Consider the following 54,373-nt stretch of genomic DNA (forward strand, 5'->3'; position numbering starts at 1 on the left):
TCAGGATCAGGTAGTCCGGCATTTTGGTGTCTTTGCCTACCAGCAGCGGGCGCAGAATGTTGTCCACCAGGCCGATTACGACCACGAAGAACACCACCAGGAAGATGCCTTTCCACAGCATGCCGGTGGCGAAGAAGTAGATCACCGCCGGCACCCAGATGATGGCGGAGCCCACGGCGGGGATGATCGACAGGAACGCCATCAGCGCGCCCCACAGCAAGCTGCCGTCGATGCCGGTAAAGTAAAACGCCAGCCCGCCGAGCGCGCCTTGCACCACGGCGACCACCACCGTGCCCTTGACGGTGGCGCGGGAGACGGCGGCGAACTTCACGAACAGGTGGTGCTTCACGTGCTGTGAGAGCGGCAGCGCTTCGAGCGCCAGGTTCACCAGGTACGGGCCGTCTTTCAGCAGGAAGAACAGCAGGTAGAGCATCACGCCGAAGCCGACGACGAAGTTGAAGGTGCCTTTGCCGATCAGGAACACGCTGCCCGCCAGGTATTGCCCGCCCTTGAGCGCCACCTCGGAAAGTTGTTTTTGGATCTCGGCGGCGCTGTTGAGGTTATGTTCCGCCAGGAAGCGCTGCGCCCAGCCGGGCAGATGACGCATGAAGTCCGCCAGCATGGTCGGCAATTGGCTGTTGTTGGTCTGCAGCTTGGTGTAAATCATGTTGAATTCCATCGCCAGCGATGAGGCGATGATCGCTAACGGCGTGAACACGATCAGGCAGATCAGCGCCACCGTCAGCAGCGACACCACGCCGTTGCGTTCGCCGACGTACAGTTTCAACTTCTTTTTCACCGGATGGAAAATCACCGCCAGAATAACCGCCCACAGCACCGAGGAGTAATAAGGCCCCAGCACGTCGAGAAAGGCGGCGGTAACGATGAACAGGATCAGAATAAAGAATCCCTTGGAAATGCCTTTAGACATCATAGTCGTCCCTCAAAAGATGAATTTTCAGCATAGATGAACTGAATGAAAACAACACTATCATTACCTTTGCTTATCCGGTAGGGGATTTTTAACGGCGTATTCCATAGGGTTACTAAGGGGAAAGGAGGGCGCCGCGCGAGGCTCAGGCAGCGACGCAAGGAAAGAAAGAACGCTAAATAGTTAACAAAATTTATTGATTGTGTTTCATTTTGTGTGTTGCGCTTGCCGCCTGCGCCAGGCTTTCCTAGTGTTGATGAGGGCGGCCGTTCGCCCGATACCACGCAGGAGTATGCAAATGACAGAACACAAACGACTTGCCGTTATCGAAAAGGCATTGCTGATCGCTTTCGCCGGTCTGCTGATTTATCTTGTTGCGACCGGCGCCTTGTCATTGTCGGGCCTGGATCATCACTGGCCTTATCCTTCACGATAAGCACGCGCCCGCACCAGGGAATATTCAGCACCGCTAATAATAAATAGAACCTCCTTTCTCATTATTGCGCCATTACGCCGCATTGCGCGGCTCGCGGCGAAAAATCAGCGCCAATCCCGCCCCTGACACCGCCGCCGCCAGCACCAGCCACGCCGGCGCCGCCCAACCGGCCGCGGCCACGATGGCGCTCAGCGCGACCGGGCCGATCACCTGGCCGAGGTAGTTCCCCTGCATCACCAACCCCAGACTCAGCGGCAGCAGCGTGGGCTCCGGCGTCGCCGCCGGCGTGGCGGCCAGAATGGTGGTGGGCAGCATGCCGGCGATGGCGCAGAACAGGAAGCACAGTGGGATCAGCAGGCCATTGGGCGTCATCGGCAGGAAAATGCCGATGCCGAAGATGCCGATGACCAGGCTGGTGGCCGCGAGCAGGCTACCGGCCCGCAGACCGCGCGACAGCAAGAACCCGGCGGCGAGGTTGCCGATGATGTTCGCCGCCACCGCCGCTGCGCTGATGCCGCCGGCGACCGCCAGCGTCAGACTGATGCGCTGCATCAGAAAGATCGGTAAAAAGGTCATCACCGAGAAAAACTGCAGGTTATAAGCGGTGAACATCAGCGCCAGCAACAGCGGCTGGCGCGCCCGCAGCATCGCGCCCAGCGCTTGCCGCAGCGGCAACGGCGGAGCGTGCGCGTCGGCGGCGCGGCGCGGCGTGGTCAGCGGCAGCAGCAGCGCGGCCAGCAGCGTCAGCGCCGCACCGGCCTGCCAGTTCTGTTGCCAGCCCGCCAGGTGAGGGCCGAAAAACAGCGAAATGGCGATGCCCGCCGGCATGAAGGTGCTCCAGATGCCGAACACCAGGCTGCGCTGCGCCGGGGCGACGATGCGGTTTAGCACCGCCGGCGAGGCGACCACCACGATGACGAAGCCGAGGCCTTCGACAAAGCGGCTGACGATCAAGCCGCTGAAGTCGTGCAGCGTGGCGCCGGTAAAGCTGGCGGCGCTGACGATCAGCAATCCCAGCGCCAGCAGGCGCCGATCGCCCCAGCGGCGCACCAGCAGCCCGGCGGCGATGCCGCCGAACACCCCGACGAAAGGAAACGCCGAGATGACCCAGCTTAGCGTCTCCAGTGAACGGCCAAACTCGGCCTGCAGCGCCGGCAAGGCAATGGTGGCCTTGCCCACGTGCAGCGCCGCAGCGATGCCGGCGAACAGCACATTGATGACGGCTAGCCAGGGCGTGGCGGCGGGGGAAACGCGGTCAATGGCGTTCGGTTTAATCGCAGTCATAACACTCTCCAGTGGCGGTAATGCCCTCACTATGCGTCTGCGCTACGACAGAAGTCGTTCAAATGCTGCGCTGTCACGCGGGGAAATTATTCATTTCGAGCTTTATTTTGCGCGCCTCGTTGTTTGGTTCGCCAGCGTGCCGCCCTGCGTGGACGCGGGTGCCCGTTCAGCGGTTTACTGTTCCGGCACGCAGCGAGCGTGCCCGATCAATTTTATTTATAAGGAGCAGTGTATGTCAGAGATGATGAATGAAAACGGAGCGCCGGTGATGGAGTGGAGCTACGGTGGCCGGGGTGACGATATCAGCAGCAGCCTGACCTTCGACACGGTAGAGGAACAGCCGCATGGCTTCCTGATGACGGTCGATCGGCCGGTTCAGATCTTCAAAGAGGCGCTGTCGCCGCTGATGGCCTTTGTCACGCTGCTGCGTCCGCTGTATGCGAAGACGGGCGAGGGATTCCAGTTCGTGCCGGTTTCCAACCCCTGGACCGATGTGCAGCGCCTGCCGCCAAGCGCCGGTTATCTGGGCGTGCAGGTCAACGCCGGCCTGTTCTTCCACGGGGCCAAACCGACGCACTATAAAGATCGCGACGGCCAGATGAAACCGATCGACGGCGGTACTGTCCTGCAGAACATCACCGTGCTGCATCAGGTGGCGCAGCCGCAGGGCCCGGGCGAAGGCGGGATCTGAGGCTGAAACGTTATCACGGGGCTGGACGCGGCCCTTATCTCGCCTTGAAAACCGCCCTTGGCTTGGGTAAAAAGGGTTGTCTATTCAAGGAGAAGAGTATGTACAGCGACAACGAGAAAAAATTCTACATCATCCTCAACCGCAACCACGAACCGGCCACGCTGTTTAACGCCTCCTGCCATCTGACGGCGGGCATCACCGATCTTATCGAGCAGCGCGAGTTTCACCACTACCCGAGCAGCCTCGACGGCGTCAGCGCCAATATGAGCCACTACCCGATCGTCATCCTGCAGGCCAAGAACAGCAGCCAGCTCAGCAACCTGATCCTCAAATGCAAGGAGGAGGGCGTGCTGTCCAACTTCTTCACCACCACCATGCTGTCGCATTCCGCCGAGCAGCAGATCGCCGACACCGCCAATACCCCCTACGAGCAGTTGGACTTCGTAGCGGTAGCGCTCTACGGCGACACTGAACAGCTTAAGCCGCTCACCAAGAAGTTCTCCGTCTACCGTTAATCGCGAACGGCGTCACATCAGGGGCGGCAACGGCTATGATATTTTTCCATCAAATCGTTGATGGAGATGAACATGAGCGGCAAGAAAACCACCATGGCGGCCATCGCCAGAGAGGCGCGGGTCGGCATCGCCACCGTCGATCGGGTGATCAACCAACGCGCGTCGGTGCGGCCCGCCACCCAGCGCCGGGTGATTGAGGCGGCGAAAAAGTTGGGGTTCGCGTTGGAGAAGTCCCACTGCCTGTCGGCGGTGCTGGGCAGGCCGGAGCGCCGCCTGAGAATGGGGTTCATCCTGCTGCGACGCGAACACTCTTTCTATGCGCAACTGGCTGATGAACTGATGGCGCAAGCGGCGCCGTATCATGAGCCGGGTCAGCCGCCGCAGTTCATCTTCCACTCTCTCAATGCCATCGGCGACACCGCCGCCGCCATTAGCCAATTGAGCCGCCAGGTGGAAGCGATCGGCGTGCTGACGCTGGATCACCCCCTGATCCACTATGCCGTAGAAGAAGCCGCCCAGGCGGGCATCAACGTTTTCGCGCTGCTGTCGGATTTATCGGTGCCCAGCCGCGCCGGCTACATCGGTCTGGATAATCAAAAAGCGGGTCGCACCGCCGGCTGGGCGGTGGATCGTCTGTGCCGGCGTCAGGGCGACGTCGGCGTGATCATCGGCGACAACCGTTTTACTTGCCAGGAAGCCTGCGAGATCGGTTTTCGCTCCTACCTGCGTGAGCAGATGAGCGGCCAGCGTGTGCTGGAACCGGTGCGCAGCCTTGAGGACGCGGAAACGGCGCGCCGGGTCACGCGTGAACTGCTGGCGAACCACCCGGAACTGGCGGCGCTTTACGCGCCGAGCGGCGGTGTGGAGGGCATTATTCAGGCGTTGCGAGAGAGCGGCCGGCAGCGCGACATCACGCTGGTGTGCCACGGCCCGGTGCAGGGCGGTGAAATGGCGCTGCTCGACGGCACGGTGGATCTGCTGCTGTGCCACCGCATTCCCGAATTGGCCGCCACGATCGTCGAGACGTTACTCGCCGCCGATGAACAACCGGGATTACGCCACATCATTAATCGCTTCGATGTGATCACCAAAGAAAACCTCTGACGGCCGCTGAGTGGTGGTTGCCGAGGTCAGGGCGCAGCCAGGTGCCGCCTGAATTTGATTAAAAACTATCAAATAATTTATCAAAAATAGCGCGATCTCTATCAAAAAATAAAATTTTCATTATTGATGGTTTTGGAATTTTTGTTTGATACTGCCGGCATTCCCCGCAAAAAAGGAGCCGTCGCCATGACTTTGCCTATCGCCAATGCGCCCTGCAGTTGGGGCGTGGATGATCCTAACAACCCCCATTTGCCGCCCTATGCCACGGTTCTGCAAGAAGCGTCGGCGGCCGGCTACCGCAGCATCGAGCTGGGGCCGTGGGGCTATCTGCCGACGCAGAGCGAGGCGCTGTGTGCCGCGCTGGAGCAGCATCGCCTGTCGCTGGTGGCCGGCACGATTTTTGACGATCTGGTCAGCGAGGCGAACATTGAGCGCCTGCTGGCCCTGACTCATCGGATATGCCGCAACCTCTCGCGGGCGCCCAGGGCGGAGCCGACCGAGGGCGATCGCGCAGCGCCGCCGTTCTTGGTGATTATCGATTTCGGCAATCCGCAACGCGCCAGGTTCGCCGGGCGTTCAGATTTAGCGCCGCGTTTGTCGCAGGCAGAGTGGCAGAGGATGATTGGGCACATTACGCGCATCAGCGAACTGGCCTGGCGGGAATACGGTGTGCGGCCGGTGGTGCATCCGCACGCCGGCGGCTGCATCGAGTTCGCCGACGAAATCGACCGGTTGGCGGCGGACATTCCGCATCACACCGCCGGATTGTGCCTGGATACCGGCCATCTGTATTACGCCGGGCTGGACCCGGCTGCCTGGCTGAGCAAGCACTTTGAGCGTCTTGATTATCTGCACTTCAAAGACGTCGATCCGCAGGTGTTCCGCGAGGTGCTGGCGCGCGGCGTCGATTTCTTCACCGCCTGCGCCGAGGGCGTCATGTGCCCGTTGGGCAGCGGGACGATCGATTATCCGCAGCTGCGCGCGCTGTTGGCCGAGCGCGGATACCGGGGCTGGATCACTATCGAGCAGGAGCGCGATCCGCGCAATGTGCAGGGCAGCCTGCAGGACGTCACCGCCAGCTTGCGCTACTTGCGCGGCCTCGGCTTTTAATCAGGAGAAACACGATGATCAACGGCAGCAAACCTTTGGCGAGATCGTTGCGCTGGGGCATGGTCGGCGGCGGCGGCACCAGCCAGATCGGTTACATCCATCGTTCGGCGGCCTTGCGCGACGGTGCGTTTACTCTGTTGGCCGGCGCGTTCGACATTGACGCCGAACGCGGGCGTGATTTTGGCCGGAGTCTGGGCGTGGCGGCGGAGCGCTGTTATGCGGATTATGCCGAAATGTTCCGCGCCGAAGCCGCGCGGGCGGAGGGCATCGAAGCGGTCTCGATCGCCACGCCGAACAACACCCATTACGCCATTTGCCGGGCGGCGCTGGAGGCGGGATTGCACGTGGTATGCGAGAAGCCGCTGTGTTTCAGCGTCGAAGAGGCGCAGGCGCTGGCGGCGCTGTGCGAGCGGCAGCGCAAAGTCATCGGCGTGACCTACGGCTATGCCGGGCACCAGATGATTTTGCAGGCCCGGCAGATGATTGCCGATGGCCGGCTGGGGGAAATTCGGCTGGTGAATATGCAGTTCGCCCACGGCTTTCACGCCGCGCCGGTGGAGCAGGATAATCCCAGCACTCGCTGGCGGGTCGATCCGCGCTTTGTCGGCCCCAGCTATGTGCTGGGCGATCTGGCGACCCACACGCTGTTCCTGGCGGAAACCATGGCGCCGCAGCTGAAGATCCGGCGGCTGCTCTGCAGTCGACAAAGCTTTGTGCCGTCGCGCGCGCCGTTGGAGGACAACGCCTATGTGCTGATGGAGTATCACAACGGCGCCATCGGCTCCGTGTGGGCTTCGGCGGTCAACTGCGGTTCGATGCATGGCCAAAAGGTGCGCATTGTCGGTGAAAAGGCCAGCCTGGAGTGGTGGGATGAACAACCCAATCAGCTGCGCTTCGAAGTGCAGGGCGAGCCGGTGCGGATCCTGGAGCGCGGCATGCCGTATCTCGCCGCGTCGGCGCTGGCGGACGATCGCATCGGCGGCGGCCATGCGGAGGGGCTGTTTGAAGCCTGGTCGAATCTCTACCGCCGCTTCGCGCTGGCGATGGACGCCACCGATCGGCGCGACGCAGCCTTCCTGGCCGACTTCTGGTACCCGGACGTGCAGGCCGGCGCGCTGGGCGTGAAGTGGGTGGCGCGCTGCGTGCAATCCGCCGAAACCGACGCCGGCTGGGTCGCCTTCGACTGAGCGAGCGATTCGCTCAGACGCTGGCCCCGTCGTAGCGGTGGATCTGTAACGCATCCAGCGCGACGTCAGGCACGCAGCGCAGGTTAACGGCGCACATCGCGGCGCCGTCCGGCGCGGTGCCGTAGACGAAGGGCTGGGCTCCGCAGACTCGGCAGAACTGATGGCGGATCCGGTGCTGATTGAAGGTATAGGCGCTGAGTTGATCTTCACCGCTGCGCAGCGTGAAGGCCGCGAGGGGAAAGAACGACAGCAACAGCCCCTTGCGGCGGCAGATCGAGCAGTTGCAGCTGAGGGCTTCGGTCGGCAGTTCGGCGTCTACGGAGAAGGTGACGGCGCCGCAGTGGCAGCTTCCCTGGAATGACATGGCGGTGATCCTGTGGCAGGAGGGCGGGTTTGCCCAGTATAGTGCAATTTATCGCCATTCGGCCGCGCCGGGCGCGGTTTCCTTAATAAATGCGCGGTTTTCTGGTAGGTTAAGGTTTAACGTCATCAAAAGGAGATCGCGATGTTAGAGCATTACTATCCGGCAAACATGGGCGCCGAACCGGTCACGGACGAACAGCACAAGCGGCTGGTGGCGGTGCAGGCGGCACTGGAGCTTATCAAGGCTACGCTGTCAGACACCAACGATGGCAACGGCGTGGATTTCCAGCTGAAGGCGGCGGAGAAGCACATCGGCCCGATGGCCGACGCTATTCAGGAAGCCCTGAAGTAACGGTTCGCCGTCACGTCAACCGCCCGTATCGGGCGGTTTTTTTTTTGCGCCGATTACTGCGGTCTTTTACGACGCCAGCGGCTCAAGCCATCATCAGGTGCTCGTTCATATTCCGCTCTCGCGCCTTTGCTCGACGGCGGTTGCCAACCGCGCCGGAATAGGATTAAATGCCGCACTGACTGTATAAATAAACAGGGGTGTTACAATGAGCCTGGCGCTGAAGGGTGAGAAGATCGCGCGTAACCGCTTTACCGGCGAAAAAATTGAAAACGGCAGCTTTATGCTGTGTGATTTTTCGGGCGCCGATCTGACCGGCACCGAATTTATCGGCTGTCAATTTTACGATCGCGAGAGCCGACAGGGCGGTAACTTCAGCCGCGCGATCCTGAAAGACGCGAGTTTTAGAAGCTGCGATTTATCGATGGCCGATTTCCGCCACGTTGACGCATTGGGGTTGGAGATCCGCGAATGTCGCGCGCAGGGAGCAGATTTTCGCGGCGCCAGCTTTATGAATATGATCACCAGCCGCACCTGGTTTTGCAGCGCCTATATCACCAAGAGCAACCTGAGCTACGCCAATTTTGCCAAAGTGGTGTTGGAGAAATGCGAGCTGTGGGAAAACCGTTGGCACGGCGCGCAGGTGCTCGGCGCCAGCTTCAGCGGCTCCGATCTGTCCGGCGGCGAATTCTCCGGTTTTGACTGGCGCGCCGCCGATGTCACCCAGTGCGATCTGAGCAACGCGGAACTGGGCGAGTTGGATTTGCGCACCACCGATCTGCAGGGCGTTAAAATGGACAGTCACCAGGCCGCTCAACTGCTGGAGCGGCTGGGGATCGCAATCATCGGCTGAAGGGGAGGGTTAGCGCGATGGTTGGGCAAATAAGCGATTGAACGCTTGATCCGCGTCCACGGGAATGCGGCGTTGCATTACCGGGATAGTGAAACGCGGATCGCGCACAAAGTGCCGAGCTTGCTCGTTGAGCGGCACGACGGCGATCGCCAGATTGTCGTTAGCCTGCATGACGCCTTCCTGCTCGAACAAGGCGAATACCGGCGCGTGGCGCGCGTTGCCCAATGAGCAAGCCGAAATCCAATAATCGCCGTCTTGGGCAAATTTGCACTGCGCCGCTTGCGGGCCAATCGCGCTGATTTGTTTGGCTATCAAGGCGTTCGCGTTTTCCACATAGCTTGGCGGTGCCGGCTGGCAGCCCGCCAAACTGAGCGTCAGCGCCGTCAGCATCAGTGTTCTTTTGCCCATCATAGCCATCCTTGAGGTCATTTCCTGTAAAGTAAAATAATTATCCTAACAACGATAATGCGCCAGTGTCGAGAACAGATTGATTTATTAAGCTTTTATTTCTCTTTCATGACGATTAAGCGGTTTTCTTCAGTGTTATAGCAGGGAGTAGTTTCGCGTGAAGGGAAGAGCAGAACGCGGAATCGGCGGCTGTTTGCGCGTTCATGATCGGCCCCGGCGCGGCGAGTCCAATCGTTCGTTATTTTTCACCCCGAACGCCGCGCCGAAAACCCTGAGCTGGCGGCAGATGTAGGCGGTGCTTTGCGGTAATAAATTTATGAGGCAGATGAATATAATTTAAAATATATCTTGCTTAAATAATTTAGCTGTGTGTAAATAGCGTCATCGGTTTGTAGTACAGACCTTATGAAAGCAGTTTTAGTAAAGCAGTTCTCAGTATTAGCGATATCCCTCAGATACCTCTTCTTCCGCGAATTCTCTTCTCTAGTGCCCCATAAGTTTCCAATAAAAACAGACCTCTATCGCCCTATGGCGTCGCAAAAATATAAAGGAAATATCTCTATGTCCAATAAAATGACTGGTTTGGTAAAATGGTTTGATGCAGGTAAAGGCTTTGGCTTTATCACCCCGGCAGACGGCGGCAAAGATGTGTTCGTACACTTCTCCGCTATCCAGAGCAACGATTTCAAAACGCTGGACGAAGGCCAACAGGTTGAGTTCACTATCGAAAATGGCATGAAGGGGCCTTCTGCCGGCAACGTGGTCGCGTTATAATTTTTGGCCGAGGTGCAATTTCTTACGACAGCGATGATGGTTTAAGCCGGAGCAGTTAAGCAATGAAATCCTCAGCCTGAATAAACTCCGGGTTCGCCCGGAGTCTTTCTCGATACGTCATTAGCTCAGCAGGAAGAGCGGCAGCGAAATTATTCGTTGGCGGACTGGGGTTCGATTCCTCGATGACGTTCCAATAATTAATGATTATTGGCAACAGAAAAACAGATTGCCGCAGAATTAATAACGCCGCGTTTCAGTCTATTTTTCTGTTGTGAAAAAGTCGCGCTTAGGCTGCGTAATGTTGGAGTGTGGGATGGACGCTTACGCCATAACATGACAGCCGGGAAAGTCACCGGCACACGATTAATAGCCCCGGCCTTGGCCGGGGTTTTTTATACCCGCGATCTTAACGCTGCGAGTCCAGCAGTTCGTTATTTTTCACCACGTCCTGCGCCTTGAGGTAGCTCTCGATCAGCAGCTGATAGGCCGGGAAGATTTTGGTGTAGACTTCGGCCCACTGCTGAGCGTCGGCGCGATTCCAGCTGCCCTGCAGCTCGGAGGCGACGCCGGCGGTGTCGATCGGCACCACGCCCGCCTGTACCACGCGCGCCAGGGTAATTTCCTGCGCCATTTTCGAGTAGGTGCCGGAGGCGTCGATTACCGCGAAGACCTTATAGCCTTCGGCCACCGCGCTGATGGACGGAAAGGCCATGCAGACGCTGGTGATGGTGCCGGCGATGATCAGGGTTTTGCGGCCGGTGGCTTTGACCGCCGCCACGAAGTCCGGGTTGTCCCAGGCGTTGATTTCCCCTTTACGGGCGACGTATTGCGCGTGCGGCGCATTCTGGTGAATTTCCGGGATCAGCGGGCCGTTGGGGCCCTGCGGCACCGAGGCGGTGGTGATCACCGGCAGTTTGCTGAGGGTGGCGATGCTGGCGAGGGCGGCGGCGCGAGCGCGCAGTTCGGTCATCGGCATATCGGCGACGGTCTGAAACAGACCGCTCTGGTGGTCGATCAGGAGCATGACCGCGTCATTAGCATCAATAACAGGACGCTGGCCGTTGAAGTTGGCTGGAGTGCTCATGGTGTCTTCCTTTTTTCGTCGTGAGGTCAGTGGGTATCTTCTTTGATTGATAAGGCTGAAACTCAGCACTTGCCTACAGTGTAGGGAGAGGAGAGAAATCCGGTAGAGCCTAAAGCCGGGATGCATCGTTCCATAAATGGAACGACACTGCAGCAGGCGCGGGGGCCGGCGCTGGGCTAAACTTAAGGTGCATGAGAAACATGCGGCAAGGAACGCCATCCTGTTCATGGGTTTGACGCGGAGGGCCGCCGTCATGGCTTATCAGCATATCGTTGTCGCCACGGATCTCAGCGAAGACGCCGAGTTCCTGTTGGGCAAGGGCGCCAGGTTGGCCGCCGCGCTCCAGGCCAAACTTTCACTGATTTATATCGATATTCACCGCGCCGGTTATTATGTCGATCTGGGCGTGGGAGATTACAACTACACCGATCGCACGTTTTCGGAGCGGGTGAAGAATATGCTCAATGCGATCAAAGGGCATTCTTCCTATCCGGTGGAAGAGGTGATCGTCAGCCGTGGCGCATTGACGGAAGAGCTGAATCGGGTGGCGAAGGAAAAAGGGTTCGATCTGGTGATCTTCGGCCATCACCACGATGTCTGGAGCCGGCTGGTTTCTTCGGCGCGTCAGGCGATCAATGAGTTGAACGTCGATCTGCTGGTGATCCCCATCGAGAAAAATAGTCGCGGCCGCCGGCGGGCGGCTGCTTTTTTCATTCGCATCGCTTATCTCTGAGCGGCCATAACCGTCGATCTGCAATAATCCCGCTTGCTGACAATCCGCCAGGAAAATAGTGACTGGCCGCAATTTTATTATCTCCATCAATATGTTGGCCAAAATCCGATAAAGATTAACCCAGCGCATTGAAATGACTCGCATACCTCCTTTTGGTTAATAAACCGCACGTTTTGACTGGCTCTCAGGGAGCCTGCGTCTTATCCTCGGGGCAATGAGATTTGTATGACTTATATAAATGCGTTTACATGGAGGAGGTCTCATGCGTTTTGACAATAAAGTCGTGGTTATCACCGGTGCGGGCAATGGCATGGGGGAAGCGGCGGCGCGGCGTTTCTCCGCCGAGGGTGCCATTGTGGTGCTGGCCGACTGGGCCAAGGAAGCGGTAGACAAGGTCGCCGCTTCGCTGCCGAAGGGCCGCGCGATGGCGGTGCATATCGACGTTTCCGATCACGTGGCGGTTGAAAAAATGATGAACGAGGTGGCGGAAAAACTGGGCCGCATCGACGTCCTGCTGAACAATGCCGGCGTACACGTGGCGGGCAGCGTGCTGGAAACCAGCATCGACGACTGGCGTCGCATCGCCGGGGTCGATATCGACGGCGTGGTGTTCTGTTCCAAATTCGCCTTGCCGCACTTGCTGAAAACCAAAGGCTGCATCGTCAATACCGCATCGGTGTCCGGCCTGGGCGGTGACTGGGGCGCGGCCTATTACTGCGCGGCGAAAGGCGCGGTGGTTAACCTGACGCGCGCCATGGCGCTGGATCATGGCGGTGACGGCGTGCGCATCAACTCGGTCTGCCCGAGCCTGGTCAAAACCAACATGACCAACGGCTGGCCGCAGGAGATCCGCGACAAGTTCAATGAGCGCATCGCGCTGGGGCGTGCGGCGGAGCCGGAAGAAGTGGCGGCGGTGATGGCGTTTCTGGCCAGCGACGACGCCAGCTTTATCAATGGCGCCAACATCCCGGTCGATGGCGGGGCGACCGCCTCGGACGGCCAACCGAAGATCGTCTAAGCGTTAATGCGCAGGCCCGGCCATTATGACCGGGCCTGTTGTTTTAGACGCCGATGCGATCGCGCAGCGTGTAGTAGGCCGCGCCGATGGCGGTGAACGGGATCTGCAGATTGCGTCCGCCGAAGAACGGCAGGTGCGGCAGCTTGGCGAAGGCGTCGAAGCGTTCGGCGTCGCCGCGCATCAGCTCGGCGATCAGCTTGCCCGCCAGATGGGTGCAGGTTACGCCGTGGCCGCTGTAGCCCTGCATGTAGTACACGTTATTCTCCAGCCGACCGAACTGCGGCATGCGCGACAGCGTCAGCAGGAAGTTGCCGGTCCAGCGATAGTCGATACGCACCCCTTTCAACTGCGGGAAGGTCTTCAGCAGCTTCGGCCGGATCAGGTTATCGATGTCGTCCGGATCGCGCGCGCCGTACACCACGCCGCCGCCGTAAAGCAGACGATGATCGGCGGTGATGCGGTAGTAATCCAGCAGGTAGTTGCAGTCCTCCACGCAGTAATTCTGCGGGATCAGCGCCTGCGCTATCTCCGGCGCCAGCGGTTCGGTGGTCACCACCTGGGTACCGCACGGCATGCTGCGCTTGGCCAGCCGCGGCTCCAGCTTATCGCCCAGATAGGCGTTGCCGGCGACGATGACGAAGCGCGCCTTCACCTGGCCATTGGCGGTGCTGATGAGCGCCGGTTCGCCGTGGCGAATGTTCGTCACCGCCGATTGCTCGAAGATGCGCCCGCCCTGCAGGCGAATCGCCTCGGCCTCGCCCAGCGCCAGATTGAGCGGATGGATGTGGCCGCCGCTGTGATCGAGCAGCGCGCCGACGTAACGATCGCTGGCGATCTCCTGGCGCACCCGGTCCGCGTCGAGCAGCTCAAGCTGGGTATTGCCGTAGCGCTCCCAGTTGCGTTTTTGCTCGATCAGCGCATGGAACTGCTTGTTGTTCAGGGCGGCGAAGATGCCGCCGGGGCGGTAGTCGCAGTCGATGGCGTAGCGGCTGATGCGGCTGCGAATGATCTCCGCGCCTTCGAACATCATGCTGCCGAGCAGGCGGGCGCTTTCCGCGCCGTAACGCTCTTCAATCACATCAATGTCGCGGCTGTAAGAGTTGACCAACTGGCCGCCGTTGCGGCCGCTGGCGCCGAAACCGATGCGCGCCGCTTCCAACACCACCACGTCGTAACCGGCTTCCACCAGGAACAGCGCGGAGGAGAGGCCGGTATAGCCGCCGCCGATCACGCAGACGTCGCATTCGATCGATTCATTCAGTTGCGGATAGGGCTGATGTGCGTTGGCCGTGGCCGCATAATAGCTTTTTACGTGTTCAGTCATGATGTAAGCCCTTATTCCAGCGAGATCCAGGTGGTTTTCAATTCGGTGAATTTGTCCAGCGCATGCAGCGATTTGTCGCGGCCGTTGCCGCTTTGCTTGTAACCGCCGAACGGCACGGTCATGTCGCCGTCGTTGTAGTTGTTGACGAAAACCGTACCGGCCTTCAGTTGGCGCGCCATGCGGTGCGCGCGCGCCAGATCGCGGGTCCAGACCGCGGCACCGAGGCCGTAGTCGCTGTCGTTGGCCAGCTGCAGCGCCTGTTGCTCGTCGTCGAACGCCGTCACCGCCAGCACCGGGCCGAAGATTTCATCGCGCGCCACGCTCATGGCATTGTCCACCTGGGTGAGGATGGTCGGCCCCAGATAGCCGGCGTGGTCGCCCTGCGGATGGTCGCGCCCGTCGAGGAACAGCGCGGCGCCCTGGCTCAGCCCCCGATCGATATAGCCGGCCACTTTCTCGCAGTGGCCGCTGTCGATGAGCGTGCCCATCACCGTGTCGGGATCGAGCGGATCGCTGGGCACGAAAGCCGCCGCGTGTTTGCGCAGCGCCTGCAGGAACGCTTGCTCAATGCTCGCTTCGACCAGCAGGCGAGTGCCGGCGATGCACACCTGCCCCTGATTGTAGAAGATGCCGGCGGCGGCGCTGCGGGCGGCCTGATCCAGATCCGGGCAGTCGGCGAAGACGATGTTGGCGCTTTTGCCGCCGGCCTCCAGCCAGACGCGCTTCATGTTCGATTCGCCGGCGTAAATCATCAGCTGTTTCGCCACCAGCGTAGAGCCGGTAAAGGTGAGGGCGTCGACGTCGCGGTGCAGCGCCAGCGCCTTGCCGGCGTCGTGGCCGTAGCCGGGCACCACGTTCAGCACGCCGTCCGGCAGCCCGGCCTGTTGCGCCAGTTTGCCGAGCAGGATGGCGCTCAGCGGTGACTTTTCGGAGGGTTTGAGCACCACGCTGTTGCCGGCGGCCAGCGCCGGGCCGAGCTTCCAGCAGGCCAGCAGCAACGGGAAGTTCCAGGGCACGATGGCGCCGACCACGCCGATCGGCTCGCGTTCGATCAGCGCCAGCGCCTCACGACCGGTAGGGGCGATTTCGCCGTACACCTTATCGATCGCTTCGGCGTACCAGCGGATGCAGCGGATAGCGCCCGGCACGTCGTCGCGCAGGCTGTGACGAATCGGTTTGCCGGTGTCCAGCGTTTCCAGCAGCGCCAGCTCTTCGTGATGCTGTTCCATCAGCTCGGCGAAGCGCAGCAGCGTGGCTTTGCGCTGCGCCGGCGCGGCCTGGGCCCAGTCGCCGCGTTCAAAGGCGGCGCGCGCCGCGCTGACCGCCCGATCGATGTCGGCGGCTTCGCCGCGCGCGACCTGCGCCAGCTCACGGCGACCGGCGGGATCTTCGACGGCGAAACGTTTCCCCGCGGCGGCCGGCTGGTAGCGGCCGTCGATAAACAACTGGTGCTCAATCTTCAGGGCCTGCGCCCGTTGTTGCCAATACTGCAAATGGTGAAAGTTCATGCCTGGCTCCGTTGATCAGAATGTCGTCGGCGTATGGGCGCTGATAATCCGGCAAATGCGCGCCGACGTGTTGCTGAAACTGTGGGGAATGCCGGTATTGATGGCGTAGCTCTGCCCGGCCTGCAGGTGATAGCTCTGGCCGTTGACCTGCAGCACCACTTCGCCTTCCAGCAGCGTGCCGATCTCTTCCCCTTGGTGTTTGATGCGCTCGCCGGTGGTGGTGCCCGGTTCGTAGGTCTCGATCATCATTGCCAGCGTGCGATTCGGATCGCCGTTATGGATCAGCTTCATCGATACGCCCTGGCTGCCGATCTCGATCAGGTCGTCGCTGTCTATCACGATCTGCGGCTCAGCCGGTTTTTCCGGTTCGGCGAAAAACGCCGACAGCGACAGACCGTATACCGTCAGCAGCTTTTGCAGCGTGCTGATGGCCGGGCTGACCTTGTCTTGCTCGATAGTACTGATGGCGCTGTGGGTTAACCCAGACAGTTCGGCGACCCGGCGCTGCGACAACCCCAATTGTTGACGGATCTGCGACAGACGTTTTCCCGGTGCCAAGCTGACGTCGCTCATGGGCGTTTTTCCTTTTGATAGTTCCGACAGGCGGTAATGAAACCATCAAACAACAGGCGCGACAGGGCGTACTCGTCGCTGTTCCACTCCGGGTGCCACTGCACGCCGAGCGCGAAAGGCTGATCGCGCACGCTGATCGCCTCCACCAGCCCGTCGGCGGCGTGCGCCTCGATGCGAACGCTCGCGCCCAGGGTTTTGGCGCCCTGGCCGTGCAGCGAGTTCACCCAGAATCTGTTGCAATCCGGTATCAGTTGCGAAAGCAGCCCCCCTTCCTGAACGATGACCTCGTGGGCGGGGGCGTATTGCTGTTCCAGCGGCAGGTCGTGATCTTCACGATGCTCCAGCAGCTCGGGCAGTTCGTACAGGCGGCGATGCAGGGTGCCTTGAGTGGCGACCACCATTTCCTGCATGCCGCGGCAAATGGCGAAAAGGGGAATGCGCCTGTCGAATGCCTGGCGGATCAGCGCCAGGCTCAACGCGTCTCGGCCAGGATCGGCGTCAGGCTCATCGCCGTTTTCACCATAAAGGTGCGGCTGCACATTACTGGGGCTGCCGGGCAACAGAATGCCGTCGAGGCGCGGCAACAGTTCCGCCAGCATCTCAGGCTCCGCCAGCGCGTGCGGCAGGGCGATCGGTAAACCGCCGGCGGTGATAACGGCATTCAGGTACTTTTCTTGCAAGGTCTGCGTAAGGTGCCCGTTTAACCTATACCTGCACATGACGACGCCGATGACTGGTCTGTTAAATATATTGTCCATGCTATCCCCTTGGTACGTTCGAAATTATGAACGATAAGCTTCTCCACCGCCGATTTCGTTCAATATTCTATAAATCTAGCAGTCGATTGGCCAATATTCAAACCAAAAGTAACACTTGCAAAACAAATTTGTTTCATCTACGTTTCAATTGTGGGCATTATATTGAACAAGACGGTCAATAAACATCGACGACAGCAAAACACAAACGGCGGGTGAACCATGCAGACCAACATCGTAGAAGTGGAAAACTTTGTTCAGCACAGTGAAGAGAGACGAAGTAGCGCGTTCCAGCGCGAAGTGAAGAAGTACCTGGAACGTTATCCGTTAACCCAACATGTCGACGTCCTGTTGACCGATCTGAACGGCAGCTTCCGCGGCAAACGCATCCCGGTCGGCGGTCTGAATAAGCTGGAGAAAGGCTGTTACTTCCCGGCGTCGGTATTTGCGATGGATATTCTCGGCAACGTGGTGGAAGAAGCCGGGTTGGGGCAGGAGCTGGGCGAGCCGGATCACGTGTGCGTGCCGGTACCGGGCACGCTGACGCCGTCGGCGGCGGATCCGCAATATATCGCGCAGGTGCTGCTCACCATGTTGGATGAAGATGGCACTCCCTTTGACGTTGAACCGCGCAATGTGCTGAACCGAGTGTGGCAGCGTTTGCGTCAGCGCGGGCTCTCCCCCGTGGTAGCGGTAGAGTTGGAGTTCTATCTCATCGATCGTCAACGCGATGCGGAGGGGTATCTGCAGCCGCCGTGCGCACCGGGGACTCAGGAGCGCAACACCCAAAGCCAGGTGTACTCCGTCGATAACCTGAATCATTTCGCCGACGTGCTGAGCGAGATCGACGAACTGGCGCGCTTGCAGGGCATTCCGGCGGACGGCGCGGTGGCGGAGGCGTCGCCGGGGCAGTTCGAGGTCAACCTGCACCATACCGATGATGTGCTGCAGGCCTGCGACCATGCGCTGGCGCTGAAGCGCTTGGTGCGCATGGTGGCCGAGAACCACAATATGCAGGCGACCTTTATGGCCAAGCCGTATGAAGAGCACGCCGGCAGCGGCATGCACGTGCACATCAGCATGCTGAATGCGCAAGGCGACAACGTGTTCGCCGATGACGACGGCGAAGATTCGGCGCTGCTGAAACAGGCGCTGGCGGGCATGATCGCCCTGATGCCGTCCTCGATGGCGCTGCTGGCGCCGAACGTCAACGCCTACCGCCGCTTCCAGCCCGGCATGTATGTGCCGACCCAGGCCTCCTGGGGGCATAACAACCGCACCGTGGCGCTACGCATTCCCTGCGGCGATCGCGATAACCACCGGGTGGAGTATCGCGTGGCGGGCGCCGACGCCAACCCGTATCTGGTGATGGCGACCATTCTGGCCGGCATCGTCTACGGCCTGGAAACCGCATTGCCGCTGCCTGAGCCGGTGACCGGCAACGGGCTGGAGCAGGACGGGCTGCCGTTCCCGATCCGCCAGAGCGACGCGCTGTACGAGTTCGAACATCAGCCGGTGCTCAATGCATTGTTGGGCGAACGCTTCAGCCACGTCTATCTGGCCTGCAAAACCGATGAGCTGGTGCAGTTCGAGCGCCTGATCACCGAAACCGAGATCGAGTGGATGCTGAAAAACGCCTGATCCCGCTCACCCTGCGATTACCGCGCGCGTCCGGCGCATTTCATCGGCTCTCCTGTGGCCGGCGAGGCTGCGCGCTGCGGTACAGAATTTCTTCTATCACGGCGTACAGGACGCCGACGAGGAAATAACCATGACTCAGTCATCTCCCTGCGCAGACGTTTGCCTGTGCCGCAGTGCCGACGGGCCGGTCGCCGGCCGCCCGACAGCGATCCCAACCCGTTTTTCCCGCCGCCTGAGCAGCAGTTTCCCCGCGGCCTCTCTGAATGACGTTGCACGGTTGACAGCAGAGGACCAAAAGGGGAAATGCCATGACGACTAAAGCCATCGACGGCGGCCAGGCGGGCAAACCGCAGCTGCGCAAATCCCTCAAGCTGTGGCAAGTGGTGATGATGGGCCTGGCCTATCTGACGCCGATGACGGTGTTTGACACCTTCGGCATCGTCTCCGGCCTCACCGACGGCCATGTGCCGACCTCCTACCTGCTGGCGCTGGCCGGCGTGCTGTTCACCGCCATCAGCTACGGCAAACTGGTGCGCCAGTTTCCCACCGCCGGCTCTGCCTATACCTATGCGCAGAAGGCGATCAACCCGCACGTCGGTTTCCTGGTGGGGTGGTCGTCGCTGCTGGACTATCTGTTCTTGCCGATGATCAACACGCTGCTGGCCAAGATCTACCTGACCGCGCTGTTCCCGGAGGTGCCGCCCTGGGTATGGGTGGTGGGCTTCGTGATTCTGATCACCGCCATCAACCTGAAAAGCGTCAATCTGGTGGCCAACTTCAATACCCTGTTCGTACTGGCGCAGGTGGCGATCATTTTGGTGTTCATCTATCTGGTGGTGCGCGGCCTGCACAACGGCGAGGGGATGGGCACGGTGTGGAGCCTGCGGCCGTTCCTCAGCGAGAATGCGCATCTGCTGCCGATCATTACCGGCGCGACTATCCTGTGCTTCTCGTTCCTCGGCTTTGACGCAGTCACCACGCTGTGTGAAGAGACGCCCGACGCCGCCAAGGTGATCCCGCGCGCCATCTTCCTGACCGCGCTGTACGGCGGGGTGATCTTTATCAGTGTGTCGTTCTTCATTCAGCTGTTTTTCCCGTCCATTCAACGTTTTCACCAGCCCGACGCCGCGCTGCCGGAGATTGCGCTGTACGTCGGCGGCAAACTGTTCCAGTCGATCTTCCTGTGCGTGACCTTTATCAATACGCTGGCCTCCGGCCTGGCGTCGCACGCCAGCGTGTCGCGCTTGCTGTACGTGATGGGGCGCGACAACGTGTTCCCGGAGAAATTCTTCGGCTATATCCATCCCAAATGGCGCACGCCGGCGCTGAACGTGCTGATGGTTGGGCTGGTGGCGTTGTCGGCGCTGTCGTTCGATCTGGTGACCGCCACGGCGCTGATCAACTTTGGCGCGCTGGTGGCCTTTACCTTCGTTAACCTGTCGGTGATCAGCCACTTCTTTATTCGCGAAGGGCGCAACAAAAGCTGGAAGGATCGTTTCAACTTCCTGTTCCTGCCGTTGGTGGGGGCGCTGACGGTGGGCGTGCTGTGGCTGAATCTGGAGAAGAGCTCGCTGACCATGGGATTGATCTGGGCGACGCTGGGCTTCGGCTACTTGGCCTGGCTGACCCGGCGTTTTCGCCAGCCGCCGCCGCAGCTGGAGCGGCAACCGCAGCAATAAATTCACAGGCGGGAGTTTCCCGCCTTTCTTTTTGGCGCGTGCGGCAGTAGAGTGAAAAACCTGATAAAAAATAACCTATTGGACCTGCCTTATGCCCGCTTTGCCCTCGCGTACCCGCGCCACGCTGTTCGGTTTGTTGGCCATCGTGCTGTGGAGCAGCGTCGTCGGCCTGATCAGAAGCGTCAGCGAAGGGCTGGGGCCTGTCGGCGGCGCGGCGATGATCTACAGCGTCAGCGCGGCGTTCTTGCTGGTGGCGCTCGGCGTGCCGAAATGGCGCAGCTTTCCGCGGCCTTACCTGATCGTCGGCAGCCTGCTGTTCGTCAGCTACGAGATCTGCCTGTCGCTGTCGCTCGGCTACGCCAATACCCGCCTGCAGGCGATAGAAGTGGGCATGATCAACTACCTGTGGCCCTGTTTCACCGTGCTGATGGCGCTGGCGCTCAACGGCCAAAAGGCGAAATGGTGGCTGCTGCCGGGGCTGTTGCTGTCGCTGTTCGGCATCGGCTGGATCATGAGCGGCGAGGGCGGCTGGTCACCGGCGCAGATGCTGGCCAACGTGCGCAGCAATCCGCTCAGCTATACGCTGGCGTTCAGCGGCGCGGTGATCTGGGCGCTGTATTGCAACCTGACCAAGAAGATCGCCCAGGGCAGCAACGGCGTGGTGCTGTTTATCGCGCTGACCGCGCTGGCGCTGTGGCTGAAGTACGCCTTCAGCGCGGAAAGCGGCATGCAGTTCAGCGTCGGCGTGACCGTGACGCTGCTGTGCGCCGGGGTGGCGATGGGGGCGGGATATGCCGCCTGGAACGTCGGCATTCTGCACGGCAACATGACGCTGCTGGCGACCGTCTCCTATTTTACCCCGGTGCTGTCGGCGGTGTTCGCCGCGCTGGTGCTGCACACCTCGCTGACCGTCAATTTCTGGCAGGGCGTGGCGATGGTTACCCTGGGTTCGCTGATATGTTGGCGGGCAACTCGCGGAAATTAACGGAAAATATCCGCCATCGCCGCAATGTTGAACTAGAATTTAACTAGCCATGTTGCCTGAAGGAACGACGACAATGAGAAGTGACATTCAATTTATTCAGCAGCCTGAAATCGACGGGCATCATTATGAGCGCGGCGATACCGTGCGCCTGACCACGGCGAATTTGCGGCATGAATATCAGCTCGATGTTTATATTTTGCGCCGCGATGACAAGCTGATTTACGGTTCGGTCGTCGCGGCGGCGCCCAAAACCGATATTCCGGTCGCCAGCTGGGAGGTCAAAAACGGTGAAGAGGTGGCGTTCCGCCAGGAAAACATCGCCAAAGCGGTGCCGGCGGTAAGCTGATTTCACGTTCCGCACTTTCTCCTGATGCTGATGAAGGCCGACGCTTGCGCGTCGGCTTTTTCTTTTCCACCTCGTGATGACGCCCTGATGTCATTTGGCTTAAAAAATGCGCTAAAAAACGCGACACATGACAAAAATCACAGCGAATGTGAATTTGCATGAAACATAATTTGACAAATGTGAACGCAATCGATTACCTATTCGCGAAATGCGTAACTGGATCACAGATTCTTACAGTCAGTGGTTTCTATAATGCGCGCGTCATCCGAGTTTCTGTGTGAAGACAACGCCAGGTGTCGGCAGACTCATTGTCATCTTTTCTAAACGGGCAGGAAATGGCCTTTTAAGCATGTGGTAATAAAATGAAAAAAATAGCTCTCGCAGCAGGTGTACTGCTCGCAGCGTCTTACAGTGCATCATCAATGGCTGATAGCAAAGACAGTCAATATGTCTCCGACTGGTGGCACCAGAGCGTTAACGTGGTGGGCAGCTACCACACCCGTTTCGGGCCGCAGCTGAATAACGACGTGTATCTCGAATACGAAGCCTTCGCCAAGAAAGACTGGTTCGATTTCTACGGCTACGTTGACGTGCCAAAGTTCTTCGGCGTGGGCAACACCCCGGATCGCGGCATCTGGAACAAAGGTTCTCCGCTGTTTATGGAGATTGAACCGCGCTTCTCCATCGACAAACTGACCGGCACCGATCTGAGCTTCGGCCCGTTCAAAGAGTGGTATTTCGCCAACAACTACATTTATGATCTGGGCCACAACGCCGACGGACGTCAGAACACCTGGTACATGGGTCTGGGTACCGATATCGACACCGGCCTGCCGATGAGCCTGTCGATGAACATCTATGCCAAATACCAGTGGGAAAACTACCAGGCCGCCAACGAGAACAGCTGGGACGGTTACCGCTTCAAGGTGAAATACTTCGTGCCGCTGACCCAGGTGTGGGGCGGCAATCTGAGCTACATCGGCTTTACCAACTTCGATTTCGGTTCCGATCTGGGCAAGGACAGCCACTGGGTTGACGGCACCGGCAAACAGGTGCGCACCGGCAACTCGATCGCCTCCAGCCATATTTTGGCGCTGAACTACGATCACTGGCATTATTCTTTCGTGGCGCGTTACTTCCATAACGGCGGCCAGTGGCAGGATGGCGCGGAGATCGGCACGCCGCAGGGCCCGATCAAGTCTACCGGTTGGGGTTACTACCTCGTGGTCGGCTATAACTTCTGATTTTCCGTGTTATCAGAAACAGAAAACCCCGCCTGGCGGGGTTTTTTTTCGTCATCACTGGGCTTGTTCTACCGGGAGATGCCTCACCGGCATAAACAGCCTGCCTTTGATCACGTGACATTCATTATTTATCCAACTAATGATTTGTTCACGGCTGACGCCTTCCGACTGCGCGTAACGATGAAGATCGCCGTTAAAGTGCCGAGTGATGTATTCCATGAGGGTCATTTGCACGTCTTTTGCTCCTGAACGCCCACCCGTTGCCAGCCTGGCCACCGCGGGAGGTTAAGGTTTCTCAGACAGCGAATGTAAATTATCGGCAACGAAATCTCAACATAAAGCACCAAATAGGGGCGACGCCGGTGGGAAAAAGAATCCCGCACGGAAAGGCGGGAAGTGTTCGATATTATCATTCTGGATGATAAGAATAAGATTTGAGGTGCGACGAAAAAGAGCACGCTAACTCTTTTTTGTTACCGTCCCACGCTAGCGGAAGGCTTATTTTTCTTCAAGAAAAATCGGGGGTAGATTTCGGAATTCTCGAGGCGTTTTGCGTTAAAACAAGAGAGTGGCGCGAATGCCGTAAAACCGCACTGTCATCTCGGAGTTTTCCTTATACTTTGCCCGGAAAAGGCCAACTATAGTAAACAGAGTCCCCCACGCAGGAATACACAACATGAACAAACGTCGTACGACTCTCACGGTGTTGGCACTGATTGCATCGCTGGGGTTGTCATCCGCCCCGGCCATGGCCGACAAAGGCGGCAATGGTAACGGCAACGGGCATGGCAACAGCGGCAATCACGGCAACAACGGCAATCACGGCAACAAAGATAAAGGCGACTATAGAGACTATAGAAACGACGACAATCTGGTTTCCGTCAGCCTCTCGCGCGACCGCGCCCGTTCGCTGGCGCACACCTACGGGCTGACCGGCTACCGCTCGTTGCCGCCGGGCATCGCCAAGAATCTGGCGCGCGGCAAACCGCTGCCGCCGGGCATCGCCAAAAAAATGGTGCCGTCTTCGATGCTGCGTGAACTGCCGCAGTATCCGGGTTATGAATGGCGCATCGCCGGCGACGATCTGGTGCTGGTCGCGCTCAGCACCGCGATTGTGGCTTCCGTCATCAACGGCGTGTTCGACTAACGCCGGTTGGGTCTCATCGGGCCTCGCTGCGGCGGGGCCTTTTTTATTTGCCGGCGCGGGGCTGACGTGGTGAACTTGGCGCCTGACTTTTTCACTGCATCATAAGGGAGGCGCCATGTTCAGGGCGTTATTGATAGCGTGTTGCCTGACCAGTTTTCCGGCGTTGGCGGACGGCGGCGCCGCTATCGGCGAGCTGGTGAACCAACGGCTGTCGTTGATGAAAGACGTGGCCGGTTACAAGGCGCAGCAGCATTTGCCGATCGAAGATCTGGCGCAGGAGGCGAAGGTGTTGGCCAACGCGCAGGCGGAAGCGGGGCGTTTGGGGCTGGAGCCGGCGTCGGTACGGCCTTTTATCACCGCGCAGATGAACGCCGCCAAGGCGATTCAGTACCGCTATCGCGCCGACTGGTTGGCGAGCCCGGAAAGCGATTGGCAGCCGCGCCCGCTGGCGCAGGTGCGGGTGCAGATCGGGCAATTGAGCAGCCGGATACTGCAGCGTTTGGCGGCGCGGCTGCGCGCCGGCCCGCTCGACGCGGCGGATCGGGCGGCGTTTATGGCGTCGGTGGAACAGGTGAATCTCAGCGCCGCCGACAAGCGGCGGCTGGCGGATGCGCTGCTGGCGGTCAAAGCCGACAGCGCGCGCTGATCGTCAGTCGCGGCCGACGGTGCTGCGGCGGAAGGTCAGCATCCGGCTGCGGTTGGCGATGAGATCCACGTTGTAACCGCGGAAATAGAGGCAAAAGCGTTTCAACCACGGGCCGTCCTGGCACTCCACCAGCATGCGTCCCTGGCCCAGCGGGCTGAGCGTGCCGGTCTGCGCCGCCGGGCCGACGCCGATATGCACCCGATTGCCGCGAATTTCAAAGGCGGTGCGATAGTGCGGGTGGTACCACAGCCCCTGCACATGCTTCAGGCAGTCGCCGTTGGCCGTGACCGGCAGGAAACGGCGCGCCACGTGTCCAACCTCGCCCTCTACCGCTTCGCCGGTCCACTTCAGCCTGATGGGCATATGAGCGGATAACGACACCGCGTACCCGTCCTCCCCTTGATACAGCGGTTCATCGCTGCCCAGATAGGCCAGGTTACCGTTTTTGACCTCCAGCCAGTGCGGCTCCGCCAGCGTGGCGTAGAGACCGTCGGGGATCGCCGCGCTGCGCTGCGGCAGCGGTTCGCCCAGCAGCGTCGCCATCACCTGCAAGGCCATGCCGAAACTGTCGCAATCTTCGCGGTTGGCCACCAGCGCGACGCCGGCCTGACGGTCGGGCGCCAGCAGGAAATAGGTTTTGTAACCGGCATGGGAGCCGCCGTGGCCCAGCAGGCTGCGGCGGCCCAGCGGCGTGCGCGCCAGCCCCAGGCCATAGGCGCTGAGTTGGCCCTGATTGAGGCGGCGCGGCGCGCTGAGCTGCGCCAGCACGCCCTGGCCGGGGCCTTGGTCGGCCAACAGCGTTTGCAGCCAGCGGGTGAGGGCGTTGACGCTGCCGGTCAGGCAGCCGGAGGCGGAAAGGTGCAGGCCGGCGCTGGCGTGTTGCCAGCCCTGCGGCGCCCGCCAGTAACCCGGCACCAACCCCGGCACCACGTCGAACCAGCTTTCCGGCGCTCGCATCTGCACCTGCAGCGGCTGGGCGATATGCCGTTGCACCAACTGGTCGAAATCATACCCTTTGCTGCGCAGCGCGGCCTCCAGCAGCCGATAGCCGGTATTGCTGTAGGCGATCTCGCTGCCGGCCTCATAGTTCAACCTTTCCAGCCCCTCGACAAACTGCATCACCGGCTGCGCCTCGCTGACGGCATGCAGCGAGATGCCGAGCAGGCCGAGCGTCTCGCGCACGTCAGGCAGGCCGCCGGTCATGTCCAGCGCCTGGCCGACGGTAACGTCCGCCAACGCGGGCTGCAGGGCGGGGAGCAGTTCACCCAGGCGTTGCTCCAGCCGAACGGCGCGATCGGTAGCGTTCAGCGCCAGCGCGGCGAAGATATGCTTGGTCACTGAGGCGTAGCGCACCACGCTGTCGGCGGTGAAGGGGGTGTTCTGCGCCAGATCGGCCAGGCCGGCGCAGGCGGTGGCGCGGAGTTGTTCGGCGTCAAACAGGGTGATGGCGCCGCCGGGTTCGCCACGCCGTTGCCAGCCGGCCAGCAGTTGTTCGGCGACGGCGCCGGCAGCGCGCCAGTTTAACGGTGTTACAGACATAGGGCCTCCAGAGAGATATTCGAAACGGGCCAGTTGGCCACAGGCCGCCCGGTGCTGACGATGAACACGGGCTTTTGGGCTGATTGTGGCGCAGTGCGTTTTTCGTCGGCCGCTGTTTTGTGCGCTGTTTGGACCAGTTAGCGGGGAATCACGCGAAACTTTGATATAGCGCGCAGATTGCCGCTGGCGTTGCGGTTAAAGGCAGGAGAAAAACAGGCGCCCGGCGGCGCCTGTAAAGGGGGATCAGTTCAGCCTGGCGGCGCGGTCCAACAGGCTTTCAACCATCTGCTTGAGCAGGCGCTGCAGCGAGGCGGCGCGCTGCGGTTCGAACGCGAAAGGATACTGTTCGGACATGTAGTTGACCTGCGCCAGCTCGAGCTGGATCGCATGCTGTTGCTGCTGCGGTTGACCGTAGGCGCGGGTGATGTAACCGCCCTTGAAGCGGCCGTTCAGCACGTGGGTATACTGCTGTTGCTGCTCGCAGCAGGCGACCAGCCGATCGCTCAGCGCCTGGGCGCAGCTTTCGCCGCCGTTGGTGCCGAGGTTGAGATCCGGCAGTTTGCCGTCGAACAGCCGCGGGATCACCGAGGCGATGGAGTGCGCGTCGAACAGCAACGCATAGCCGTGCCGCGCTTTGAGGCGCGCCAGCTCGTCCTGCAGCTGCTGATGATAAGGTTGCCAAATCTGCTGCAGATAGCCGGCGCGTTCTGTGTCCGTCGGCGTTTTGCCCGGCAGGAAGCTTGGGCGGCCGTCGAACAGCACGTCGGGATACAGACCGGTGGTGGCGGTGGTGTACAGCGGTTTGTCGTCCGCCGGGCGGTTCAGATCGATGACGAAGCGCGAATAGTTGCCGACCAGCACGCTGGCGCCCATCGCCCGGGCGAAGTCGTACAGCTGCGGAATGTGCCAGTCGGTATCGGGCAGCGGGCGGGCGTCGTCGGTCAACCCGGCCTCGACCGCCGGCGTCAGTTGCGTGCCGGCGTGCGGGATGCTGATCAGCAGCGGCAGGCTGCCGGTCTGGAAGCTAAAAGGATCGCGAATGGTCATTGACGTACTTCTCCTCGGAAAATCACCGTACAGGGCAGCTGGCCGCCCAACCAATAAGCCAGTTCCGCCGGCCGCGACAGCGGCCAGTGAACGAAGTCCGCCACCTTGCCGGTTTCCAGCGTGCCGTGGCTGTGTTGCAGCCCCAACGCTTTGGCGGCGTGGGTCGTAACGCCCGCCAGCGCTTCTTCCGGCGTCAGGCGGAACAGCGTGCAGGCCATGTTGATCATCAGGCGCAGCGACAGCGCCGGCGAGGTGCCGGGGTTGGCATCGCTGGCGATCGCCATCGCCACATGGTGCTTGCGGAACAGCTCCACCGGCGGGCACTGGGTTTCGCGCAGCAGGTAGTAGGCGCCGGGCAGCAGCACCGCCACGGTGCCGGCGTCGCCCATGGCGCGGGCATCTTGTTCGGTGGCGTATTCGAGATGGTCGGCGGAGAGCGCGTGATGGCGCGCCGCCAGCGTGCTGCCGCCAAGGGCGGAGAGCTGTTCGGCGTGCAGTTTGACCGGCAGACCGGCGGCTTCGGCGGCGGCGAAGACTCGCTCCACCTGCGCCGGTGAGAACGCCAGATGTTCGCAGAAGGCGTCAACCGCATCCGACAGGCCGGCGGCGGCGGCCTGCGGGATGATGGTATCGCAGACCAGATTGATGTAGTCGTCGGCGCGGTTGGCGTATTCCGGCGGCAGCGCATGGGCCGCCAGACAGGTGGTTTTCACCTCGACCGGCAGCAGCTCGCCCAGTTTGCGCGCCACCCGCAGCATTTTCAGCTCGCTTTCCGGGCTGAGACCGTAGCCGGATTTGATTTCCACGCAGGTGACGCCTTCCGCCAGCAGCGGACGCAGGCGGAACAGCGCCTGTTCCAGCAGCAGCGCTTCGTCGGCTTCGCGGGTGGCTTTCACGGTGGAGATGATGCCGCCGCCCTGCGCGGCGATGTCGGCGTAGCTTACGCCGTTCAGCCGCTGTTCGAATTCGCCGCTGCGATTGCCGCCGAACACCAGGTGCGTGTGGCAGTCAACAAAGCCGGGGGTGATGATGCCGCCGTCGAATTTCACCGTTTCGTCCGCGATCAGGCCGGGCGGCAACGCCGCATGTTCGCCAATCCAGACGATCTTGCCGTCGCGTACGGCGATCGCGCCGTCGGTCAGGGTGTGATATTTGCCGTCGCGCATGGTGACGATATCGGCGCCGTGCCACAGGCTGTCACAGTGAATCTCAGACGTCATTGCTTTCCTCCGCCGGAGCCGCAGCTCCCACATGGTTGTATATACAATTAAAAACAACCTAACGCATTCATCGGGATGTCACAAGAGGCGGGAGAGATTTTGTTATCAGGATGTGATCGACCGCGGAGATGCGGGCGCAGGGGCGCCCGCCGGGGATCAGACTTCGCTGGTGAAGCGGCCGAACAGCTGGTAACGGCTGCCGGGGTACAGCAGCCGGGCCGAGGTCACCACGGTTTTGCCGGACCAGGTGCGGCGGTGGATCAGCAGGCCGGGTTCGTGGTCCTCCAGCTGCAGCAGCTCGCGTTCACGTCGGGTCGGGATCACCGCTTCGACGATGTGTTCGCCGGCGGTCAGCGGCGCGGCCTGCGTCAGATAGGTGTAGGGCGTGACGCGGTCGAAATCCTGCTTCAGGTAATCCGGCGCTACCAGCGGATTGACGCAGCGGTCTTCCACCTGCACCGGCACGTCGTTTTCGTAATGCACGATCTGCGAATAGAACAGCCGTTGGCCTGGCTGGATGCCGAGCGCCGCCGCCTCTTCCTCGCTGGCCGGGCGGGCCTTCAGCTCGAGGATTTTGCTGCTGTGGCGATGACCGCGCGCGGCGATCTCATCGGCGATGTTGTGCACTTCAAGCAGCGCGGTGTGCGCCTTGGCTTCGGCGACGAAGGTGCCGACGCCCTGCATGCGGATCAGAAAACCTTCGCTGGTCAGCTCGCGCAGCGCGCGGTTGATGGTCATGCGGCTGACGCCCAGTTCCGCCACCAGTTCACTTTCGGAGGGCACGCGCTGGTGCGGTTGCCAGTGCCCCGCACGGATTTGATTCACGATCGCCTGTTTGACCCGTTGGTAGATCGGGGCGGGGGCATCGCTCATTGCAGCCGCCAGTTGTAACACGGTCTGTTGTTCAGCCACGACGTTAACCTCGTCAAATAAAAAAATAATAACACCAGTTTACTGTTGATGTCGGCGTATGTATATGTATATACAACTAGTGGCCGTCGCGCCAGAAACTTGCCGGCGACCGCCAAAAATTCCTGAAGACGCGCCATCGCCGCGCCTTATTCGCCGTTACATTAACCGTGGAATACTGCCATGCCTGCTTATTTTGCCCCACGCGCTTTGCTCCCTGAGGGCTGGGCGCATAACGTCCGGCTGGACGTCGATGCGCAAGGTTATCTGACTCAAGTTACCGCCAACGCTGAACCGCAAGGCTGCACCCGGCTGCACGGCGATGCGGTGCCGGGCATGCCGAACCTGCACTCCCACGCCTTTCAGCGCGCGATGGCCGGGGTGGCGGAAGTGGCGGGCAACCCGCAGGACAGCTTCTGGACCTGGCGCGATCTGATGTATCGGCTGGTGCAGCGCCTGACGCCGGAGCAGGTGGAGGTGGTCGCCCGTCAACTGTATATCGAAATGCTCAAGGGCGGATATACCCAGGTGGCCGAATTCCACTACCTGCATCACGACGCCGACGGCAAGCCTTACGCCGATCGCGGTGAGATGACCGGCCGCCTCAGCGCGGCCGCGCATCAGGCCGGCATCGGCATGACGATGCTGCCGGTGCTGTACAGCTACGCCGGTTTTGGCGCCCAGCCGGCCCAGCCGGGGCAGAAACGGTTTATCCAGGATGCCGAAGGCTATCTGCAACAGCAGCAGGTGATTGCTCGCCAACTGGCGGATCGCCCGTTGCAGAATCACGGTCTGTGTTTCCATTCGCTGCGCGCGGTGGAACTTGGCCAGATGCAACAGATTTTGGCCGCGTCGGATCGCACCTTGCCGGTGCATATTCATATCGCCGAGCAGCAAAAAGAGGTGAACGACTGCCTGGCGTGGAGCGGGCAGCGACCGGTGGCCTGGCTGTATGACCATCTGCCGGTGGATCAGCGCTGGTGCCTGGTGCACGCCACCCATCTGGATCGCGACGAGCTGGAAGCGCTGGCGCGCAGTCGCGCGGTGGCCGGCCTGTGCCCGACCACCGAAGCCAACCTCGGCGACGGCATTTTCCCCGGCGACGTCTATCTGCAGCAGCAGGGGCGTTGGGGCATCGGCTCCGACAGCCACGTTTCGCTCAACGTGGTGGAAGAGCTGCGCTGGTTTGAATATGGTCAGCGGCTGCGCGATCAGCGCCGCATCGCCTGACGACACCGCAGCAACCGGCGGTGGGCGATGTGCTGTATCACCAGGCGCTGCAAGGCGGCGCGCAGGCGTGTGGCGCGCCGATCGGCCGCTTGCAGAGCGGCTATCGCGCCGACTGGCTGGTGCTGGACGGCGACGATCCGTATTTGTCGGCGGCGCCGGATGCCTCGATCCTCAACCGCTGGCTGTTCGCCGGCGGCAAAGAGCAAATTCGCGACGTGTTCGTCGGCGGCCGACAGGTGATCGAGCAGGGGCGGCACGCGCTGCAGCAGCAGAGCAGCGCCGATTTCCTGCAGGTGCTGAAAACCTTTCAGCAGGAGGCGTGATGAGCCTGACCCGTTTTAATTTCGCTGGGTTGCCGGTCAGCCCGTGGCGCAACGGCGGCGGGGAAACCCGTGAAATCGTCAGTTGGCCGCCGGGCGAGCCGGATTTCGACTGGCGCGCCAGCATCGCCACCATCGCACAGGACGGGCCGTTTTCCGCCTTTGCGGGCATCGATCGTTCGATCACGCTGCTGGAAGGCGACGGCGTGCGGCTGTTCAGCGCCGGGCATATCGACCATCAGTTGGCGCGTATCGGGGAGCCGTTCGCCTTTTCCGGCGACGTGGCGCTGGAAGCGACGCTGCTGGGCGGCGCCAGTCAGGATTTCAACATCATGACGCGCCGCGGCCGGCTAGCGGCGCAGGTGCAACGCAGCGCCGAGCCGCTAACCTTGCCGCCGGGGCGGGCGGGGGTGCTGTATGTGCTGAGCGGGCTCTGGTCGCTGCCGGGGGGCGGCGAACTGAGCGCGCGCGAGGGCGTCTGGTGGACGGCATCGGCGGCGGGGGGCGACGTGGCGCCGTTGAGGGCCGGCAGCGCCATCCTGTGGGCGGACATCACACCCCGTTAACGCAGAGTAGAGTCCTGCGCCCGGTTATGGGATTATTCACTTTTTCCCATTAATCATAAAGAAGGGCGCATGGCTTCGCTGAAAGACGTCGCAAAACTTGCCGGAGTCTCGTTGATGACGGTGTCCCGCGCCATCAATGATCCCGGCAAGCTGCGGCCGGAAACCTACCGCCGCGTCAAACAGGCTATCGATCGGTTGGACTATGTGCCGGATCTGTCGGCGCGGCGTATTCGCGGTGACGGAAATCGCGTGCAGACGCTCGGCGTGCTGGCGCTGGATACCGCCACGACGCCGTTCTCGGTGGAAATGATCCTGTCGATTGAGAAAACCGCGCGCGAGCGCGGCTGGAACAGCTTCGTCGTCAACCTGTTCGCCGACGACAACGCCGAACAGACCGTCGATCTGCTGCTGGCGCATCGGCCGGATGGGGTGATCTTCACCACGATGGGGCTGCGTGAGGTGACGCTGCCGGCCAAACTGCTGGACAAAAAGCTGGTGTTGGCCAACTGCGTCAGCCCGGCGCATTCGATCGCCAGCTACATTCCTGATGATGAGCAAGGGCAGTATGACGCGACGCGCACGCTGATCGCCAAAGGCTATCGCGCGCCTTTGTGCATTCATTTACCGGCGGATACGCTGGCGGCGGGGCTGCGCCGCCGCGGTCTGGAACGCGCCTGGCGCGAAGCGGGGCGCGATGTTGAACAGCTGCGGCAGTATCATCTCGATCTGAGCGCCGGCGATCAAAGCTATCGCGACTGCGTAGCGTTGCTGGAGCGGCATTTTTCCGCCGGCCGGCGCGATTGCGATGTCGTGGTGTGTGGGAACGATCGGATAGCGTTTCTGGCGTATCAGGTATTGCTGGCGCAAGGTTGGCGGATACCGCAGCAGGTGGCGGTGCTGGGCTACGACAATATGGTCGGCACCGGCGAGCTGTTCCTGCCTGCATTGACGACGGTGCAGCTGCCGCATTATGAACTGGGTCGCCTTGCGGCGCTGCATGTGATTGAGCGGCGGGAACAGCGTGATACGGTGAAAGTGCCTTGCCCGCTGCTGGAACGTGGTTCGCTGTAAGCGCACCGGGGGCATCGCTGCGCGCCCGGTGCTCATTCCCATTACCCCCAGATGCTTGCCAACTGCCATCCCGTGATGGGCTCGAACAGCGCCTGGCCGCCTTCGGCGAACAGGCTGAGGCGGCGATCGCCCGCCGTCGGATAGATGCGGCTGGTCAGGCAGGCCTGCCCCTGATTAACGAAGATCTCCAGCGAGGAGCGATCGATAAAGATCCGCAGCGACAGGATGTCACCCTCCGGCAGCGGCACACTGCGGCAGGTGCACAGCGCCGGGTGTTCATTAAAACGCTCCAGCACCAGTCGGTGTGACTGATTGTCGACGAACAGCCGCGCCGCACTCCCAATGGCCAGCCCGTACCGCTCGGCGTCGCTGTCGGCCGGTCTCAACGTCAGGATGAGCTCCTGCATATCGTTCGTCAGCGGCAGATGCTGATTGGTCAGCGTCTGCGCCGACAACGTCTGCGATCCTCGGCGCAACGCCGCCAGTTCACGCGCCGGATTCATGCGGACGCTGCCGTCGGCGGCCAGCGTCAGCTCGCGTGGCAGGGTGAGGGCGCCGGCCCAGCGGTGCGCTTTGCTGGGCATCGGTGATTCCCACATATCCATCCAGGCAAACAGCAACCGACGGCCGTCGGCGGCGGTGAAGGTCTGCGGCGCATAGAAATCGTGGCCGGCATCCAGCTCGCAGAAGGGCTGCGTTACCGTAAAGTCGCCGTCCGGCCGCCAATGGCCGAGCAGATAGCCGCTCTGGAAGCGATTGCGGTAGCGGTAGCCCTGCGCCGCCAGCCCCTGCGGCGAAAACAGCAGCAGGTGTTGCTCCCCCAGCGGGAAGAAATCCGGGCATTCCCACATATAGCCCTGATGCGCCGTTTGCGCGCCGGCCAGCACCCGATCGAAGCGCCAGGCGCGCAGGTCGGCTGAGCGGTACAGGCGCACCTGGCCCAGGCCGTTTTCTTTGGCGCCGACCACCAGCCACCATTCGCCGTTCTCGCACCAGACTTTCGGATCGCGAAAATGCTGAATGCCGTCCGGCGGGGCCAGCACCGGCCCGTGTTTGACGAAGCGTATGCCGTCTTCGCTGGTGGCCAGACATTGCACTTCCCGCACCTGGCTGTCGTCACCGGGTTCGCCCAACCACACGTGGCCGGTGTAAAGCAGCGTCAGCACGCCGTTGTCATCCACGGCGCAGCCGGAAAAACAACCGTCTTGGTCATAGGGCGCATCGGGCGCCAGGGCGATGGGTTGGTGCTGCCAGCGTATCAGATCGCGGCTGGTCGCATGCCCCCAGTGCATGGGCCCCCAGTGCTCGCTATGGGGATGATGTTGGAAGAACGCATGATAGACGCCGTCAATACAGATCAGGCCGTTGGGATCGTTGATCCAGCCGGCGGCCGGTGCGAGATGGAACTGCGGATAATAATCGTCTCGGCGCTCTGCGCGCAGGGCTTCGACCGCATGGTCGGCTTGAGCTAAAGCAGTGTTCATTGGACAGACTCACTTGATTTAATGGCGGATGGAAAGGGCGTTGCCGTGGCGGAGCGTTCGCCGCGCAGCAAGAAACAGGAGACAAGCGTGGTGACGGCGACCGCGCAGCCCATCAGCAGATAGGTGTCGGCAAAGCCGATGCGGTCATAACCGTAGCCCGCCAGCGGCGACAGGAAGCTGGCCATCACCTGGGTGATGAACTGGAAGCCTACCAGGTACAGCGTGGAGGAGAGTCGGCTGTCGAAGCGGCTGGCGATGTATTTGAAGATAGCGATCAGCAGGATTGGCAATTCTACGGCGTGCAGCAGTTTCATGGCGGAGATCATCAGGGCGCCGCTGACCAACCCGGAACCGAACATGCGCAGCGCCATCACGCTGCCCGCCAGCAACAGCCCCTGCTTGGCGCCGATACGGTTCACCAGCAGCGGGGCCAGGAACATGCCGCCGGCTTCGAGGAAGACCTGCAGCGAGTTGAGAAAACCGTACATCTCGTTGCCCTGTGCGCGAGAAGCGAACTGTGAAGCGAAGTAGACAGAAAATTGCTGATCGAAAACGTTGTATACGCTGATCCCCAGCACAAACACTACCAGCGCCCAGAAGCCCGGCATGCGCAGCAGCGCCAGCGCGTCCTGCAGCCGCAGGTTCTCCGGTTTGCCGAACGCCAGGCCGGCCATGGCGTTCGGCTTCAGCTCGCGCACCTGACTGAGCAGCAACAGGAACACCACGGCGGCGGCGGAGGCCAGCCAGAAATTGATGTTCGGGTTGATATTGAAGATAAAACCGGCCACAAAGGTGGCGCTGGCCCAGCCGAGCGAGCCCCACATGCGGGCGCGGCCGAACTCGAAACCGCTGATGCGGCTGACGCGCTCGGTATAAGACTCCAGCGCGCCGATGCCGGCGAAGAAGGTCGCGCCGATGAACACCCCGCCGACCAAAGCGCCGAGCGGCAGGCTGCTCGCCAGCAGCGGGGCATAAACGTAGATAAAGAATGGGCCGGTCAGCAGCAGCATCACGCCGAGAAACTGCAGCAGGTGTTTGCGCAGCCCAAGTTTGTCCTGAATAAAGCCGTACAACGGCTGTGCGCACAGCGCCACCAGCGAGATGGCGGAGAAGATCAGGCCGGTCTCGGCGCCTTTCAGCCCGATCTTTTGATTCAGCCATAGCGAGATCAGCGAAAAGCTGGAAGACCAGGTGAAGAAAAAGAAGAACAGCAGGCCGCTGAGCAGCACGTAATATTTTTTAGTTTCGCGGTTCATGGGTAGGGCCCCGGTGAGTGAAGTTAGCTCTATTGTTAACGTTAACTCGCGGATGGATGAAGCTGTCAGTTATCACTCATGCGATGTTAATCACAAAAGTTAACGTTAACATTCTTGCGTTGTGATCATTATCACTAGTTGGAATGGGGGCGATGCGCCCCCGGAGGATTAACGTTCGTTCAGCGAGCGCAGATGATCGTCGCGGCGCAGCGTCATCAGCGCAAACAGGCTGACCACCGACGTGGCGACCACATAGTAGGCGGGAATGTCGATATTGCCGGTCTGTTTGATGAGGCCGGTGATAATCAGCCCGGCCGAGCCGGAAAACACCGCATTGGACAGCGAGTAAGCCAGCCCCAGGCCGGTATAGCGCACCCGGGTCGGGAACATCTCCGCCAGCATCGCCGGGCCGGGACCGGCCAGCAGGCCGACCACGGCGCCGGCGATCATGACTGCCAGCCCTTTGATCCACAGTGAGCTCTGCGCATCCTGCAACAGGTGCAGCAGCGGGAAGGTGAACAGGATCACCGCCGCCACGGCTGTCAGCATCACCGTTTTTCGTCCCAGCCTGTCGCTGATGATGCCCGCCGGCAGGATGGTCAGGGCGAAACCGACGTTGGCCAGCACCGTCGCCACCAGCGCCTGTTGGAAGGTGGCGTGCAGCGAGGTTTGCAAATAGGAAGGCATCACCACCAGGAAGGTATAGCCGGCGGCCGACCAGCCCATCATGCGGCCGATGCCGACCAGAATGGTTTTCACCACGCCGCCCAGCTTCGCTTCCGGCGGCGCGGCGGTGTGCTCCGCGGCGTGCTGCGCCTGGGTAAACGTCGGCGTTTCCTCAAGCTTGAGCCGCAGCCACAGCGCCACGGCGCCCATCGGCAGCGCCAGCAGGAAGGGAATGCGCCAGCCCCAGTCATGCAACTGCTGCACGCTCAGCAGCGCAGCCAGCAGCGCCACCAGCCCGGCGCCGGCCAACAGGCCGAGCGCGACGGTCAGCGATTGCCAGGCGCCGAACAGCCCGCGCTTGCCCTTTGGGGCGAACTCGGTCATCAGCGACACGGCGCCGCCGAATTCGCCGCCGGCGAACAGCCCCTGGAACATACGCAGCAGCGTCAGCAGCAGCGGGGCGGCGACGCCGATCGAGGCATAGGTCGGCATGACGCCGATCAACGCCGTCGCCAGCGTCATCAGCAGCAGGACCGCAATCAGCGTCGGACGACGGCCGATGCGATCGCCGATGCGGCCGAAGATCACCGCGCCGATCGGCCGGCAGAAAAACGCCAGCGCGAAGGCGGCGTAGGTGAGGATCAGGCTGGTGATTTCATTTTCACCCTGCAGCGTGAAAAAATTGGCGGCGATAACGGTGGCCAGGAACCCGTACACCCCGAACTCGTACCATTCGATAAAGTTGCCGACCGAGCCGGCCAGCAACGCCTGACGCGAGCGGCGCGCGTCGAGAGTCTGTTGATTCATCCCCGTTCCCATACTTTTGATTTATTGTTCGTCAGTTCTAAATTTATACGACAAAACAATCAATTGATTTCAGCGGGAACTGTGAGGCGCGATTCACCAGAGCAACGGCGCCGGCTCGCGGCCGTTTTCGGCGTAGTACAGCGACGGCAGGAACTGCGCCAGATAGCTGAACTCGTTGTAGCAGTGGCGCATCAGGTTAAACCCGATGTCGTCCGACAGTTCGTCGTGGGCGTTGGCGCAGGCTTTACCCAACAGAAAACGGCTGCGCAGCACGCACCCGTAGGGCGTATCGCGCGCCAGATGCAGCATTTCGCCGTCGCAGGGATCGCCGTTGTCATCCAACGCCACCTGGTCGCCGAAGCCGATGCGCGCGCACACGGCGGCGGAGAGCGCCTGCGCGTCACGCGCCTGGCGCAGCGGTTGCGGCGCGAAGAAGTCCTCGGCGGCGTGGAATTTGAGGCGCGCCGCGACCGGTGGCAGCTCCGCCAGCCATTCGACCGCTTCGATGCTGGCGCCGACGTAGCTTTCCCCTTTTTTCCAATGGCGGTCCCAGCCGCGATGTTCGACGTGATCGTGCGGGTGCCACCAGTTGATGTGCTGCGTGTTCTCAAAGAAGGTGAACCACCAGTCCAGCATGCGCCCCTTGCAGCCGTGCAGATCGGTACGGACCGCGACGGTCAGCAAACCGTCGGCGCTGCGACTCAGCCCCATCTCCAGCCGCAGCGGTTCAGGTTTGAGCAACTCGTTGATATCGTTAACGCCCCACGGCGCCAGCAGGGAAGGATGTGTCATAATGGGTTCCTGTTTTATTTTGGAAACGAATTGTGTTTCCAAAATAAAACTATGCCGCTATGCTGAGTCTGTCAATGCTTGTGAGGAATAAATATGGCGAACCCGAATGAAGAACCGCTGCGTGCTCGCGGCCGGCCGGCCACGCCGGAAACGGCGCTGCGCGCCGCGTTGGCGCAGGCGACGCTGGCGCTGTTGCTCGACGGCGGCTATGCCGCGGCAACGGTGGATGCGGTGGCGAAACGCGCCGGGGTGGCTAAAAAAACCCTGTATCGCTTTGCGGCCAATCGCGACGAACTGGTGGCGCAGGCGGTGAGCGGCTGGACCGAGGCGTTTCAGCCGGCCTTCGCCCAGGATGCCGGGCGGTGGGAGGCGGTGGCGCCGCTGTTGGAAAAAGGGCTGAAGGCGGTGGCGCAGCAGGTATTGAGCGCCGAAGCGGTGGGGATGTTTCGGCTGTTGCAAAGCGAGTTTCCGGGGCGCGAGGCGCTGCTGGACAGCTATCAGCGCAACGGCATTCTGCGCGGACGGGCGACGGTGGCGGACTGGCTGCGGCGCCAGCAGCAGTGCGGGTGGCTGCGTGAGCGCGACTGGGCGCAAACCAGCGATCTGCTGTTGGCGATGGCCATCGCCGAACCGCTGCGGCAGATGACCCTGGGGCTGTTGCCGCCCGGCAGCGCGATCGACGAGCGCATCGCGGCGGCGGTGGCGCTGGTGATGCCGGGTTTGCTGGCGGAAGGATGAAAAGATGAAAACAAGAAAGGGCCGAAAGTTCGGCCCTTAAACAGCAGGATGCAAAACGTCTGCGTTACAGCTTCGGCCCGGCGTTCACCAGTTTTTCGCCCGCCTGGGTGACGGTATATTTGGCGAAGTTATCGATAAAGCGCTGCGCCAGATCCTGCGCTTTCTCCTGCCACAGCGATTCGTCGGCGTAGGTTTTGCGCGGATCGAGGATCGACGGATCGACGCCCGGCAGCGCGGTCGGCACTGCCAGCCCGAAGATCGGCAGCGTGAAGGTGTCGGCCTGCTCAATGTCGCCATTCAAGATGGCGTCGATGATGCCGCGCGTATCTTTGATCGAGATACGCTTGCCGCTGCCGTTCCAGCCGGTGTTGACCAGGTAAGCCTGGGCGCCGGCGGCCTCCATGCGTTTCACCAGCACTTCAGCGTATTGCGTCGGGTGCAGCGTCAGGAACGCGGCGCCGAAGCAGGCGGAGAAGGTCGGCGTCGGGGCGGTGATGCCGCGCTCGGTGCCGGCCAGCTTGGCGGTGAAGCCGGACAGGAAGTGGTATTGGGTCTGCTCCGGCGTCAGGCGCGACACCGGCGGCAGCACGCCGAAGGCGTCGGCGGTCAGGAAGATGATCTTGCGCGCGTGGTCGGCTTTGGACACCGGTTTGACGATGTTCTCGATGTGATAAATCGGGTAAGAGACGCGGGTGTTCTCGGTTTTGCTGGCGTCGTCGAAGTCGATGCTGCCGTCGGCCCGCACGGTGACGTTTTCGAGCAGCGCATCGCGGCGGATCGCCTGATAGATTTCCGGCTCCGCCTGCGGCGACAGCTTGATGGTTTTGGCGTAGCAGCCGCCTTCGAAGTTGAACACGCCGTCGTCGTCCCAGCCGTGCTCGTCATCGCCGATCAGTTGGCGTTTCGGATCGGTGGAGAGGGTGGTTTTGCCGGTGCCGGACAGGCCAAAGAACACCGCGACGTCGCCTTGCTCGCCGACGTTGGCCGAGCAGTGCATCGAGGCGATGCCCTTCAGCGGCAGCAGATAGTTCATGATCGAGAACAGGCCTTTCTTCATCTCGCCGCCGTACCAGGTGCCGCCGATCAGCTGCATGCGCTCGGTCAGGTTGAAAGCGACGAAGTTTTCCGAGTGCAGCCCTTGCTGTTGCCAGTCCGGGTTGGTGCATTTGGCGCCGTTCAACACCACGAAGTCCGGCTCAAAGTCCGCCAGCTCGGCGTCGCTTGGGCGGATAAACATGTTTTTCACGAAGTGCGCCTGCCAGGCCACCTCGGTGATGAAGCGCACCTTCAGGCGCGTATCGGCGTTGGCGCCGCAGAAGGCATCCACCACGAACAGACGCTTGCCGGAGAGCTGGTTGCCCACCAGCGTCTTCAGATGCTGCCAGACTTCCGGCGACAGCGGCTGGTTGTCGTTCTTGCCGGTACCGTTGTCGGACCACCAGACGGTGTCGCGCGTGGTGTCGTCGCGCACGATGTATTTGTCTTTCGGCGAACGGCCGGTAAATTCGCCGGTCGCGACGTTGACCGCACCCAGTTGGGTGAGGGTGCCGCGTTCCAGCGGCGGCAGGTCGGCGCGGGTCTCTTCAGCGAACAGCAATTCATAGCTGGGGTTATAGACGATGTCGGCGGCCTGATGGATGCCGTAGCGAGCGAGGGTTTGTGGGGTAACAGCGCGTGAAGACATATTCTACTTCCTTATGAGTCATATTATGCCTTTTTCCCGTACGGTGCCGCGCGCGGGATTAAGGTTCGGATCAAGCTGACCGGATTCAGCTAATGGCGTTTCCGGTTCTTTATTAATAAAGCAGGGGGCTTTTTCGCCCTCCTATAGCATAGCAGCGAATTTAAGCCTGATTACTTTAATTACAAAATGCTGACGATAATTAATTAAAACCAACCTTGGCGGAGGGTCACAATATTGAATTCCCTCAGCGTAATTTAGTTTTGCATTTTTATTTTTTATCATATTGTCAGTGCTGTCTACTGTTTTATTTCTTATTAGAAAAAGCGAAATCCGCAATAGGATTTTTGTAATTAGTTGTTTTCACTTGGCTATGGCGGGATTGTTGCGCTAGGTGAATCTAACCGTACTGTACGCTTGTCAGCAGGGTGAATAATGAAACAGATAAATGCAGAAATAGCCTGTGATAAAAATACGGCATCGTCCGAATCATCAGGATTAATTAATCAACTTCGTCAAATAGATATCGGTGCGGTGCCGATCGCGTTGTTTATCACGATTTGCGCCATCGTGGCGATTTCCGCCTACGCCAACTTCCTGCCGAAGAATATGATCGGCGGCCTGGCGGTGATAATGACGCTGGGCTTTGCGTTGGCGCAGTTGGGTAAAAGCATTCCCGTGCTGCGCGATATCGGCGGGCCGGCCATTCTGTGTTTGATGGTGCCGTCGGTGCTGGTCTACTTCAACGTGTTCCAGCCCAACGTCATGGGCACCGTCCATCTGCTGATGAAAGACGCCAACCTGCTTTATTTCGTCATCGCCAGTCTGGTGGTCGGCAGCATTCTCGGCATGAACCGGGTGATCCTGATCCAGGGGATGATTCGCATGTTCGTGCCGCTGGTGGTGGGCACGGTCACGGCGGTGATCACCGGGCTGCTGGTGGGGAAACTGTTCGGCTTCACCTTCTATCACACCTTCTTCTTTATCATCGTGCCGATCATCGGCGGCGGCATCGGCGAGGGCATTTTACCGCTGTCGTTGGCCTATTCGGCGATCCTGGGATCGACACCGGACGTCTACGTCGCGCAGCTGGCGCCGGCGGCGGTGCTGGGTAATATCTTCGCCATCGTGACCGCCGGGGTGCTGGCGCGCGTCGGCATGCAGCGCAAGGCGCTGAGCGGCGACGGCATGCTGATCCGTTCGGCGCAGGAGAACGCGATGTTCGCCATCAAGGAACAAAGCGGCAACGTCGATTTCCAACTAATGGGCGGCGGGCTGCTGGTGATCTGCGCCTTCTTTATCGTCGGCGGCCTGTTCGAGCATATCGTGCATATCCCTGGCCCGGTGCTGATGATCCTGTTCGCGGTGCTGTGCAAATACTGCCGGGTGATCCCGGCTTCGATGGAGACCGGCGCGCACAGTTTCTATAAGTTCGTCTCCACCGCGTTGGTGTGGCCGCTGATGATCGGTCTGGGCATGTTGTACGTGCCGCTGGAAAGCGTGGTTGCGGTGTTTTCGGTCGGCTATGTGGTGGTCTGCGGCTCGGTGGTGCTGTCGATGGGGTTGGTCAGTTTCCTGATTGCGCCTTACCTGAAGATGTTCCCGGTGGAAGCGGCGATCGTCACCTGCTGTCACAGCGGCCTGGGCGGCACCGGCGACGTGGCGATCCTGTCGGCGTCCAACCGCATGGGGCTGATGCCGTTCGCCCAAATCGCTACGCGCATCGGCGGCGCTTCCACGGTCATTGGCGCGACGCTGTTGCTCGGTTGGTTAGTCTGAGTCCAGAGTGTGTTATGGATAGCCGGGGTTGGATTGCCCCGGTTTTTTTATACTTTTTTCGACATCGTGATAATGCTGATTATTACCTTGAAAATCATTCGCATGGCGGAAAATCCCTGTCACACTTTTGATAAGAAAAATCTGTTCTCGGTAAAATGTGTCTATTCTCTTCTCTTAAGGGATTATCGTTCTCATTCAGAGTGCCGATGGAAGGCGCCAGCGCATTACCGATATCCCCGTATTGAATCAACACCGGGCCGCTGCCGTTCAGGCAATCCGCCAGTTGGGGCATCCCCCCGATTGAATTGACGAATATGGAGATAAGGTTATGTCATCAAGCAATGCTTCCGTTAAGGCCGAAGGCGTATTAGCCCTGCTGGGCGCTTATAAACCCGATGAAGACGATACCATTACCGTGCTTCATCCGTCGAAAACGTTCGAGAATGCCGGCCTGGAACTGGTGCGCGGCGATCGCAGTTGGCACGACAAGGGCGTGACCGAAAAGCCGGTCTCCCTGACCTACAGCTTCTGGGAAAAGGCGCCGGGCAATATGTCGAGCATGAGCATCAGCGGCTTCAGCAGCTTTAACGCGGAACAGCGCGAGCAGGCCAAACTGGCGCTGCAGTCATGGTCCGACGTGGCCAACATCACCTTCACCGAGACCAGCAACACCGCCGCCGCCAACATCAAATTCGGTCTGTTCGATTACAGCTCGCGCGGCTCCTATGCCTTTGCGTATAACCCGGATTCATCGCCTTCGGTCGCCGGTCAAACCTGGTATAACGCCAAGAACCACACCTTCGTCAACAACCAGATCCATGAAAACGAGTACGGCCGCCAGACCTTCACCCATGAGATCGGTCATGCGCTGGGGTTGCAGCACCCGGGCGACTATAACGCCGCGCCGGGCGTCAGCATCACCTACGCTAAAGACGCGACCTACTTCGAAGACAGCCGCGCCCACAGCCTGATGAGCTATTTCAGCGAAAGCAACACCGGGCAGGACTTTAAAGGCGCGTACTCTTCCGGGCCGTTGCTCAATGACATCACGGCGATCCAGCATTTCTACGGCGCCAACATGAACACCCGCACCGGCGACACGGTTTACGGTTTCAATTCCAACACCGATCGCGACTTCCTCACCGCCACCGGTGCGCAGGACAAGATAATCTTCACCGCCTGGGATGCCGGCGGCAACGACACCTTCGACTTCTCCGGCTTCGGCCAAAATCAGCGCATCAACCTGAATGAAAAGGCGTTCTCGGACGTTGGCGGCCTGAAAGGCAACGTGTCGATCGCGGCGGGCGTAACGATTGAAAACGCCATCGGCGGGTCGGGTAACGATGTGCTGGTCGGGAACGCCGCCGATAACGTGCTCAAGGGCGGCGCGGGTGATGACGTGTTGTACGGCGGTAAAGGGGCGGATCAGCTGTGGGGCGGCGCCGGCAAGGACACCTTCGTCTACTTCGCGGCGGATGAGTCGACGGCGACGGCGCCGGATTGGATCCGCGACTTCGTGCGCGGCGAGGACAAGATCGATCTGACGCTGTTCAACACCGGCAGCGCCGACGGCATCCGCTTCGTCGATCAGTTCAGCGGCAAGGCGGGCGAGGCGAAGCTGAGCTACGATGCGCAAAATCACGTCAGCGATGTGGCGATCAACCTGGGCGGCGCCTTTGACGGCAACGATTTCCTGGTGAAAGTGGTGGGGCAGCCGCTGGATGCCGGCGATTTCGTGTTGGCGTAAGGCAGGCAACAAAAATAGGGCATTTTGGGCAAAAACCCGACAATTCCTATTAATTACGTCATATTAGCGTGACATAGTAGCGCGCAGAAGGCCGGGCTTGCATACCTCGGGCTTCTGTCGGATCGCCAACCTTTTCGGTTGGCGATTCATTTTCCGCCTTTCAGCATGTTGATGGCGGCGCCGAGCAGGATACGCCGTTCGATGTCGTTGCTCTCGGCCAGCTGCCGCGCCAGATGTTTCTCCAGCGTTTCCACCGACAGCGCCTCGCCGCGATGGCGCAGCTGCATCACGCTGTCGCCGATCAGGCGCGCGACTTCATCCCATACGGGTTTAATCTCCTGTTCCGAGAACGTCATGGCCTACACCTCGGTGGGTTGATTTTCGCCCAATGTAGCAGTTGAACTGCGGCTTCGCTACCGACGGCCAAAAACAGGAAGCATAAAAAACAAGCCATCAGTATTTCTTCTGGTTTTTGCGCTCAATACTTGCGGTGTCGAAAAGCAGGAGATCACAACATGAACTGGGTCGAAACCTTGGCGGAGTACTACCGCCTCAGCCGCACGGGTGAAACGCAACATTGGCTGTGCCGTCGCTGGTTGCCACAGGGGGAAGCGCGTCTGGCCTATTTGCGCGAGTTACTGGAACCGACCGCGGCGCCGCGGCGGTGAGCAGGGCGCCGGCGGTTGGCCGGCGTCGTTTTATGGGATTAACCGAACGCTATCGCCGCCCAACGCAACAGCAACAACGCCAGGCAGATCAGCAGCAGCACCACCACCATTTTACTGAGCTTGTTGCCCATGCGTTTTGTCGCCACGTCGCCCTCTCTTAACTGAAATACCATCCGCCGGCGATGGCGATGAGCAACAGCGTCGCCAACGCGACGCTGTTGAGTAAATCGCTGAAGGTATCGTCAGCATCGAAATCGTCTTGCCGCATGTTGCCGTCTGGCGTTGCCATTGAGTGAATAATGTTCACAGTATGCGCCCCGTAGCGCTGAAGGCACAGCGAAGAACGGTAAAAACTCGTAAAGACGGCGCTGGCATAACGCGCAGTCGCGCTTGTGACGGATGCAGACGGCCGCCAATACGTTGTACTATCCTGTCTGCATTGAGGCATTTTTCCAAAAGGTATAATCATGGCGACGGCAATTCCACAGAAATACGAGCACCTTGAGCGCTGGGCGTTCGGCGATACCGAACAGCAGGCCGATGAAGTGGTGCAATTGATTTTGAACGGCACCAAAACGGCGACCTGCTCCAACCTGGACGGCGAGGGCATCCCACAGGCCGGCGATCGGTTCCTGGTGGTGGACGGCCAGGGAGAGCCGGTCTGCGCGGTTGAGCTGACCGCGGTGGAAATGAAAACATACGATCAGGTCGATGAAGCGCACGCCTTTGCCGAAGGCGAGGGCGATCGTTCGCTGGCGCATTGGCGCAAAGAGCTGCAGCGCTTCTTCGAAGAGTACGATCTGTTCTCGCCGGACATGACGCTGGTGCTGATGAATTTCAAAGTCGTCGACAAGTTCTAAACTGATGCGCGCCGTTCCCTACGAGTGCCAGTGGGCGAGCCCGGAGATGGCCGCCGATCTGATCGCCGGCCGCGCGACGTTGGCGCAAGACGAGAATTGGGCGCGCAGCGGTGCCCGCGATCGGGCGGAGTACGTCGAATGGGCCAACCACGTGTGCGGCATGGCCTGCCTGAAAATGGTGCTGGGCCACCGCGACGGCGCAGCGCCGCCGCTGCTGGAACTGGCGCGCCGCAGCCTGCCTTATGGCGCCTATGTGCGTGAGAACGAGCGGATAAAAGGACTGATTTACGCGCCGTTCGTCGAGTATGTGCGCGAGCAGTTCGCGCTGCAGGCGGAGGTGAAGGTGGGGTTGGCGGCCGCCGATGTGCCGGCGCTGCTTCATGAATGCCGCTACTTTATCGCCTCGGTGCATCCCGCCATTCGCCGGCCCGAGAGCATACCGCCGCAGCGGGGCGGGCATTTGGTGTTGATCACCGCCGCCGATGCGCAAAGCGTGACCTTCCATAATCCTTCGGGCGACAGCCCGGCGACGCGCGAGCGAGTACAGCTGTCACTCAACCGCTTCGCCCACTTCTTTGCCGGCCGCGGCATCGCCATCGCATAAAAAAACGCGCTGTTTCTGATGAAAGCAGCGCGTCGTCAGCCGACTGGATGCATTTTCATGCCACCCGCATCACCCAGGCGTCCGTCTGTCGATCGTAGTGTTGCTTGTACAGCAGCGACTGCTTACCGTTGAGGATGGCCGGAATGCTGGTGTGTTCATCCCAGCCGTCGAGCTGCATGCACAGATCCGGATCGGACTTGCAGGGGATGCTCAGGGTGCCTGCACGGTCGGCGGTGGCGTGAAGATGCGCGTCATCGACCTCGAAGCTGCCAATTTTTACGACGGTTTTGCTCATGGGAACTCCTTGCTCAATGATGTGGTAGGAGGTTAGACCAGTCAGGTCATCGGTATGAGCATAGCCAAATGAGCAAAAAATGCCACATAAAAAATACACTCTGGCAACATTCGGCCGGGCGGCTAGCGGCTGCGCTAGTAAGTCACGACATAGCTGACGTTATCCTGATAGGTGCCGACCGGCACTTCGGTTTGCGCCGGATTGACGGCGGCGGTAAAGGGGATGCTTTGCGCCAGGCCAGTGCCGGTGCCGCTTTGCGCGTTGGTGCTGCTCCACACGGTGCTGGTATTGGGCAAATAGATCTGATACTGCAGGAAGTTGCTGGTGCCGCTGAGCATTTGCCGCCAGCCGGTGATCGGGTTGTTGCCGTTGGTGAAGTAGGAGCTGTAAGACTGGGATTTGGTGCAGGTCAGCGTGATGCTTTGGTTGATCGGATTGAATTGCCCCACTAAGGCCATGCTGCCGAAGTTGACGTTGTTGGCGGTGTTGATCAGGCAACTCTTGGTGATGACCGCGGTGACGGTCACGGTGCTGGGTTGATTGGTGCCGTCCCACCAGATGCAAAGCCCTATCAGGCCCAGGCCGCAGATATGGTAGTTCCACACCAGGTTGATGGTATCGGTATAGGTGCCGGCGCTGACGTTCGCGCCGACGACGGTTTTGATATACACCGGAAAGTTGACGTTGGAAGAGATCAGGATCAGCGACAGCAGATTCAGCGAGCTGTAATCGATGGTCTGGCCGACGCTATACGGGTACTGGTAGTTCGAATCCGGGTAGATCAAATAAGAAATTTTATCGCCTGAGCCGTTGCCGTTCAGCAGAGCCATGTTGTTGGTGGTGGAAGCGATCTTGACCGTGACGGTGTTTTGCGTCAGCAAATTGAGCCCGAGCCCGGTGCAGTTCAGCCCCGCAGTGCCTTGGGCGCTTATCTGGCCGTTGTAGACGGCGAAGGAGTTGCTGCTGGGCAGGGTAACCGTGCCGTTGGTGGTGGCGCAGTCCGCCAGCGCGCGTTGTCCACACATCAACAGCAGCGCCGCCAAAAAGATTTTCACTTGCCGAGACATCATTCTTCTTCTCCGTGTGTTACTGGCAGACGAGAGGGCCGACGCGTTGCAGCCCCTGCGGGTTGGCCAGGCTGAAACTGACCTGGCACGGCGGGCCGCCGTCGGCCGGGATTACGCTTAACCGGTTGTGTTGCTGCACCGGATCGATATAGGTCATGCCATCCCACCCGACGTAGCTTTGTTGATTGCCGCCGAGCACCGCCACCTGGCTGCCGTTGGCCAGCGGTTTGCCTTGCGCATCGACCAGCTCGACGTCGGCGGCGGACAGGCGCTGGACGGGGAATTCGACCAGGTAGCCGCTGTGATCGCGGATGGCGACGGTTTTTTCGACCGCCGGCAGGTTAACGTCCGCCGGTAAATTGAGCGGGTCGATTTGGAACTTGGCGTGGTAATACGAGGTGACGGTGGGCACCAGCAGATAACCTTTGTCGTTGGTGACGCCGATGCGCTGGTTCTCGTAGCTGACCGGAATGCCGGCGTAGCCGTCGGTCGATACCAGCGCGAAGGCATCGTTGATGGTGTTGGTGGCATAAACGCCGCCGTTCATCGCCACCAGAGAACCGCTGACTTCGCCCCAGCGGGTGTAGTCGTTACGGTTGCCATACAGCCCGGCGCGGGTTTCCAACAGCGAGGTGCGCCAGGTCACATCCGCCTGACGATAATCGCTGTTGCTGCCCTGGCCGCCGGCATAGGCCAGATTCCAACCGAAACCGCCGTCGGTCGGCGCGGCGCGGCTGTAAGCCACGCGTTCGCTCCAGCGGTTGCCGGCGTCGCGGGCGGTGCTGACGTTGGCGGTGCCCCAGGTATCGAACGGAATGCTGATCTGCAGCTGAGAGCTGTAACCGTCACCGCCAATCTCGCGGTTCGCCGAGGCGTACAGGCTGATGTTGCGCCACAGCGTCAGGCTGTACGACAGGTTGACCAGGCGAGTGCGCTGGCCGATGGCGTCGCGCACGTCGAAATAACCGGCGCCCAGGCTGCCGAAGCGGCTCAGGCCGATGCTGCCGGTCAGCTGATCGGTGCGGCGGCTCAGCCGATAGCTGCTCTTGTAGGTGGATAGATCGCCAAAGTCCGCGCTGCGCAGCACCCGTTGAGCGTTGAGGCTGAAATACTGATTGCTGTAGGTGTAGCTCAGGCTGGTTTGATCGCCGTGGCGGCCGGCGTACTGATAGACCGGACCGGCATCCGGTTGCTGCACCGGTTGGCCGGTGACCGGATCGTAATACCGCGGCGTAACCGGAGGGGCGTTGAAAGCGTCGCGGCCCGCCTGGCTGTAGCTGTAGGAGGCGTTGAGCACCCCTAACTGCCCGATGCGCACGCCGGCGCCGGCGCCGGTGACCGCCAACGCCGCCGCACCTTCCGCCCGTCCTTCGATCGTGAGCCAGTCGGTGACGCCGTAACGCCCGCTGCCGCTGGCCACCCACTGGCCGTAGTCCGCGGATCGGTAACCGTAGTTTTGGCGCAGCGCGCCTGCCGACAGGCTGAAATCGCTCAACCCGGCCTGCAGCAGCGAACTGGCGACATAGAACGGCACCGTCGTGCTGATCTGGCGGCCGAGCGCATCGGTCGTCACCACCGTCGCCTGACCGGCGCCGTTGATGTAGGGCACGGTATTCAGGGTGAACGGGCCGGGATTCACGTTGGCGGAGGTGTTTTTATAGCTGTTGATGTACAGATCGACGCTGCTCGGCACGGCGGCCTGGCCGGAGAACTGCGGCAGCGGGTAGGTAATGAGATCCGGCCGCGTGGCGAAATTACGCGCTACCTGCAGACCGCCGATGCGCACCGAACTGGTCCAGGGCAGCGAGCCGGTCGTGAGATCGCCGGCGGTATAGCTGAGCATGGTGTCGTCGTCGCTGTAGCGCCAGCTGCTGTCGTAGCGGATATAGCGATTGTTCTGCTGCGCGGCGGTCTCGCCGTTGAAGCTGCTGCGGAAAATGCCGGTGTTGGCGATAACGCCGAAGCCGTCGAACAGGCGCTGTTCGCTCCAGGCGGAAAAATAGCCCGGATTGCCGCGCCCACCGCTTTGGCTGATGTAGGCGTCGTAATTCAGCAAGAAGCCCAGGCTGCTTTGCGCCGGCAGCCGCTGCTCCGGGTTGGCGTCGCCGAGGGTTTGCCTGGGGAGCCAGTCGTTGGGCACCGAGATCAGCAACTGCTGCGTTTCGCCGCTGTAGGTGACGTCGACCTTATCCAGTTGATCGACGGCGATCTCTTTCACCTGTTTGTCCGTCACCGGCAGGCCGGCATCGATCAGCTGCTGAGGCGTTAAATAGTAATGGCCGCCGCGGTAGGCGACCGGCACGACTTTGCCGGTCGGGCGGCCGTTCACCACCGGCTCCAGATACAGCGTGGTATCCGGCATGCTGACGGCGCGGGGCGGCGGTGGCAAATCGTCGGCGGCGGCAGGCGGCGGGCACAGTTCTACCGCCATACAGAGTACGGCCAGGGCCAGCGGCTTGAGCTGCATGCCGCGTGAGGGCGATGGCGACATCCGCATCACCTGCGCCTCGGGCTCAGTAAGACGGGAGGGTTACGGGCTGTTTGTTGTCGTTGACCATCGCCTGCAGCTTGCCGGCGGCAAAACTGCCCGACGGCGGCAGGGCGAAACGCATTTGCGAACCCGGCAGCACATAGCCCAGCAGCCCGTTGTTGAGCGGCTTGCCCTGAATGCTGACCTGCGACAGACGAGCATGCACGATGCCGTCGTTGCGTACGTCGAGCCAGCGCTGGCTGTTTTGTTGCAGCAGCCGGTAGCTGAGCTTCGGCTGGTTGGCGGTGGCGTAGTCGCGCGGGTGCTCGAAGTCTTGCTTGGTCCAGACGCCTTTGCCGCTGACGAACAGCGGCACCGAATAACGCTTCTGGAATTTCAGCCCCATCTGCGCGCCTTTGTCGGGCGCTGCGCCATCTTTATCTTTGATCGGCACTTCATCGACCAGGATGCGGTAAGCCCGCTCTTGTCCGGCGGCGGCCGGCGTCTGCTTGATCAGGCGAATCAGTTGGCGTTTGCCGGGGAGAATGGTGGCGACCGGCGGGCTGGCGAGCACCTCGCTCTGGTTGCGGTAATCGTCCTTACCGCCGGTTTGTTGCCAGCCCAGCACGCGAATTTGCATGTAAACCGGCTTGCTGTCGCGGTTTTCCAGCCACAGGGCCGTCGCCTGCTGGTTGTCTTCAATAACCGGATCGATGGGCCAAATCAGAATGGAGGCGGCGGCGAAGGCCTGCGGCTGGCCGGCTAACAACAATCCTGCCAGCAGAGGCAGGCGAAGCAGAGTACTACGCATAATGTGATCCTTTTAAAAGCTCAATAACTCACCGTCACTAAGACCGTATCGTTGTAGGTGCCGCTGGTGGGCAAGGTGCTGCTCGCCATTAAACTGGCGTAGATTTTTATTTCCTGCGTACTGCCGGTGGAGGAGACGGTTTGGGCGGCGCCGCCGTTGCCGCCGTCTCCCCACAAAACGGCGTAGTTGGCATCCTGGTAGAGCTGGTAAATCAGCGTTTCCGAGGTGACCGAGTTCAACAGCTTGCGCCCGCCGGCGATGGAGCCGGTCACGTTATTGCCGACGTTCAATCCCAGGGTGACGCTGAGCCCGGGGTTGCAGCGGATAAGGATCGAGCCGGCGCCGGCGCTCGAGACAATTTTTATCGGGCTGCTTAAAGACGCCACCTGGCCGAAGCTCATACTGCCGAACGAGGTAACGTTGGTGACGCCGCTACCGAGCACGCAGCCTTTGATGATCGAAGCATTGACCGTGAAGCCCTGGCTGACGGTATCGGCATGTGCCGCCGGAGCGCCAAGCAGCGCCGTCAGCAGCAGGGTGCGCAGCGTTCCGTTAATCACCAATTTATCGTCACCTGTACCGTGTCCGTATAAGTGCCCGTCGCCGGCGTAGCCTGCACCGGAATCATGCCGTACACCGGCAGCCAGACGCTTTGACCGGTGGCGGTCTGCGTCACGCCGGTGACGTTATCCCAGACGGTGGCGTAGCTGGCGCTGGTATACAGGTTGTAGTTCACGCGGGCGCCCGCCGCGCTTTGCAGATAGCGCGAAGCGGTATTGCCGCTCTGTCCGCCGCTGAGCAGCACCGTGTAACTGGTGCCGTTGTTGCAGTTGATCTGCAGTGCGCCGGCGTTCGCCTGGCCGGTCACTTTTATTGCCGTATTGAGGAAGTAAACCGTGCCGAAGTTAAAGGTGCCGAACGTGGTGTTGCCGCCGCTGGTGGTGCCTGCGACACAGGATTTGACCAAGGTGGCGCTGACGCCGACCGTCGCAGTGCTGACGTCGGCGCGGCAAGCGCCTGCCAACGACAGCAGCATGCAGGTGACGGCCAGGCGCGTCATGCTTACCAGGTGACGGTCATGGTGACGGTATCGCTGTACGCGCCTGCCGCCGGGGTGGTGCCCGCGGCGGGCACCAGACCATAGACGATCAACGGGACCGCCGAGCCGGTGCCGGTGCCGGTCAGCACGCCGGTGGTGCTGTTCCACGGCACGGCGTGGGCGCTGTCCTGGTAGAGGTTATAGCTGATGTAAGCGGGCACGCTGCTGGCCATGCGCCGCTGGCTGCCGGAGGCGTTGAGGCCGTTGTCCAGCGCCACGGTGTAGTTGGTGCCGGTGGTGCAGTTCAGCCCCAAGGTGCCGGTGCCGCCGCTGCCGGTGGCGCTGGCGGTGATGACGTTAGCCAGCGACGAGTAGGTGCCGAAGCTGATGGAACCAAAGTCGTTGGTGGTGCCGGAACTGTTGCCGCCGGTGACCACGCACCCGGCGCCGATGGTCATTGTCACGCCCACCGTGCCCTGAAGGGTGCCCGCTGCGTTGGCTGCGCCACTGATGCACAGCAGAGGTGTTAACGAGAGCAAAACCAGCAGAGTTTTTTTCATCATGATTCCTTGCCATGTCAGAGAAAGTCCGCAAAAACGCCACCCAGAGCTGAGTTGCACGCATTTATTTACTTACATTTAAATTAATAGGATAAGAACGTGAAATTGTCTTTATCAAAGGTCAAAACTTTTTAATTGGCACAGGGCAAGCGTGCGCGGGTGAAATAACGTGATGGTGAAATGATTAGAATAATAACGAATGGTGATGGGAATATTGTTATCTTTATTTATCGCCGGGGAAAGCGGCTCCCCGGCGCCAGGGCGATTACAGGTGAAAATCCAGCGCGCCGTCGCGCACCAGCTCGCGCGGCAGGTTGTTCTTGATGCGGCTGCCGATGCGTTTGGCGATGCCCAGCGGTTGCCCCTGATAGGTGACGATGCACTCGTCGCCCGCCGGCGGCTGCTCAGGGTAGAGATCGCGGCCGTGATACCACTCCTGGGCCAGCGCGGCGTCCAGCTCGTAATGCTGTTTGCCGTCGGCGCCCGCGAGGGCGATCGCCGCTTCGTGCTGCCAACGGAACCCTTTCGGGAAGCGCTCCGCCAGCTTGAGGCCGATACGCGAGAAGCGCACTTTGCCGAACAGCGGCTCCAGCGCGGCCGGGAAGAGCCAGATTTCCTTGTCGCGCTCCCACAGCCGGCTGTCATCGCCCCAGGTTAAGCCGGATGCGGCGGCGGCTTGGGCGATCAGCGCCGCCTCTTTGCCGGACAGCGGGCTGAACGGGAATTTACCGACTTTATAGGTCGGCTTCGCCAACGGCGCCACGGCGTGTTTTTTACGCAGGCGGGCGACGAAAAACCCTTCGCTGTCGTAAATCTGCGGGAAGACGTGCAGGAAGCCCTCGGCGGTCAACGCCTTGTCGGCGCCGGGGAACAGCTCACCCAGCGGCTCGATGCTGACCGCGTCGCCATAGGTGTCCAGCAGCCAGCGCACCACCTGCTGATTTTCCTGCGCATTGAGGGTGCAGGTGGAATAAACCATCACGCCGCCCGGCGCCAGCGCATGAAACGCGCTGTCGATCAGCTCGCGCTGGGTGGCGGCGATCTCGGCGACGCTTTCCGGCGACCAGTTGCTCATGGCGTCCGGATCTTTGCGCACTACGCCTTCGCCGGAGCAGGGGGCGTCGAGCAGAATGGCGTCAAAACTCTCCGGCAGCGCGGCGCCGAACACCCGGCCATCGAAGTGGGTCAGCGCCGTATTCTTCACGCCGCAGCGGCTGATATTGGCGTGCAGCACTTTCACCCGGCTGGCGGAGTATTCGTTGGCGACGATGCCGCCCCGATTATCCATCAACGCGGCTATCTGGGTGGTTTTGGAGCCCGGCGCGGCCGCCACGTCCAGCACCCGATGGGGCGCTGCGCCGCCGGCGAACAGCGCGCTGACCGGCAGCATCGAGCTGGCCTCCTGAATGTAGAACAGGCCGCTCAAATGTTCGGCGGCGCTGCCCAATCGCAGCTCTTCATCGTCGCGCTCGATCCAGAAACCTTCCGCGCACCAGGGAATGGGTTCCAATCGCCAGTCGTAGTCCCGCACCAGCGCCAGGAAGTCGGTGACGCTGATTTTCAGCGTGTTGACGCGCAGGCTGCGGCGCAGCGGGCGCTGGCAGGCGGCGATAAAATCGTCCATCGCCAGTTCGGCGGGCATGATGGCGCGGGTGGCGTCAAGGAAAGCGGGGGGCAGAAAAACGGCGGTGGATTTGGCCACGGGGCGAACTCTCAGGGTGCAATAAAGACAAGGGCGAGAGTTTATCACAAAGCGGAAAAAAACAGGGCCCGGCATTGCCGGGCCCTGAGGGAAACGCGAAAGTTAATCGCGCGGAATGGCGGTGCCCCAGGTTTTCCAGTCCTTCGGCTCTTCCGGATTCAGCAGGAAGTGCTTGTTCGGTGTCGCTTTCGGCGCCAGCGGAATGGTTGGCGGCGTGGCGAAGGCGATGCCGCCGCGGATGAACTGCTGGAAGGTGCCACTCTTGATCACGCCGCCGGTCAGGCCGAACTGCAGGTTGTAACCCGACGCCAGCCAGAACACGCTGTTGTTGCGCACCAGATGCTGGTACTTCTTGCTGATGCGCAGCGCGACGTGCACCCGATCGGACATGGCGCCGAGGTAGAAGCCGGTGATGGTGCCGACCTCCACGCCGCGGAACAGCACCGGCGTGCCGATCTGCAGCGAGCCGGTTTCGGCCGCGTCGAGCACGACGCTCAGGCCGTCCAGATAGCGAGAGTCGGTGATGCTGGCCTGCTGCAGTTCGAAGGTGCGCAGCTCGCGCCCGCGGCCCGGCTCCACGTTGATATAAGGCTGGAGCAGGGTATCGAGGTTGCTGACGCCGGCGGCGGAGATCTCCGGCGACACGATCGAGAAGCGGCTGCCGAGGCGCGCGAAGGTCTGCACGTATTCCGGATACAGCACCGCTTTGGCCAACACTTCGTTGCGTTCCGGCGCCAGCTGCAGCGACTCCACCTGG

The 54,373-nt window shown here is 60.9% G+C and carries 57 protein-coding genes and 2 pseudogenes (2 of these 59 only partly in view); 28 read left to right on the top strand and 31 right to left on the bottom strand.

Annotated elements, in window-relative coordinates:
* A protein-coding gene (locus SERRSCBI_RS09780; RefSeq protein WP_042784291.1) for an AI-2E family transporter crosses the window boundary here: on the bottom strand, positions 1 to 934 show its 5' portion. The gene continues 182 nt to the left of window position 1, outside the view; 934 of the gene's 1,116 nt are visible here — the first part of the coding sequence; the start codon lies at positions 932 to 934; its stop codon lies off the left edge, out of view.
* A gap of 295 nt (positions 935 to 1,229) precedes the next feature.
* On the opposite strand from SERRSCBI_RS09780, the gene SERRSCBI_RS24905 reads away from it, so the two are divergent.
* Positions 1,230 to 1,367, top strand: a complete 138-nt coding sequence (locus SERRSCBI_RS24905) for a hypothetical protein (RefSeq protein ID WP_016928056.1) — start codon at positions 1,230 to 1,232, stop codon at positions 1,365 to 1,367.
* 72 nt (positions 1,368 to 1,439) lie between these two features.
* Here SERRSCBI_RS24905 and SERRSCBI_RS09785 read toward each other — a convergent pair whose 3' ends face one another.
* Positions 1,440 to 2,651: a CynX/NimT family MFS transporter gene (locus SERRSCBI_RS09785; RefSeq protein WP_042784293.1), complete on the bottom strand. Its 1,212-nt coding sequence runs from the start codon at positions 2,649 to 2,651 to the stop codon at positions 1,440 to 1,442.
* 232 nt (positions 2,652 to 2,883) lie between these two features.
* Here SERRSCBI_RS09785 and SERRSCBI_RS09790 point away from each other — a divergent pair, with 232 nt between their 5' ends.
* The 5 genes from SERRSCBI_RS09790 to SERRSCBI_RS09810 all read left to right on the top strand — a co-directional run bounded on the left by SERRSCBI_RS09790 (position 2,884) and on the right by SERRSCBI_RS09810 (position 7,258).
* Complete coding sequence (locus SERRSCBI_RS09790; protein ID WP_033652080.1) at positions 2,884 to 3,342, top strand: hypothetical protein; 459 nt, start codon at positions 2,884 to 2,886, stop codon at positions 3,340 to 3,342.
* Between the two features lie 98 nt (positions 3,343 to 3,440).
* Positions 3,441 to 3,857, top strand: coding sequence for a DUF2000 domain-containing protein (locus SERRSCBI_RS09795; RefSeq protein WP_004941246.1), 417 nt, complete (start codon positions 3,441 to 3,443; stop codon positions 3,855 to 3,857).
* Between the two features lie 72 nt (positions 3,858 to 3,929).
* Positions 3,930 to 4,961, top strand: a complete 1,032-nt coding sequence (locus tag SERRSCBI_RS09800) for a LacI family DNA-binding transcriptional regulator (RefSeq protein ID WP_042784296.1) — start codon at positions 3,930 to 3,932, stop codon at positions 4,959 to 4,961.
* 186 nt (positions 4,962 to 5,147) lie between these two features.
* Positions 5,148 to 6,071, top strand: coding sequence for a TIM barrel protein (locus SERRSCBI_RS09805; RefSeq protein WP_042784297.1), 924 nt, complete (start codon positions 5,148 to 5,150; stop codon positions 6,069 to 6,071).
* A gap of 14 nt (positions 6,072 to 6,085) precedes the next feature.
* Entirely contained in the window at positions 6,086 to 7,258 is a 1,173-nt protein-coding gene (locus tag SERRSCBI_RS09810) for a Gfo/Idh/MocA family protein (protein WP_042784298.1), read from the top strand.
* Positions 7,259 to 7,271: 13 nt separating this feature from the next.
* Here SERRSCBI_RS09810 and SERRSCBI_RS09815 read toward each other — a convergent pair whose 3' ends face one another.
* A complete protein-coding gene (locus SERRSCBI_RS09815) occupies positions 7,272 to 7,622 on the bottom strand; it encodes a GFA family protein (protein ID WP_042784300.1) in 351 nt (116 codons plus the stop codon).
* Positions 7,623 to 7,763: 141 nt separating this feature from the next.
* On the opposite strand from SERRSCBI_RS09815, the gene SERRSCBI_RS09820 reads away from it, so the two are divergent.
* Together SERRSCBI_RS09820 and SERRSCBI_RS09825 are read left to right on the top strand one after the other, a co-directional pair.
* Positions 7,764 to 7,973: a hypothetical protein gene (locus SERRSCBI_RS09820; RefSeq protein ID WP_004941260.1), complete on the top strand. Its 210-nt coding sequence runs from the start codon at positions 7,764 to 7,766 to the stop codon at positions 7,971 to 7,973.
* 205 nt (positions 7,974 to 8,178) lie between these two features.
* Entirely contained in the window at positions 8,179 to 8,823 is a 645-nt protein-coding gene (locus SERRSCBI_RS09825; RefSeq protein WP_033642796.1) for a Qnr family pentapeptide repeat protein, read from the top strand.
* 9 nt (positions 8,824 to 8,832) lie between these two features.
* On the opposite strand, the gene SERRSCBI_RS09830 is transcribed toward SERRSCBI_RS09825, so the two are convergent.
* Positions 8,833 to 9,231 (bottom strand): hypothetical protein, encoded by a 399-nt coding sequence (locus SERRSCBI_RS09830; RefSeq protein WP_084587960.1) that lies wholly within the window; start codon positions 9,229 to 9,231, stop codon positions 8,833 to 8,835.
* Between the two features lie 561 nt (positions 9,232 to 9,792).
* Here SERRSCBI_RS09830 and cspA point away from each other — a divergent pair.
* Together cspA and SERRSCBI_RS09840 are read left to right on the top strand one after the other, a co-directional pair.
* Complete coding sequence (cspA, locus tag SERRSCBI_RS09835; RefSeq protein ID WP_004941268.1) at positions 9,793 to 10,005, top strand: RNA chaperone/antiterminator CspA; 213 nt, start codon at positions 9,793 to 9,795, stop codon at positions 10,003 to 10,005.
* A gap of 114 nt (positions 10,006 to 10,119) precedes the next feature.
* Positions 10,120 to 10,198: pseudogene (locus SERRSCBI_RS09840) on the top strand.
* 213 nt (positions 10,199 to 10,411) lie between these two features.
* Here the strand turns inward: SERRSCBI_RS09840 and SERRSCBI_RS09845 are convergent.
* Positions 10,412 to 11,089, bottom strand: a complete 678-nt coding sequence (locus SERRSCBI_RS09845) for an isochorismatase family protein (RefSeq protein ID WP_016928046.1) — start codon at positions 11,087 to 11,089, stop codon at positions 10,412 to 10,414.
* A 253-nt stretch (positions 11,090 to 11,342) separates the two neighbouring features.
* On the opposite strand from SERRSCBI_RS09845, the gene SERRSCBI_RS09850 reads away from it, so the two are divergent.
* Both SERRSCBI_RS09850 and SERRSCBI_RS09855 read left to right on the top strand, forming a co-directional pair.
* Positions 11,343 to 11,822, top strand: coding sequence for a universal stress protein (locus SERRSCBI_RS09850; RefSeq protein ID WP_049866676.1), 480 nt, complete (start codon positions 11,343 to 11,345; stop codon positions 11,820 to 11,822).
* A gap of 262 nt (positions 11,823 to 12,084) precedes the next feature.
* Positions 12,085 to 12,840, top strand: a complete 756-nt coding sequence (locus SERRSCBI_RS09855) for an SDR family NAD(P)-dependent oxidoreductase (RefSeq protein WP_016928044.1) — start codon at positions 12,085 to 12,087, stop codon at positions 12,838 to 12,840.
* 43 nt (positions 12,841 to 12,883) lie between these two features.
* Here the strand turns inward: SERRSCBI_RS09855 and SERRSCBI_RS09860 are convergent, their stop codons facing one another.
* From SERRSCBI_RS09860 to puuD, 4 genes are read right to left on the bottom strand one after another with little or no spacing between them, the layout of a single operon-like run.
* Positions 12,884 to 14,164 carry an FAD-binding oxidoreductase gene (locus SERRSCBI_RS09860; protein ID WP_016928043.1) on the bottom strand — a complete coding sequence of 427 codons (1,281 nt, stop codon included), beginning with the start codon at positions 14,162 to 14,164 and terminating at the stop codon, positions 12,884 to 12,886.
* Between the two features lie 11 nt (positions 14,165 to 14,175).
* Positions 14,176 to 15,672 carry an aldehyde dehydrogenase PuuC gene (puuC, locus tag SERRSCBI_RS09865; RefSeq protein ID WP_042784301.1) on the bottom strand — a complete coding sequence of 499 codons (1,497 nt, stop codon included), beginning with the start codon at positions 15,670 to 15,672 and terminating at the stop codon, positions 14,176 to 14,178.
* A gap of 15 nt (positions 15,673 to 15,687) precedes the next feature.
* Positions 15,688 to 16,245, bottom strand: a complete 558-nt coding sequence (gene puuR / locus SERRSCBI_RS09870) for an HTH-type transcriptional regulator PuuR (protein WP_033642801.1) — start codon at positions 16,243 to 16,245, stop codon at positions 15,688 to 15,690.
* Complete coding sequence (gene puuD, locus SERRSCBI_RS09875) at positions 16,242 to 17,003, bottom strand: gamma-glutamyl-gamma-aminobutyrate hydrolase (protein ID WP_025302552.1); 762 nt, start codon at positions 17,001 to 17,003, stop codon at positions 16,242 to 16,244. The genes puuR and puuD overlap by 4 nt, the downstream gene beginning before the upstream one ends.
* Positions 17,004 to 17,222: 219 nt before the next feature.
* Here puuD and SERRSCBI_RS09880 point away from each other — a divergent pair, with 219 nt between their 5' ends.
* From SERRSCBI_RS09880 to SERRSCBI_RS09900, 5 genes are all read left to right on the top strand, one after another.
* A complete protein-coding gene (locus SERRSCBI_RS09880) occupies positions 17,223 to 18,641 on the top strand; it encodes a glutamine synthetase family protein (protein ID WP_015377637.1) in 1,419 nt (472 codons plus the stop codon).
* Positions 18,642 to 18,949: 308 nt separating this feature from the next.
* A complete protein-coding gene (locus tag SERRSCBI_RS09885) occupies positions 18,950 to 20,320 on the top strand; it encodes an APC family permease (RefSeq protein WP_033642803.1) in 1,371 nt (456 codons plus the stop codon).
* Positions 20,321 to 20,411: 91 nt separating this feature from the next.
* A complete protein-coding gene (gene yddG, locus SERRSCBI_RS09890; RefSeq protein ID WP_042784303.1) occupies positions 20,412 to 21,305 on the top strand; it encodes an aromatic amino acid DMT transporter YddG in 894 nt (297 codons plus the stop codon).
* Between the two features lie 73 nt (positions 21,306 to 21,378).
* A complete protein-coding gene (locus SERRSCBI_RS09895; protein WP_042784304.1) occupies positions 21,379 to 21,651 on the top strand; it encodes a hypothetical protein in 273 nt (90 codons plus the stop codon).
* A 362-nt stretch (positions 21,652 to 22,013) separates the two neighbouring features.
* Positions 22,014 to 22,895, top strand: coding sequence for a nucleoside-specific channel-forming protein Tsx (locus SERRSCBI_RS09900; RefSeq protein ID WP_033652091.1), 882 nt, complete (start codon positions 22,014 to 22,016; stop codon positions 22,893 to 22,895).
* Positions 22,896 to 22,949: 54 nt separating this feature from the next.
* Here the strand turns inward: SERRSCBI_RS09900 and SERRSCBI_RS09905 are convergent, their stop codons facing one another.
* Positions 22,950 to 23,129, bottom strand: coding sequence for a hypothetical protein (locus SERRSCBI_RS09905; RefSeq protein ID WP_033642811.1), 180 nt, complete (start codon positions 23,127 to 23,129; stop codon positions 22,950 to 22,952).
* Between the two features lie 442 nt (positions 23,130 to 23,571).
* On the opposite strand from SERRSCBI_RS09905, the gene SERRSCBI_RS09910 reads away from it, so the two are divergent.
* Together SERRSCBI_RS09910 and SERRSCBI_RS09915 are read left to right on the top strand one after the other, a co-directional pair.
* Positions 23,572 to 24,042 (top strand): anti-virulence regulator CigR family protein, encoded by a 471-nt coding sequence (locus tag SERRSCBI_RS09910; protein ID WP_042784306.1) that lies wholly within the window; start codon positions 23,572 to 23,574, stop codon positions 24,040 to 24,042.
* 115 nt (positions 24,043 to 24,157) lie between these two features.
* Positions 24,158 to 24,688 carry a chorismate mutase gene (locus SERRSCBI_RS09915; protein ID WP_042784307.1) on the top strand — a complete coding sequence of 177 codons (531 nt, stop codon included), beginning with the start codon at positions 24,158 to 24,160 and terminating at the stop codon, positions 24,686 to 24,688.
* Between the two features lie 3 nt (positions 24,689 to 24,691).
* Here SERRSCBI_RS09915 and SERRSCBI_RS09920 read toward each other — a convergent pair whose 3' ends face one another.
* From SERRSCBI_RS09920 to hutC, 4 genes are all read right to left on the bottom strand, one after another.
* A complete protein-coding gene (locus tag SERRSCBI_RS09920; RefSeq protein WP_033652094.1) occupies positions 24,692 to 26,227 on the bottom strand; it encodes a serine hydrolase in 1,536 nt (511 codons plus the stop codon).
* Positions 26,228 to 26,470: 243 nt separating this feature from the next.
* The gene (gene hutG / locus SERRSCBI_RS09925) at positions 26,471 to 27,274 is read right to left on the bottom strand and encodes an N-formylglutamate deformylase (protein WP_042784308.1); all 804 of its coding nucleotides are present in this window, start codon (positions 27,272 to 27,274) and stop codon (positions 26,471 to 26,473) included.
* Complete coding sequence (gene hutI / locus SERRSCBI_RS09930) at positions 27,271 to 28,494, bottom strand: imidazolonepropionase (protein WP_042784309.1); 1,224 nt, start codon at positions 28,492 to 28,494, stop codon at positions 27,271 to 27,273. Before hutI ends, hutG begins: the two co-directional genes overlap by 4 nt.
* Positions 28,495 to 28,650: 156 nt before the next feature.
* Positions 28,651 to 29,406 (bottom strand): histidine utilization repressor, encoded by a 756-nt coding sequence (hutC, locus tag SERRSCBI_RS09935; protein ID WP_033652097.1) that lies wholly within the window; start codon positions 29,404 to 29,406, stop codon positions 28,651 to 28,653.
* 180 nt (positions 29,407 to 29,586) lie between these two features.
* On the opposite strand from hutC, the pseudogene SERRSCBI_RS09940 reads away from it, so the two are divergent.
* The 3 genes and pseudogenes from SERRSCBI_RS09940 to SERRSCBI_RS09950 all read left to right on the top strand — a co-directional run bounded on the left by SERRSCBI_RS09940 (position 29,587) and on the right by SERRSCBI_RS09950 (position 32,590).
* Positions 29,587 to 30,956, top strand: a pseudogene (locus SERRSCBI_RS09940) (formimidoylglutamate deiminase).
* Positions 30,956 to 31,519 carry a HutD family protein gene (locus tag SERRSCBI_RS09945; protein ID WP_033652099.1) on the top strand — a complete coding sequence of 188 codons (564 nt, stop codon included), beginning with the start codon at positions 30,956 to 30,958 and terminating at the stop codon, positions 31,517 to 31,519. Before SERRSCBI_RS09940 ends, SERRSCBI_RS09945 begins: the two are co-directional and overlap by 1 nt.
* 69 nt (positions 31,520 to 31,588) lie before the next feature.
* Positions 31,589 to 32,590 carry a LacI family DNA-binding transcriptional regulator gene (locus SERRSCBI_RS09950; protein ID WP_033652100.1) on the top strand — a complete coding sequence of 334 codons (1,002 nt, stop codon included), beginning with the start codon at positions 31,589 to 31,591 and terminating at the stop codon, positions 32,588 to 32,590.
* A 41-nt stretch (positions 32,591 to 32,631) separates the two neighbouring features.
* On the opposite strand, the gene SERRSCBI_RS09955 is transcribed toward SERRSCBI_RS09950, so the two are convergent.
* The 4 genes from SERRSCBI_RS09955 to SERRSCBI_RS09970 form a co-directional block, all read right to left on the bottom strand.
* Complete coding sequence (locus SERRSCBI_RS09955) at positions 32,632 to 34,074, bottom strand: glycoside hydrolase family 32 protein (protein ID WP_042784310.1); 1,443 nt, start codon at positions 34,072 to 34,074, stop codon at positions 32,632 to 32,634.
* Complete coding sequence (locus tag SERRSCBI_RS09960; protein WP_042784312.1) at positions 34,071 to 35,330, bottom strand: MFS transporter; 1,260 nt, start codon at positions 35,328 to 35,330, stop codon at positions 34,071 to 34,073. The genes SERRSCBI_RS09955 and SERRSCBI_RS09960 overlap by 4 nt, the downstream gene beginning before the upstream one ends.
* Positions 35,331 to 35,498: 168 nt before the next feature.
* A complete protein-coding gene (locus SERRSCBI_RS09965; RefSeq protein ID WP_042784313.1) occupies positions 35,499 to 36,803 on the bottom strand; it encodes an MFS transporter in 1,305 nt (434 codons plus the stop codon).
* A gap of 93 nt (positions 36,804 to 36,896) precedes the next feature.
* Positions 36,897 to 37,595, bottom strand: a complete 699-nt coding sequence (locus SERRSCBI_RS09970) for a DAPG hydrolase family protein (RefSeq protein WP_025302572.1) — start codon at positions 37,593 to 37,595, stop codon at positions 36,897 to 36,899.
* 93 nt (positions 37,596 to 37,688) lie between these two features.
* Between SERRSCBI_RS09970 and SERRSCBI_RS09975 the strand changes: the two genes are divergently transcribed.
* Positions 37,689 to 38,333, top strand: a complete 645-nt coding sequence (locus tag SERRSCBI_RS09975; RefSeq protein ID WP_042784314.1) for a TetR/AcrR family transcriptional regulator — start codon at positions 37,689 to 37,691, stop codon at positions 38,331 to 38,333.
* 64 nt (positions 38,334 to 38,397) lie between these two features.
* On the opposite strand, the gene pckA is transcribed toward SERRSCBI_RS09975, so the two are convergent.
* The gene (gene pckA, locus SERRSCBI_RS09980; protein WP_042784315.1) at positions 38,398 to 40,017 is read right to left on the bottom strand and encodes a phosphoenolpyruvate carboxykinase (ATP); all 1,620 of its coding nucleotides are present in this window, start codon (positions 40,015 to 40,017) and stop codon (positions 38,398 to 38,400) included.
* Between the two features lie 432 nt (positions 40,018 to 40,449).
* Between pckA and SERRSCBI_RS09985 the strand changes: the two genes are divergently transcribed.
* Entirely contained in the window at positions 40,450 to 41,793 is a 1,344-nt protein-coding gene (locus SERRSCBI_RS09985; protein ID WP_042784317.1) for a 2-hydroxycarboxylate transporter family protein, read from the top strand.
* Between the two features lie 328 nt (positions 41,794 to 42,121).
* Positions 42,122 to 43,540, top strand: a complete 1,419-nt coding sequence (locus tag SERRSCBI_RS09990) for a serralysin family metalloprotease (protein WP_042784318.1) — start codon at positions 42,122 to 42,124, stop codon at positions 43,538 to 43,540.
* A gap of 146 nt (positions 43,541 to 43,686) precedes the next feature.
* Here the strand turns inward: SERRSCBI_RS09990 and SERRSCBI_RS09995 are convergent, their stop codons facing one another.
* On the bottom strand, positions 43,687 to 43,896 hold the full coding sequence (locus SERRSCBI_RS09995; RefSeq protein ID WP_033642834.1) for a hypothetical protein: 210 nt from the start codon (positions 43,894 to 43,896) through the stop codon (positions 43,687 to 43,689).
* Between the two features lie 159 nt (positions 43,897 to 44,055).
* On the opposite strand from SERRSCBI_RS09995, the gene SERRSCBI_RS24910 reads away from it, so the two are divergent.
* Positions 44,056 to 44,208 carry a hypothetical protein gene (locus SERRSCBI_RS24910; protein ID WP_162837208.1) on the top strand — a complete coding sequence of 51 codons (153 nt, stop codon included), beginning with the start codon at positions 44,056 to 44,058 and terminating at the stop codon, positions 44,206 to 44,208.
* A gap of 38 nt (positions 44,209 to 44,246) precedes the next feature.
* Here SERRSCBI_RS24910 and yniD read toward each other — a convergent pair whose 3' ends face one another.
* Together yniD and SERRSCBI_RS24710 are read right to left on the bottom strand one after the other, a co-directional pair.
* Complete coding sequence (gene yniD / locus SERRSCBI_RS25060) at positions 44,247 to 44,339, bottom strand: small membrane protein YniD (RefSeq protein WP_016928013.1); 93 nt, start codon at positions 44,337 to 44,339, stop codon at positions 44,247 to 44,249.
* A 26-nt stretch (positions 44,340 to 44,365) separates the two neighbouring features.
* A complete protein-coding gene (locus tag SERRSCBI_RS24710) occupies positions 44,366 to 44,515 on the bottom strand; it encodes a hypothetical protein (protein ID WP_156965095.1) in 150 nt (49 codons plus the stop codon).
* 160 nt (positions 44,516 to 44,675) lie between these two features.
* Here SERRSCBI_RS24710 and SERRSCBI_RS10000 point away from each other — a divergent pair, with 160 nt between their 5' ends.
* The gene (locus SERRSCBI_RS10000; RefSeq protein ID WP_042784319.1) at positions 44,676 to 45,068 is read left to right on the top strand and encodes an ASCH domain-containing protein; all 393 of its coding nucleotides are present in this window, start codon (positions 44,676 to 44,678) and stop codon (positions 45,066 to 45,068) included.
* A gap of 4 nt (positions 45,069 to 45,072) precedes the next feature.
* Positions 45,073 to 45,672, top strand: coding sequence for a C39 family peptidase (locus SERRSCBI_RS10005; RefSeq protein ID WP_042784320.1), 600 nt, complete (start codon positions 45,073 to 45,075; stop codon positions 45,670 to 45,672).
* Positions 45,673 to 45,727: 55 nt separating this feature from the next.
* Here the strand turns inward: SERRSCBI_RS10005 and SERRSCBI_RS10010 are convergent, their stop codons facing one another.
* The 9 genes from SERRSCBI_RS10010 to SERRSCBI_RS10050 form a co-directional block, all read right to left on the bottom strand.
* Complete coding sequence (locus SERRSCBI_RS10010; RefSeq protein WP_033652110.1) at positions 45,728 to 45,967, bottom strand: YebV family protein; 240 nt, start codon at positions 45,965 to 45,967, stop codon at positions 45,728 to 45,730.
* A gap of 134 nt (positions 45,968 to 46,101) precedes the next feature.
* Positions 46,102 to 47,037, bottom strand: a complete 936-nt coding sequence (locus SERRSCBI_RS10015) for a spore coat protein U domain-containing protein (protein ID WP_197666332.1) — start codon at positions 47,035 to 47,037, stop codon at positions 46,102 to 46,104.
* A gap of 16 nt (positions 47,038 to 47,053) precedes the next feature.
* Complete coding sequence (locus SERRSCBI_RS10020) at positions 47,054 to 49,525, bottom strand: fimbria/pilus outer membrane usher protein (protein ID WP_369795922.1); 2,472 nt, start codon at positions 49,523 to 49,525, stop codon at positions 47,054 to 47,056.
* 22 nt (positions 49,526 to 49,547) lie between these two features.
* A complete protein-coding gene (locus SERRSCBI_RS10025; protein WP_042784321.1) occupies positions 49,548 to 50,315 on the bottom strand; it encodes a molecular chaperone in 768 nt (255 codons plus the stop codon).
* A 20-nt stretch (positions 50,316 to 50,335) separates the two neighbouring features.
* Positions 50,336 to 50,851, bottom strand: a complete 516-nt coding sequence (locus SERRSCBI_RS10030; RefSeq protein ID WP_049866716.1) for a spore coat U domain-containing protein — start codon at positions 50,849 to 50,851, stop codon at positions 50,336 to 50,338.
* A 20-nt stretch (positions 50,852 to 50,871) separates the two neighbouring features.
* Positions 50,872 to 51,375, bottom strand: a complete 504-nt coding sequence (locus SERRSCBI_RS10035; RefSeq protein WP_033642839.1) for a spore coat U domain-containing protein — start codon at positions 51,373 to 51,375, stop codon at positions 50,872 to 50,874.
* Between the two features lie 2 nt (positions 51,376 to 51,377).
* A complete protein-coding gene (locus SERRSCBI_RS10040; protein ID WP_042784323.1) occupies positions 51,378 to 51,914 on the bottom strand; it encodes a spore coat protein U domain-containing protein in 537 nt (178 codons plus the stop codon).
* A 265-nt stretch (positions 51,915 to 52,179) separates the two neighbouring features.
* On the bottom strand, positions 52,180 to 53,616 hold the full coding sequence (rsmF, locus tag SERRSCBI_RS10045; RefSeq protein ID WP_042784324.1) for a 16S rRNA (cytosine(1407)-C(5))-methyltransferase RsmF: 1,437 nt from the start codon (positions 53,614 to 53,616) through the stop codon (positions 52,180 to 52,182).
* Positions 53,617 to 53,718: 102 nt separating this feature from the next.
* On the bottom strand, positions 53,719 to 54,373 hold the end of the coding sequence (locus SERRSCBI_RS10050; protein WP_033644262.1) for a PqiB family protein. It continues 1,976 nt past the right edge of the window; only the last 655 of its 2,631 coding nucleotides appear in the window; its start codon lies off the right edge, out of view; it ends in the stop codon at positions 53,719 to 53,721.

Origin of the sequence: Serratia sp. SCBI (assembly GCF_000747565.1) — a bacterium.
Taxonomy (GTDB): Bacteria; Pseudomonadota; Gammaproteobacteria; order Enterobacterales; family Enterobacteriaceae; genus Serratia; species Serratia ureilytica.

Excerpts from the sequence above, each read along its gene's own strand:
- SERRSCBI_RS24905 (WP_016928056.1), top strand. The coding sequence starts at position 1,230 with ATGACAGAACACAAACGACTTGCCGTTATCGAAAAGGCATTGCTGATC.
- SERRSCBI_RS09785 (WP_042784293.1), bottom strand. The coding sequence starts at position 2,651 with ATGACTGCGATTAAACCGAACGCCATTGACCGCGTTTCCCCCGCCGCC.
- SERRSCBI_RS09790 (WP_033652080.1), top strand. The coding sequence starts at position 2,884 with ATGTCAGAGATGATGAATGAAAACGGAGCGCCGGTGATGGAGTGGAGC.
- SERRSCBI_RS09795 (WP_004941246.1), top strand. The coding sequence starts at position 3,441 with ATGTACAGCGACAACGAGAAAAAATTCTACATCATCCTCAACCGCAAC.
- SERRSCBI_RS09800 (WP_042784296.1), top strand. The coding sequence starts at position 3,930 with ATGAGCGGCAAGAAAACCACCATGGCGGCCATCGCCAGAGAGGCGCGG.
- SERRSCBI_RS09805 (WP_042784297.1), top strand. The coding sequence starts at position 5,148 with ATGACTTTGCCTATCGCCAATGCGCCCTGCAGTTGGGGCGTGGATGAT.
- SERRSCBI_RS09810 (WP_042784298.1), top strand. The coding sequence starts at position 6,086 with ATGATCAACGGCAGCAAACCTTTGGCGAGATCGTTGCGCTGGGGCATG.
- SERRSCBI_RS09815 (WP_042784300.1), bottom strand. The coding sequence starts at position 7,622 with ATGTCATTCCAGGGAAGCTGCCACTGCGGCGCCGTCACCTTCTCCGTA.
- SERRSCBI_RS09820 (WP_004941260.1), top strand. The coding sequence starts at position 7,764 with ATGTTAGAGCATTACTATCCGGCAAACATGGGCGCCGAACCGGTCACG.
- SERRSCBI_RS09825 (WP_033642796.1), top strand. The coding sequence starts at position 8,179 with ATGAGCCTGGCGCTGAAGGGTGAGAAGATCGCGCGTAACCGCTTTACC.
- SERRSCBI_RS09830 (WP_084587960.1), bottom strand. The coding sequence starts at position 9,231 with ATGGGCAAAAGAACACTGATGCTGACGGCGCTGACGCTCAGTTTGGCG.
- cspA (WP_004941268.1), top strand. The coding sequence starts at position 9,793 with ATGTCCAATAAAATGACTGGTTTGGTAAAATGGTTTGATGCAGGTAAA.
- SERRSCBI_RS09845 (WP_016928046.1), bottom strand. The coding sequence starts at position 11,089 with ATGAGCACTCCAGCCAACTTCAACGGCCAGCGTCCTGTTATTGATGCT.
- SERRSCBI_RS09850 (WP_049866676.1), top strand. The coding sequence starts at position 11,343 with ATGGCTTATCAGCATATCGTTGTCGCCACGGATCTCAGCGAAGACGCC.
- SERRSCBI_RS09855 (WP_016928044.1), top strand. The coding sequence starts at position 12,085 with ATGCGTTTTGACAATAAAGTCGTGGTTATCACCGGTGCGGGCAATGGC.
- SERRSCBI_RS09860 (WP_016928043.1), bottom strand. The coding sequence starts at position 14,164 with ATGACTGAACACGTAAAAAGCTATTATGCGGCCACGGCCAACGCACAT.
- puuC (WP_042784301.1), bottom strand. The coding sequence starts at position 15,672 with ATGAACTTTCACCATTTGCAGTATTGGCAACAACGGGCGCAGGCCCTG.
- puuR (WP_033642801.1), bottom strand. The coding sequence starts at position 16,245 with ATGAGCGACGTCAGCTTGGCACCGGGAAAACGTCTGTCGCAGATCCGT.
- puuD (WP_025302552.1), bottom strand. The coding sequence starts at position 17,003 with ATGGACAATATATTTAACAGACCAGTCATCGGCGTCGTCATGTGCAGG.
- SERRSCBI_RS09880 (WP_015377637.1), top strand. The coding sequence starts at position 17,223 with ATGCAGACCAACATCGTAGAAGTGGAAAACTTTGTTCAGCACAGTGAA.
- SERRSCBI_RS09885 (WP_033642803.1), top strand. The coding sequence starts at position 18,950 with ATGACGACTAAAGCCATCGACGGCGGCCAGGCGGGCAAACCGCAGCTG.
- yddG (WP_042784303.1), top strand. The coding sequence starts at position 20,412 with ATGCCCGCTTTGCCCTCGCGTACCCGCGCCACGCTGTTCGGTTTGTTG.
- SERRSCBI_RS09895 (WP_042784304.1), top strand. The coding sequence starts at position 21,379 with ATGAGAAGTGACATTCAATTTATTCAGCAGCCTGAAATCGACGGGCAT.
- SERRSCBI_RS09900 (WP_033652091.1), top strand. The coding sequence starts at position 22,014 with ATGAAAAAAATAGCTCTCGCAGCAGGTGTACTGCTCGCAGCGTCTTAC.
- SERRSCBI_RS09910 (WP_042784306.1), top strand. The coding sequence starts at position 23,572 with ATGAACAAACGTCGTACGACTCTCACGGTGTTGGCACTGATTGCATCG.
- SERRSCBI_RS09915 (WP_042784307.1), top strand. The coding sequence starts at position 24,158 with ATGTTCAGGGCGTTATTGATAGCGTGTTGCCTGACCAGTTTTCCGGCG.
- SERRSCBI_RS09920 (WP_033652094.1), bottom strand. The coding sequence starts at position 26,227 with ATGTCTGTAACACCGTTAAACTGGCGCGCTGCCGGCGCCGTCGCCGAA.
- hutG (WP_042784308.1), bottom strand. The coding sequence starts at position 27,274 with ATGACCATTCGCGATCCTTTTAGCTTCCAGACCGGCAGCCTGCCGCTG.
- hutI (WP_042784309.1), bottom strand. The coding sequence starts at position 28,494 with ATGACGTCTGAGATTCACTGTGACAGCCTGTGGCACGGCGCCGATATC.
- SERRSCBI_RS09945 (WP_033652099.1), top strand. The coding sequence starts at position 30,956 with ATGAGCCTGACCCGTTTTAATTTCGCTGGGTTGCCGGTCAGCCCGTGG.
- SERRSCBI_RS09950 (WP_033652100.1), top strand. The coding sequence starts at position 31,589 with ATGGCTTCGCTGAAAGACGTCGCAAAACTTGCCGGAGTCTCGTTGATG.
- SERRSCBI_RS09955 (WP_042784310.1), bottom strand. The coding sequence starts at position 34,074 with ATGAACACTGCTTTAGCTCAAGCCGACCATGCGGTCGAAGCCCTGCGC.
- SERRSCBI_RS09960 (WP_042784312.1), bottom strand. The coding sequence starts at position 35,330 with ATGAACCGCGAAACTAAAAAATATTACGTGCTGCTCAGCGGCCTGCTG.
- SERRSCBI_RS09965 (WP_042784313.1), bottom strand. The coding sequence starts at position 36,803 with ATGAATCAACAGACTCTCGACGCGCGCCGCTCGCGTCAGGCGTTGCTG.
- SERRSCBI_RS09970 (WP_025302572.1), bottom strand. The coding sequence starts at position 37,595 with ATGACACATCCTTCCCTGCTGGCGCCGTGGGGCGTTAACGATATCAAC.
- SERRSCBI_RS09975 (WP_042784314.1), top strand. The coding sequence starts at position 37,689 with ATGGCGAACCCGAATGAAGAACCGCTGCGTGCTCGCGGCCGGCCGGCC.
- pckA (WP_042784315.1), bottom strand. The coding sequence starts at position 40,017 with ATGTCTTCACGCGCTGTTACCCCACAAACCCTCGCTCGCTACGGCATC.
- SERRSCBI_RS09985 (WP_042784317.1), top strand. The coding sequence starts at position 40,450 with ATGAAACAGATAAATGCAGAAATAGCCTGTGATAAAAATACGGCATCG.
- SERRSCBI_RS09990 (WP_042784318.1), top strand. The coding sequence starts at position 42,122 with ATGTCATCAAGCAATGCTTCCGTTAAGGCCGAAGGCGTATTAGCCCTG.
- SERRSCBI_RS09995 (WP_033642834.1), bottom strand. The coding sequence starts at position 43,896 with ATGACGTTCTCGGAACAGGAGATTAAACCCGTATGGGATGAAGTCGCG.
- SERRSCBI_RS24910 (WP_162837208.1), top strand. The coding sequence starts at position 44,056 with ATGAACTGGGTCGAAACCTTGGCGGAGTACTACCGCCTCAGCCGCACG.
- yniD (WP_016928013.1), bottom strand. The coding sequence starts at position 44,339 with ATGGGCAACAAGCTCAGTAAAATGGTGGTGGTGCTGCTGCTGATCTGC.
- SERRSCBI_RS10000 (WP_042784319.1), top strand. The coding sequence starts at position 44,676 with ATGGCGACGGCAATTCCACAGAAATACGAGCACCTTGAGCGCTGGGCG.
- SERRSCBI_RS10005 (WP_042784320.1), top strand. The coding sequence starts at position 45,073 with ATGCGCGCCGTTCCCTACGAGTGCCAGTGGGCGAGCCCGGAGATGGCC.
- SERRSCBI_RS10010 (WP_033652110.1), bottom strand. The coding sequence starts at position 45,967 with ATGAGCAAAACCGTCGTAAAAATTGGCAGCTTCGAGGTCGATGACGCG.
- SERRSCBI_RS10015 (WP_197666332.1), bottom strand. The coding sequence starts at position 47,037 with ATGATGTCTCGGCAAGTGAAAATCTTTTTGGCGGCGCTGCTGTTGATG.
- SERRSCBI_RS10020 (WP_369795922.1), bottom strand. The coding sequence starts at position 49,525 with ATGTCGCCATCGCCCTCACGCGGCATGCAGCTCAAGCCGCTGGCCCTG.
- SERRSCBI_RS10025 (WP_042784321.1), bottom strand. The coding sequence starts at position 50,315 with ATGCGTAGTACTCTGCTTCGCCTGCCTCTGCTGGCAGGATTGTTGTTA.
- SERRSCBI_RS10035 (WP_033642839.1), bottom strand. The coding sequence starts at position 51,375 with ATGACGCGCCTGGCCGTCACCTGCATGCTGCTGTCGTTGGCAGGCGCT.
- SERRSCBI_RS10040 (WP_042784323.1), bottom strand. The coding sequence starts at position 51,914 with ATGAAAAAAACTCTGCTGGTTTTGCTCTCGTTAACACCTCTGCTGTGC.